The following is a 57671-nucleotide window of genomic DNA, read 5'->3' as shown; positions in this document are numbered from 1 at the left end:
AGGCCATGTGACGTGCTATCAACTGCTGAACGGGACTATCCGGCACCTCCATGAAGGCCGCTGGGACCCCGGGTGGAGCAACCGCCCCACATGAGGCGGTGAGAAGCCCCGCATCCTCAATGGCAGCCAGGTAGCTGGTGGCTGCCATCCGAGTCTCAAACAGCTTCCTTCCCGCGATTGCCGAGGCAATTAGGTCGTCAATCGACCTCGAATCGCGGTCCGATGGCCCAAGCCGGACCCCAACCTCCTCTACGGTTAAGGGTCCAAGAGCACGCAGCAGGTCCACTAACCCGTCCTCACCACGTGCCTGCCAGCCATCCTTGGTGCGTTGCAGCTCAGCCTCAACTTCTGTAACCGCATCCACCTCAAACAGCTCAGCGAGCGGCACGTCTCCCAGCAGTTCGCGCAGGACCTTTGGGTCCACACTGAGCGCCGCAAGCCGACGCTCACCAATCGGTGTGTCCCCCTGATACATGAACTCACCGACGTAACCGAACAGAAGGGAGCGGGCAAAAGGCGACGGAGTCTCCGTCTCTACTTCCACGATGGTGGTCACCCGCTGGGTGATGTCGACCATCGTCTGCGTTAGCGCCCCGACATCGTAAACGTCTTGGAGTACTTCACGCATTGCCTCAAGAATGATGGGAAAATCCTGGTGCTTTGCGGCAACTTCAAGCAGCGATGAGGCCCGCAGCCGTTGCTGCCACAGCGGTGAGCGCTTCCCGGGTTTGGAACTTCCGAGGATCAGTGCGCGAGAAGCCGCTTCACGGAAGCGTGAAGCAAATATCGCGGAGTTCTCCACTTCCCTTTGAACAGTTTGGGCGATCTCTTCAGGGTCGAACAGGAAAACTCCCGCAGCTGTCAGCATGCTGGTGTCATCCGTGCTCGAACGGGCACCGGCTTCAGACACTGAAGCGGGGAGCCAGTCCGGGCCGTCAAGTTCATCCTTATCTGGCATACGGACGATGATCCCGTCATTGCTGGGAACCGCCTTCCCTTCAAGGCCCCACTGGTCGCGCAGACGGGCATTGATCGCAAGTGCCCATGGGGCATGGACGGCCAACCCCAGAGGAGACTCCAGTATCAGAAGCCAGTCGCCAACATCGTCATGAGTTCGCTCCACTACGAAGGTTGTGGAACCAGGCAGGTATCCCGTTGCCTGCTTCTGCTCTGCCAAGTAAGCAAGCGTGTTTGCCGTCGCGAACCCGTCAAATCCAGCGTCTGCCAATGCGGAAGCCACATCGGTCTCATCCCTGCCGCTACGCGAGAAGCGTGCGGCCAACTCCCCCAGGGCAATCCCCACCTCTACGGGCCGAACCGGCGAATCACCGCGCCAAAAGGGCATCTTCGCAACGACACCAAATGCGGGTTCGACCTCGACGGTATCCTTGGTTATCTGGCGGACCCTCCACGGCGTTGTTCCCAGCGTAAAGACCTCGCCAATCCGAGTTTCGTAGACCATTTCTTCATCAAGCTCACCAACGCGCGTTCCACCCGCATCGGCTGATCCGGCAACGACACGGTAAAGCCCGCGGTCAGGTATCGTGCCTCCATTAGTGACCGCCAGCCGCTGCGCACCGGGTCGCGCCGTCAGGGTGTTCGAGGTGCGGTCCCAGTCAACACGTGCTCTAAGAGATGCAAACTCGGTCGACGGATACCGTCCAGAAACCAGGTCGAGGACGGAAACGTAGGCGGATCTGGGCAGGTTCGCAAAGGGTGCGGAGCGACGCACTGCGGTAAACCAGTCATCCACATTCAGGGTTCCACCCACTGCCTGAGCAACTGTCTGCTGGGCTAGCACGTCGAGTGGATTAGAGAGCACCTTTAGGGTCTCTATCTCCCCACCCATCATGCGTTGAGCAATGACGGCGGTCTCTAGCAACTTCGACCGGTGGGTCGGGTAGAACACTGCGCGTGACGCACCCCCAACCTGGTGGCCCGAACGCCCCATTCGTTGCAGCCCGGCAGAAACGGAAGGCGGTGGATCAATCTGCACGACCAAATCGACCTCGCCCATATCAATGCCTAGTTCGAGGGAGGCGGTGGCGACCACACATCGCAGTGCTCCAGACTTCAGGTCCTCTTCAACCTGGGCCCGAGTCTCCTTTGAAACGGACCCGTGGTGTGCGCGAGCAAGGACGGGCTGATCGTCCCCATGGATCTGATTGAGACGCGCGGTCAGTCGTTCTGCCAGTCGCCGGGAGTTCGTGAAAACGATGGTAGATGAAGCCGCAATGATGCGCTGATAGAGGGAGTTCTCAATAGCCGGCCACATCGAGCCCAGACGATGCTCATCCGGGGAGCTGTTGGCATTAGTCATTTCTGCTTGGATAACCGGAGGGTTAGTCATGTCCTCCACTGGCACTTCCACGGCTATGTCAAACCGCTTCTCGGTTGGGGGACGCACCACCGTCACAGGGGCAGTCCCGCCCAGAAACCGCGCAACCTCAGATGCGGGTTCGACGGTGGCTGACAAGCCTATCCGTTGTGCGGGCTGAGGAAGCAGTGAATCGAGGCGCTCTAATGACAGGGCAAGGTGAGCGCCCCTCTTGTTCCCGGCGAGGGCGTGAACCTCATCAACTATGACGGTGTCCACGGACCTGAGCGTTGCGGCGGTCTTACCTGTCAACATCAGGTAGAGGGACTCCGGCGTGGTGATGAGAATGTCGGGTGGGTGGGAGGCTAGTCTGCGACGCTCCGAAGATGTCGTGTCACCTGAGCGCACGCCGACGGATATGTCTGGAGCTACGTCACCTGCTGCAATACATGCCTCAGTGATGCCAACGAGGGGCGCGCGCAGATTTCGTTCAACGTCGACACCCAGCGCCTTGAGCGGAGATATATACAAGACCCTCACGCCCTCGGAAGGCTCATCATGCCGAGGCTTCGACACAGGGTCGGCGGCAGGTCCAGGCCGCGGGACCTTTGCACCTTTCTCCCGAGCCAGGCGATCGATCGCCCAAAGGAAAGCGGCCAGGGTCTTTCCAGATCCGGTCGGCGCAATCACGAGGGCGTTCGCGCCGCTACGAATCGCCTCCCAGGCTTCGATCTGCGCGGATGTTGGAGCCCTGAACGCACCCTGGAACCACGCCTGTACAGGCGCAGAGAACCCCTCCATTGTGGAGCCCTTCCCCGCACCTGTTGCGCCTGTTGCTCCCGCGTGTCCGCCCATCTCAATCTCCATAGTCGAACTGTAGCTTCGACCTCCGACAAAACGGGAAGTGTTGCCTTTGGGCTGATCCTGGCTGGGTTGTCCTCTCCGACCAGTAACACGAGACCAACCTCCCCAGCACCGGCCCCCTGGACCGACCGCCCTGGGACAGACCCAGCTGTTACGCAGCTACTTAGGACATACCGAGCCGGATAGGCCCAGTTTGGCCCTGCATTACACCGTTATGCAAGCCTAGCCAGCTCCCTATGGCGTAACCAGCTCGCTAACGACGCCAGGATGTGGTGCGGAAGCGCCCGAACAACGGGAAGTGGCCGGGCAATCACGGCACAAGCACCAGACAACGGAAGAAACGGCAGACAACGGAGAGAACCGGCAGACAACGGAAGAAACGGCCGGGAAATCGCGGCAGAGGAACCCGACAACGGGAGAACGGACCGGCAACGGGAAGCAGGCCAACCACGACGCACCAAGCACCGAGCGCAGTAACCATGGTGCCGCAGTTCAGATTGTGCGCACGCCTTGGAGCCACTGCGCTGCAGGCGCGGAAAAGCCGACGACTTGTGCGGCGAAACGTGGTACGCCTTCCCCACTGCGCTGCAGGCGCAGAGAAGCCTCGCAGGCACAGAAAAACGCTGCAGGCGCAGAAAAGCCCTCCATTCCGGAGGGCTTTTCCACACCTGTGGCGGTAATCGCTTCTAGGCCTATCCCTTCACTGCGCCAGCGGTCAAACCGCCAACAATGTACTTCTGCAAGAACAGGAACAGCGTAAGAACAGGAATGGTCGCAATGATTGCTCCAGCTGCAAACTGACCCCAGTTAGCATCCAAACGGCTAGCGACCCAGGAATACAGCCCGATAGCAACCGTCCAGTTCTGCTCCTGTTGCAGGATGACGCGCGCAATAACGAACTCTCCAAAAGTGGAGATGAACGAAAGCAGGGCCACCACCGACAGAATCGGCGCACACAGGCGCAGAATGATCTGCCAGTAGATCTGCCCGTGAGATAGCCCGTCAATCTTCGCTGCCTCATCCAACTCTTTTGGAATCGTGTTGAAGAACCCATAGAGCAGGAAGGTGTTAACACCCAGTGCCCCACCGAGGTAAACCGCAATTAGGGCGAGAGTGGAGTTCACACCCAGGAACGGAACCACGTCACCCAGACTCAAAAGCAACAGGAAGATGGCAACGAATGCCAGCATCTGCGGAAACATCTGGATGATAAGTAGTGCCGTGAGGCCAAAACGACGTCCTGTGAAGCGGAATCTTGAGAACGCGTACGCTGCGGCCGCGGCCATTAGCACGGTACCAACCGACACCGAAATCGCAATGACTAGTGAGTTCCCCATCCAATGCCAGAACATGGTGGATGACAGATTCTGGTAGTTGGAGAAATCTATCGTTTGGAACAGCTGATTCGATCCTGTCAGCGTACCCCCGGGGTTGAGGGAAGCCGAGAGGATGTAGACGATGGGCACCAGCGCGTAGATCACGATAATTACGCCCACCAGGTGGCGCCAGCCGTATTCCCGAACCCAGTGACCTAAGGAGTGCTTGTTCTGCACAGGTTGGTCATCTGCGTCCAGTTTGGGAGTCTCTATGGTTGCTTTTGTAGCCATTTCACATCATCTCCTCAAGCTTGCGCGTCTGGCGGAAGGCAATCGCAGAAATCGTACCGACGATCACGAAGATCAGGATCGAGAGTGCTGAGGCAAGTCCGAAGTCCTTTGTTGCCCCGCCATCGATACCCGACATCTTGTAGACCATCGTGATCAAAATGTCCGTGTGCCCAAGGGGGACCGATGGATTGCCGAAGGATGGCCCACCCCCCGTCAACATGTAGATCAACGTGAAGTTATTGAAGTTGAATGCGAAGGACGAGATAAGCAAAGGAGCCGTCGCGATCAAAACCAGCGGCATCTTGATCGAACGCCACTGCCGCCAGGCACTGGCCCCATCAATCTTTGCGGCCTCAGTGACATCCTCTGGCACCGACTGCAATGCGCCCGTGGCGATCAAGAACATGTAGGGGAAACCGAGCCACAGGTTGACGAACAGAATGGCAAACTTGGCGAGCCAAGGATCCTGCAGCCAGGGTATCTGTGCGCCGCCCAGGAGTACCTGGTTGATGAAGCCATACGATCTGTTGAACATGCCGGCAAAGATCAGGGCCGATATGAACCCTGGAATTGCGTAGGGCAAGATCATCAGGGTCCTATAGATCTTCTGACCCCGGATCTTCTTATCGAACGTGATAGCAAGGAAGAGTCCCAGCAGGAAGGTCAGTGCCACAGAAAGGAGTGACTGGGCGAAGGTCCACCACAGAACCTGGTAGAAGTACCCGGAGAACTTCGAGTCGCCGAAGGCCTTCGTGTAGTTCTCAAAGCCGATGCCCACGCGCCATCCGACGGAGAGTGTCTGACCATCAGAGGACTCGAACTGGCCGCGTCCGTTGTCCGTGTAGACGACCCCCGTGTCAATATTCGTCATCGTGCCAGCATCTGGATCCCATTCCAAAGAGGACCGTGCAACGTAGCCTGTTGAACCGTCTGAGGTTCTGATCGCCCCCTCATTGACGTCATCACTGACCGGGACTCGCACAGAGAAGACTTCCTGCTGCTGCTGCACCATCTGATTCATGGTAAGGATCTCCCACCCGGGAACCTCAGTTATCTGCCCATCCGATGCGACAGCATTAGGTTCGACATGGAGGGGGTTGTCCGGTGTTCCGATCAAGACCTCTCCGTCCTCATAGACGGCGAAGCCCAACTCTCCACCATCCTGAATGACCTTCAGCGGGTATGTCGCCGAATCCGGAACTCTGTTCTCATTCTGCATAAGTAGGGCCGAAATGGCGGCGCTCTTGGTGGAGTTGTGGCCATCACCGTAGTTCGTGAATGACACATACACGGTGTAGAAGATCGTGTAGATCTGGAACACCAATAAGAATGCGAGGCCGGGCAGAATGTACTTCAGCGGGATTGTTCGACCGGAAAAATAGACCCAGTCGGCGAAAAGCACGAGGGCCAGCATTGCGGCAAAAATACCCCATGAATCCTTTGTGAAACTCACAAAGATCACGTAAGCGCCAAAGGCGTTTACAAGCGCCATCAGGATCAGCTTCACTACAAAGCCCGGACCCCAACGGTTTACATCTGGATCTTTAGGTGGAAGGCGAAAACGGCTCTTCTTGGCATCGCGGACTTCGTCCAGTTCCAATGCAGCCGCCGCCTCCGACGTTGGGACAGTGCCCATAGTTCCTCCATAATTCAGCGTCTTTACTGAATACTCATGGCTCAGGTCCGGCAAAGCTGGCACTGACCAAGTTGTAGATTACAAGATAATGATAGTCGCAAAGGGTTCGTCGGGCCCGATGAACACTAGGGACGCGCCTTGTTCGGTGGCCCATGAGTGAGGCGCGAAGGGTTTCTCCTCCGCGCCTCACATTCAGGCCTCAAGTCTGCAGGTCACACCGAGTCCCGAGCAGACCAATGAGTGTAATTAGCCGATCTCAGCCTGGATGTCGGTGATCATCTTCGCCCATGCCTCTGCTGGATCAACTGAGCCAGCAATGATCTGAGCTTCGGTACGGCCCCAAGGGGTCCACACCGCAGCCATTTCAGGAATGGAAGGCATTGGCTGTGCGTCGGCACCAGCCGCGATAAAGCCAGCGGTGATTGGGTCTTCAGCAGCAACCTCAGCGGCAGCCTTCAGGGCCGGAGGACGGCCACCGGCCTCGTACATGGCAAGCTGCGCCTCTTCAGTGGACAGGTAGTTCACCATGAAGTCGGTAGCAATAAGCGGGTTCTTCGACTGAGCGGAGAGGTAGAAGCCCTGCACACCAGCGAACGGTGCGGCAGCCTCGCCACCGGCAGAAGGAACGGGGTCAACCGACAGCTCGACGTCACCGAAGGAATCAAGCATCCATGGGCCACCGATCAGGAACGGGGACTCGCCCTTGGCAAATGCATCAACAACGATGTCGTATGTGCGGTCCTGGTTGAAGACATCGGTTCCCTTGGGGCCGTTGTCTGCAAGGAACTGTGCGAACTCGTCGCCACCAGTTGCAAGGTTCAGCTCATTTGTAAAGGATCCGTCATCGTTCTGCTTGAACACGGTTGATCCGAAGGAGCTCTGCAGTGGGTAGAAGGTGTAGGGGTCGCCCTCTTCACCATTCATCTGCACGAGGAACTTGTACTTGGTGCCAGCAGCATCTGCGGCAGCCATTGCATCTTCCCAGGTTGCGGGTGCTTCAGGAGCGAGAGCAACGTTGCGGATCAGAGCGATGTTCTCAATGGCGTACGGCAGGCCATAGAGTGAGCCGTCGAAGGTGAATGCAGAGATGGACGCATCCTCGAATTCGCCAGCCTTATCACCGAGTTCGATCGGTGCTACGACGCCGTTAGCGGTTAGTTCACCCAACCAGTCATGTGCGCCGACGGTGATGTCCGGACCCTTGCCTGTAGGCACCTGGGCGGTGAAGTCTGCCCGGATCTCATCAAAGTTCTTGAGAACAAGGTTGACCTTGGTCCCTGTTGTTTCAGTGAACTGCTCAGCAGCAGCCGTAACGGCTGCTTCACGGGTCTCATCTACCCAGACGGTCAGTTCGCCTTCTGTGGCTTCGACAGCGCCAGCATCGCCGCTCTGATCGGTCGACTCGGGTTCGGTAGTGGTGCCACCGGAGGAGCAGCCACCCAGCACAAGTGCAAGTGCCGCCGCGGTTGCGGCGCCGCCGGTAAATACGGATTTACGCATTAATACTACTTTCAGATAGTTGTTTGTAGTCGTCCGAGGCCGCGCCGCACGCACCAATAGAGGACGAGGGCTCGGCTGGCGACTTCGCTAACACACCTAAAGTAGTAGACTTTCAGGCGATCCGCCGGTTGGACTTGTCAATTCTGCTACTTCGTAACCAAAACGAAACTTACGCGTTGTTGGGGGTTTTTTGGGGGTGCTCCCCCATGGCGCCCAGAGGCCGTTCCCGGCTAGGCTGCATACATCAAATACGCGTCTACCAACGAAAAGCAGGGAAAAATGAGTGAAAAGAACCCGGGCGAACGATTCTCACCCGATGATCAAGACAGTGTGGTAGCGGATGAGACCGCAGCATTCACACCTCTGGCGACACCCGAAGGTGTTGTTTATGCCGAGGAGTCGGTCGAGACGAATTTCACCCCTCCACCAGCGTCTGAAATTCCACCTTTTGGACAGAGCGTTCCTCCCCCTCCGCAGCAGGGAATGCCTGCCGGGGCACCTTTTGGCCAACCCAACGCTCCCTACACGGAGGGTCACCAGCAGCCGGGCCAACCGTTCAATCAGCCCTTCCCGGCTCAAACCTATGAACAAGTCCGAGTTGAAGAGGTGCCGTGGAGTACGAAGAGCAAGCTGGCTGCAGGTCTCTTTGGGATCCTGCTCGGTTCGTTCGGCGTACACAACTTCTACCTGGGTTACACGGGTAAGGGAGTCGCACAGCTGCTGATAACTGTCTTGTCGTTATTCCTGCTGTCCTGGGTGTCCGCGATTTGGGGTCTAGTTGAAGGCATACTGATTCTGGCGTCCGAGGTCGGAACCCAGTGGGACCTAGACGCAACTGGTCGGCCAATGCGACCAGTCGGCCAAACCTCGATCTAGCTTTCACAGCCTGACACAGTTGGGGGTCGCTCAAACTTAAGTTTGAGTGACCCCCAACTGCATAATCGGAACCTCTAAATTGCGTAGTACAGATCAAACTCCATTGGGTGAGGACGTGTCCCAATCGAATGAATCTCTTCGCGCTTCAAATCAACCCACATCTGCAACAGATCGCTGGTGAAGACATCCCCGGCCAGTAAGTACTCGAAGTCATTCTCCAGAGCATCAAGCGCCTCACCAAGGGACGCGGGCACGGAGGCAATCTTCGCCTTCTCTTCGTCCGCAAGGTTATAGAGGTCCTTATCGATTGGCGCAGGCGGCTCGATTTGATTCTGGATTCCATCGATGCCAGCTAGGAGCATTGCGGAGAACGCTAGGTAGGGGTTCCCTGACGCGTCGGGACACCGAAACTCAACACGCTTCGCCCTCGGGTTCGTCCCCGTTATGGGAATGCGAATCGCTGCTGACCTATTTCCCTGGGAGTAAACCAACGAGGTCGGAGCCTCGTAACCAGGGACCAAACGGTGATACGAGTTCACGGTCGGGTTCGTGAACGCAAGCAGGGACGACGCATGCTTCAGCAGCCCACCAATATACCAGCGGGCCATGTCAGACAGCCCCGCATACCCGCCCTCGTCATAGAAGAGCGGTTTGCCGTTCTTCCAGATTGACTGGTGAACGTGCATGCCAGACCCGTTCTCACCAAAGAGAGGCTTAGGCATGAACGTCGCGCTCTTCCCAGCCTGCATTGCGGCGTTCTTGACCAGGTACTTGAAGGTCATGGCGTCATCAGCTGCCTTAAGCAGGGTGTCGAACTTCCAGTTGATCTCACTCTGTCCGGCCGTCCCCACTTCGTGGTGAGCACGCTCAACTTCCAACCCTGCGTTCTCCATGTGAACCACGATGTCGTCGCGAAGATCATCAAAGTGGTCGGTTGGGGCCACCGGAAAATATCCACCCTGCGATGGCGTCTTGTATCCCAGGTTCCCCCCCTCCTCCTCACGTCCGGTGTTCCACGATGCGCCGTGCGAGTCGAGGTGGAAGTAAGAGGACTGAGGCTTTGTCTCAAACCTGACGTCATCAAAAATGTAGAACTCTGCCTCCGGGGCGAAGTATGCGGTGTCACCAATGCCTGTTGACATCAGGAACTTCTGCGCCTTCCTCGCGATGGCGCGTGGATCACGAGAATAGGGAGTACCTGTCTTTGGGTCGTGAACAAAACACGCGATGTTGAGTGCCTTCACCTCACGGAACGGGTCCACATAGGCGGTCGCCGGATCGGGGAACAACACCATGTCCGACTCGTGAACTTCTTGAAACCCGGTGATTGACGACCCGTCGAAGTTGAGGCCCTCTGTGAAGACCTCTGGCCCAAAAGACTTCGCCGGAATAGTGAAGTGTTGCATCACGCCGGGGATATCGCAGAAGCGCACGTCAATATTGCGCACTCCCTGGTCCTTGATGTAGGCCAAAAGTACGTCAGCGCCTTGCAACATTCCGTGATCCTTTCGCTGGATTCAGCCCGCGTGTGCAGCGGCCACCGCCGGGGCTCCGAACACAACCCGCATTTCTGCGCCCTGCGGCGAAAAAAGTATAAGCGCACGAACCCTAGCCACCGCGTGGGCGTTCCAGGTTTCGGGTCGCCTGTGCCCGCCAGTAAGCGATCTCACGGAAAGAAGAGGGTGGACACCGACCTAAGTCGATGCCCACCCTCCTATGTCAACCATCCGGGACCTCGCTGCCCGGGCGGTAACTCCTTGCTTTAGGCCTCGGCCTTGTCGACAACCTTGGCAAGAGCCTTGGCTACACGATCTGCGTCAGCCTCCACATCCTTGCCGAGGTATTCCTCATCAAGTCCAAGCTTGTCCAAGCCCTTGAGAACGTGTGAGGCTGCTGCCTTGGCGTCACGCTCCAGGTGCTTCGCGACACGCTCGATGACCTTGGCGATGTGCTTCTCTGCGTCGTCCTCGACCTTGACTGCGTGCTCTGCTGCGCACTCAATGGCCTTGTCGCTTTCGCCCTTCTCCTGCTTCTCAGCAAGAACGGCGTAGGCGTGGTCAACACGCTTGGCTTCGTGAAGGACTACTTTCTCCAAGTACTCGATGTGGTGCTTTGCGAATGCCGCATCGAGAGCAACTTCGCGCTCAACGCGCTTTACTTCGCGAGCCTCGGCCTTGTCCGTGTGCTCAACCTGCTTCTCAAGGCGAGCAACCTCATCTTCGTAGACCTTCGAAGCATGCTTCTCAGCGTCGACGACCTTCTTTTCCCACTCAGCAGCTTTCTCTGCCATTTTGAATCCTCCAAAAGCTGGTTCACAGCCCAGGTAGGCAAGCGTTGAGGGAGCACAAAAATCACTCCCACTACTCAACCCTACGACCAGAAGATCAAACTCGCTCGCTGAAATGTACGATCTTTCTCCAACTCGAACAATCCGGTAGATTCCGTATGAAAATACCCTCTGACGACATGGTTTCTAGAGCCCCACCGCATCCTTAACCGCGAGCTGCCTGCGCACCACGTCCGTGTTCGTCGACTGGGCAACCGGGCGGAGCACCATCAGATCCACGTTGACGTGTAACGGAGCGTCGAGGCTCCAGCGAATTGCCTCCGCAACGTCGCTCGCAACGAGTGGCCCCTCAACTCCCGCATACACATCCTCAGCAGCGCGAGCATCTCCTAACCTCACCAGGGAGAACTCCTCGGTTTTCACCATGCCCGGAGCAATCTCCGTGACCCTGATCGGCTCGCCTGCCAACTCGAGGCGCAGCGTCGTGGCGATCTGCCGTTCTGCGTGCTTCGCGGCGGCGTAACCACCGCCTCCCGGGTAGGTGCCATGTGCTGCTGTGGAAGTCACGAAGACCAGTGACCCTCCCCCATTCCTTCGAACCAGTGGCAAACATGCCTGCGTGAGGTTCAGGGTTGCCATCACATTGATGTCGAACATGCGCTTCCAACGCTCAGTGTCGGCCTCGTCGATCCGATCAACACCGAGGGCGCCACCCGCAACATTCACCACAGCATCAAGCCCAGCGGATCCGGCAAACTCTGCGAGGGCCGCAACGTCCTCGTCCCTGGTGAGATCCGCTGTGAAGACCTCACAACCGGTTTCTTCCGCGAGGGTTTCAAGGCGATCGGTGCGCCTAGCAGTTGCCACAACATCCCAGCCATCCGCAACCAACACGCGCACGGTTGCGCGGCCAATCCCACTGGAAGCGCCTGACACCAGCGCGCGTCGCGACGTCATGAACGCTTGGCCCGTTCTACCCCGTCGAGGGCGTCTGCGACCATTTGTAGACGCTCAGCAACCGTGCCGGCGGGATGCGCCCAACCGACCTTGACGCCCAACCATTGTGGAGCGTTCGCGTCGCCCGCAGATCGTGCGGCACGCAACGCATCCGCAACCCTCTCCTCAGTCAAGAGCGAGGTCGGGTCTCCCAGCTGGTGCTGTGGCGAACGCTGGAATGCGTGGTGGGCATCGATCCACGCGTATCCCGCCTCACCCTCACGATCTGCCGCGCCTGAGAAGATAATCCCATCCAGCAGCCCGCTGGCAGCGGCCTCGCCAACCTGGTCAGCGACCTGATCCCCACCGCGTAGTTCAATAGCGCACCTCCCCCAGTTCATGCTGATCTTGACGGGGGCTCCCGAAGCGCGAATCGCCGCAATTTCGTCCTCGAGCCTGAGGAATCCCTTCTCCGGAGTCTGACCGGAAATGAACGCATCACAGTGTTCAACCAGGAGCTGCGCGCCGTCCCAGTCCCACGTGGCGACCTCGGCAAGGCTGGCCGCAAGCGCGTCAGCAGTGCCGGTTCCCCGCGGCGCTGAATGCAGCTCTACCGCAGACACTACCTGCCGTCCGACCTCATCATTGAAGCGCCGCACGTCACCAAGAAGTTGCTTCGTGGTGGCTAGCGCCTTGTTGCGCGCGTCCTCGTCGGGGGATGCCAAGCCGAGTTCGTCCGCCGTTGACATAACATTCCCAATGCCCGTCACGACAGCCGTGAATCGCGAGGGAAAGTGGGTCAGCAACCACCGGTCATCGTGGGGATGAAGACGTCCAAGCCAGGGGATTTCGAGGGCATTCACGCGAGGCATGGCCGCCAGTCCAGAGTAGAACTCCTCTTCGAGGTCGGGGTGCCAGGTGCCGTGGGCTGGGGATGCCGCGTAGGCACCCACAACGTAGGAGGTAGTTTTCGCGGTGGGGGCATGCTGCGTTGAGGAAGTGCTCATGGTGCAATTACACCACGCAATTGCAGGATCGAGCTGCCGCCCCCGGTTGATCACGTTGGAGAGCTCTACTCCCACTCGATGGTGGCCGGGGGCTTCGATGTCACATCAATGACCACACGGTTCACCTGCGGCACCTCATTCGTGATGCGGTTCGATATCTTCCGCACTACTTCGGCGGGTAGCTCGGTCCAGTCCGCCGTCATCGCATCCTCGCTAGAGACCGGACGCAGAACGATCGGGTGCCCATACGTGCGACCATCCCCCTGCACACCAACCGACCGCACGTCAGCAAGCAGGACAACCGGGCACTGCCAGATTTCTTCGTCGAGGCCGGCTGCGGTGAGCTCCTGGCGGGCAATCGCATCCGCTTCCCGGAGGATCTCGAGCCGCTCCTCAGTCACTTCGCCAATTATGCGGATGCCGAGGCCGGGACCCGGGAATGGCTGTCGCGAGACAATCACTTCGGGGACCCCCAGCTCGCGCCCGACCGCCCGCACCTCATCCTTAAACAGCGCACGCAATGGCTCCACCAGCTCGAATGTCATATCTTCTGGTAGGCCTCCAACATTGTGGTGGGACTTGATGTTGGCCGTACCTGAACCGCCACCGGATTCGACAACGTCCGGGTAGAGGGTTCCCTGAACCAGGTACCTGATCGGTTCAGAATCGACGTTTTGGCGCGACTCGGCAACGAGGTTTGCCGCGGCTTCCTCAAACACTCGGATGAACTCGCGGCCAATAATCTTGCGCTTTTCTTCAGGGTCCGTCACGCCCTCGAGGTGGCGTAGGAACTGCTCCCTCGCATCCACCGTGACCAGCCGGACTCCAATCGCCTTTACGTAATCCTCCTCAACCTGGCGGCGTTCACCCTTGCGGAGCAGGCCGTGGTCGACGAAGACACAGGTGAGCTGCTCCCCCACAGCCCTCTGTACGAGGGCGGCGGCGACAGAGGAGTCGACCCCTCCAGACAGCCCACAAATTACTTGGGCGTCGCCAACTTGCTCGCGGATCCGTTCCACCTGCTCCTCAATGATGGAGTCGGGATTCCATTCGGGTGCGATTCCCGCGGCCTCATGCAGGAATGCTTCGAGGACGGCTTGACCCTGCTCAGAGTGCACCACCTCAGGGTGCCACTGCACGCCGTAGAGTCCCCGTTCCTCATCTGCGAATGCGGCCACGGGGGTGGCATCCGAGGACGCAAGGACTTCGAAACCGTCGGGAGCTTTGCTAACAGAGTCCCCGTGGCTCATCCAAACAATCTGACTCTCTGGCTGGCCCGCGAAAACGGTCGAGGACGCGGCGGCCCCAGATAAGGTCAGCTGCGTCGAACCGTACTCACGCTTCCCCGTGCGGGCGACCTCACCACCTAACGCGGTTGCCATGGTTTGGAACCCGTAGCAAATCCCCAGCGTCGGAATGCCCAAGGAGAGGATCCCCGCATCGAATGCCGGGGCGTCCTCGGCATACACGCTGGAAGGGCCACCGGAAAGGATAATTGCCAGGGGTCGCATGCGGGCGACCTCCGACGCGCTGATCGAATGCGGAACGATCTCGGAATACACACCCGCCTCGCGGACGCGCCTCGCGATAAGTTGCGCGTACTGGGCGCCGAAGTCAACGACAAGTACTGGTCGGACGGCAGTTGGAGAAGCCTGTTCGTTCACTCGCGCCAGTATAGTAGCCCGCGGAACGGCCGCGTTTTCGCGCGTGTCTGGCCGTACCTATTCGCGCCCAGCTTTGAGCACTCCGGAACGAACCGCCGCAACAACATTGATGCAATCACAATGCCCGCTCCTCCCTTGGCGATCACTTTGCCAAACTCATCCAGAGTGTGCGCAACGCCAAGCAGGTCAACGTGAAGGATTGCGTCGGCCGATGCCTGCGCCGGGGATAGCCCCGCAGTGTGAACTACCGACTTCACACGTCCGAGGGCATCTGCAGCCCTTGCGACCTCGGCTACCGACTCAGCGTTGGAGACATCAACCCTATGGGTGACGACCTCGAAGCGTGGCGTTCTTGACACCCACGCGAAGACCGCCCTGTTTTGTCAGCACGGTGGAAGCGTAGCGCATACCGGACAGTCATGTCCGGTAGTGATTGCTCGTGACGTCCTAGCCGTACAGCAGCGCACGGCAGATGGAGCGCGGTTGCGCGACCGTCAGTCAGTGAACTCTCGGGACTTCGCGATAGCCTCTGCCAGAGAGCACTGCATCTTGCCGAGAAGACGCAGCATGGACGCGAGCTCCTCCTCACTGAGGCCGCGGGTCACACAGTCCTCGAGTTCCCGCCACGATGCTTCAACGTCCTCCCTTGCACCAAGGCTCGCAGGGGTCGCTTCGACTATGGTTGCGCGTCTGTCATGTTCACAGGGAACGCGACGCACGAACCCTCCGGCCTCGAGACGCTGGATTGTGCGGGTCATCGTTGCCGAATCTGTCCCAAGCATTTTGGCCAAGTCAGCCTGACGCTGCGGTCCTTCCACCCACAGGCGCATCATGACCAGCTCTTGGGACGGGTGCAGCCCCACCTTGCGAAGCAGGGTTCCCGCGAGGACGCGGTGGAGTCGCGCAACACCGATGATGGCCTGCGTCAGGTTGCCCGAGTCGACAGCGCATCGCCATGGCACCCATGACGCGTTCACGCGCGACAGCCGAGGGCGCCCTCGCCACACCCCTGATGGCGGAGTACTATGCACAGCGCGCAGGTGCGGGACTGATCATCACCGAGGGAATCCAGCCCTCTGCGGTTGGACAGGGCTACACGAACACGCCGGGTCTTCACTCAGCCGAGCAGGTTGAAGCGTGGAAGCAGGTGACAACCGCCGTTCACGAGGCCGGGGGCGTTACTTTTGCTCAGCTCATGCACGCGGGTCGCATTGGTCACCGGGCGACCCTGCCCGAAGGAATGGTCCCCCAGGGGCCGTCGGCTGTGCAGCCTCAAGGCAAGATCTTCACACCTCAGGGACTACAGGAGTTTGAGGCTCCCCATGAGCTAACTGAGGCGGAGATACAGTCGACCATTGCCGACTTCGCCCACGCCGCCAAGAATGCCATTGCCGCCGGGTTCGACGGTGTGGAAATCCACGGCGCCAACGGCTACATCATCCAGCAGTTCCTCTCCGTGAACGCGAACCAGCGCACCGACAGGTGGGGAGGGTCAGCAGAGAACCGCCGTCGCTTCACCCTCGAAGTTGCCCGGGCTGTGGCCAGCGAGATCGGTGCAGAGAGGACTGGGATCCGCCTCTCCCCCGGCTCAACCATCAACGATATTGTTGACGACCCCGACACTGCCGCGACATATGTGCCTCTTGTGGAGCAACTGGGGGAGCTCGACCTCGCCTACCTCCACATTGGCGAGCAGTCAGAACGCGACCTCACCCTGGAGCTGCGCAAGGCTTGGCCCAACACTTTTATCTTGAACCCGCGCACCGGGTTCGGAAACCCAACCGGCCCGGACGCCCTCGAACTGATCGAGGACGGGACAGCCGACATGATTTCCTTCGGTGCACTCTCTATATTGCCAATCCCGACCTGCCCGTCCGACTCCGTTCTGGCGGTCCCTTCAACACTCCGATTCCCAGCGCCTTCTACGGTGGCGGGGCCGAGGGGTACACCGACTACACGATGCTCGCATAGCCCCAGATCCTCTATCATTTGCCCAAGAGTCAATCTAGGGAACGGTCGAGGACGCAATGACGCACAACATTATCTTGGATGTCGACACTGGAATCGATGACGCGATGGCCATCATGTTCGCCGCGCGCCATCCACAGGTCGCCATCAAGGCAATCTCCTGTGTGGCTGGAAACACCTCTGTTGATCGAGTTGGTGAGAACACGCTACGCGTCCTCGACCTCATCCACGCACCCGATATCCCCGTTGCGATCGGCGCGCGCCGACCTCTGATCGAAGAGGCACGTTCCGCGTCTGAGGTTCACGGAGAGTCGGGGCTAGGGAGCGTGAGTCTGCCACCCTCGCGGCGGAAACTGGACGATTGTGGCGCTATCGAGCTGTTGCGCTCCACTCTGATGAGTTCAGATCAGCCCATAACGATCGTCGCCCTCGCCCCCCAAACTAACATTGCCCTACTGCTGCGGACCTATCCCGAGGTGGTGGACCATATCGAGCGGATCGTGTTCATGGGCGGCGCGGTTGGCATTGGCAATGCCACTGCGGCAGCAGAGTTCAACGTGTGGCACGACCCCGAGGCGGCCCACATCGTCCTCAACTCCGGTGTTCCGCTCACCATGTACGGGCTGGACGTCTTCTTCCAGGTTCGCGCAAGTGACAAGCAGATTGAAGACTTGCAGCAAAGCGGCGATCCTGTCGCTCATGCCCTGGGTGAACTGCTTGGCTTTGAGGCAGTAGATGAGGCAACCGGGCAGCCGTGGTCAAACCCAATCATTGGTGACGCAGGAGCAGTGTGCGCTCTGGTCGCTCCGGAGTTGTTCACGTTCGAAACCCACCCCACCCAAGTGGAACTAGCACCGGGCATCGGAAGAGGTCAAACGCTGGTCGATCGTCGAGCGGTCCAAGTTGACCACGATCGGGAGCCCTGGCCGGAAGTGCAGATTGCGGTTGGTTGCAGACCTGAAGACGTGCTCGGACTCTTCCTCGAAACTGTCCTCCACCGCCCCTGACGAAATCAGAAAGCCGAGAAGCACTCGCCGCGCTCTAGGGACCCGTAGATTGTGTCGGCCGCATTCCCGAAGTCGGACGTCCAGACCTTCGTGGTCACGAAGATGTCTTCGCGCGGTACACCAGTGCGGACGATCCTGCAGCCAACATCTGCCTCATTCCCATAGATTAGATGCGAGCGGTATCGATCGGCTTGAAGCCACCATCGAGGGCGTGATACACCAACTCCTCGGCCTGCGCGTTAGAGAGGTTGGACGTACCGATTCCCAGGATCGGCATCTCCTCACCGCTGTTCAGTAGACGGTGCCGTCGGTCAGGTCGAACACTCCGACGCCGTCGGCACCGCTTTGCTGCTGAGTGGTCGGAGCGTCGGATTGGCGAGCCTCCGAGTTCAGCTGGCTGATGCTTTGCGGTGATGAACTCTGGCTCTACGTTGTCCTTGTGTCAGCAGAACTACATCCGCCCAGTGCGGCTGAGACCAGAAACGCTGGCACAAGTAGTGTTTTCTTCGACATGACAATCCTCCATGGGCTTCGTTCTCAGGGTTACACCTTCGACGATATGCGCGCGAAGACGTGGCAAACAGGGAGCGGTACACCCCCTCAAAGGTCACCGATGTCTTCAGCTCCACTCACCCTAGGTCGCCGATGTCTACCTAGGGCGCCATTGTTGAGACGAATTACCGGCGACCTATGCTGACCAAGGCGACCCAGCGAAGATCAGCCGCGTCGCAGGAGTCAGTCTGCGACGCCGAGCCCGCCTAGGAATACCGCAACCACCCCTCCAGTTTCACGAAATGTATGCGTGGGGAACAGGAGAGCCTCTGGGGTAGGCACCCCAGGGCCTCCCTTCGTCCCCACGTATACATTTCACGCTGTGACGCTTGGACGGCGCCCTGAAACGTTGAAACTGGATGCGCACTAGGCACGTGAAAACCGGATGTGGAGGCGGCATATTGAATACCAATGTGAATAGGGAGTGTTGAAATGGGATTTTGGACTTCCGAGATATCCGCGTCATTGCAACGAAAAACCCTGGTGGGCCCAGAGGGACTCGAACCCCCGACATCCACGGTGTAAACGTGGCGCTCTAGCCAACTGAGCTATAGGCCCTGCAGTTACTGTCCGCGCCTCACGCTTCAAGCAACCGTTACATCATAGTGGTAAACACTCGTCTGTCCCAAAACGCCGCCCACCAGCTTGAGGGTGTCCTTCACCACTGCTTGGGCACTTCCCCATCCGCTAGGAAGTCCGCACTGACTTCGTAGAGGCGATCGACCTCGCCAGCCACCATCGTCTCGAAGAAGGCGAAAGCATGGATCATGCCCATGGCTACAAGGAGGTGAGCAGAGGAACCCGCAGCCCTCATGGCCTCAACGTATGAGACGGCCTCGGAGAAAAGCGGATCATATTCTGCCGCAATCACCAACGTATCCGGCATCGCATCATTGAAGGGTCCGAGCCCAGGTGAAGCCTGCGCCCGGTCATCGCTCTCGTTGAAGTAGTTGTCGAAGTACCACTGAACACGCTCTGCTGACAGGAAGTAGTTCTGCCCGTAGGTGTCCATGGTCTCCCCCCTCATCGTGTAATCGAGGCTGGGGTAAAGCAGCACCTGCCGGTCAATAGGCGAACGCCACTCCCCACGTGCAACTCTTTGAGCGATGGATGCCAGCTTCGCGGCACCACCCGAATCTGCAAACCCGTGGATCTTGCCCGTGACCCTCACGCCCGGCAATCCGTGACTTAGCTCCTGAAGGGCCGCATACGTCTGTTCGAGGCCGATCGGATATGGCGCCTCCGGCGACCGAGCGTAATCAACAGAAACAACCACCATCCCGGAAGAACCCGCTAAGCGGCGGGCTGAGAAGTCGTAAACATCGAGGTCCCCGGCCATATGCCCACCTCCGTGAACGAAGAAGACCACGTCGCAGGCTTCTTCGGGTTCAGGGATGTAGATACGCACCGGAATCCCGCCCAGTGCTGATTCACGAACCTCTGCTACAGCCACCGCCGGGAGTGCGAACTGATTCAAACTAGCAAGCGCAGCGCGTGCTGAATCCGGGGTCGGTTGGACGCCCTCGGCGGCAGCCTTCACGACGAGTGGGTTCAACTGGTCCAGGTACTCGCGAAAAGCAGGATGAAGACTCATGAAGCCACCGCCAATGCGTTCTGCTTCTTAAACCAGCGCCAGATCAAGAATGTCCCGATCAGGAATGTGGCCTCCGCAAAGACGATGAAGATCATCGGGGCCACTGAGACCGGGATGTTCGTACCCGCTACCAACCCACCCGTGGCATCTGCAATCGCAGCGAAAATCATGATGATGACGACCGACCCCGCGTAGCTAACTGCCCAGAAGATGGAGAAGGTCACCGCGATTTGGCGAGGTGTGACACCCGGTCGAATGAACGCGGTCTGCACGAAGAAGGGCATTGGGAAGAAGATCACGAAGCCAAGGATGACGCCGATGAGAACTTCAAGGCGATGCCCTGACATCGCAAGTACTGCGGCTGCAGCAATCACTTGCGCGAGGGCGCACCACACAACAACAAGTGGCTTTGTCGCGTTGTCTGTTTTTGCGGAGACTACCGTCCCGCTCAGCGCCCCGACGATCCCCGCGTAAACCACCCAGCGGATCGTCGACGGATCCATGAATGTGAATGCGACGATGTAGTAGCTCAAGAGCCCGGTATATGCGAGGGCGAAAACCCAGTTGAACCACTCTTTGAAGCCATCCTTCATCGTAAAGGAAGTGTCCTGGGCCACCTCTTGCGCGGGTTCCGGGCGCAGAACCATCCTGGAGACGATCCACCAGGCGATGAGGAGGATTAGGGACAGCGAAGCAGCAATGAGGACGCCAATGATCGGCCGCCCCACCACCATTCCACCGAACGTCATGGCAACCGCGAGGCCGGTGTTGAAGGCAACAGAGCCAATACCGTTGGCGATCTGCAAATCGCGGCCGGTGAGGACCTTCGCCGCGATAGCGGACCCCATCACAACCATGAGGGCTCCACCAAGCCCCATGACGAAGCGGATGAAGAAAACCAACGGGAAAGCCTGAGTAAGGGAAACCAGTCCGCCGAAGACGATCAATGCGCCAGCCAGTGCATAGGAGTTGCGAATCCCCATCCGCACAATGACATTGGCAGCAACCAGGGATCCAACGACCTGCGCGAGCGTAATCGCGTTGGTCATAACCGCAGTTCGAGAAGCGCTAAACCCCAGGCTCGTCACATACATGTCGCCCCAGTTCCAGGCGAGGGCGAACAGCATGTAGCTGGTGAAAGTGGTTGCGACCAGCAGGATCTTGCGCGATAGAGAAAGATCAGCGTAGAGGTGGCCAACCATGTCAGCCATGGAAGTTGATGTGGGAGAGCACGCCTCAGAAGAGGGAGATTTGGGCACCTTTGCAACGTTCGACATTTTCGTGTTCCCTTGGGTAGTGCCGTCCCAATGGCGGCAGACACCTAATGTAAGCACACGCCAGTACCCCGAGGCGTCAAGTCGACAAGTGTCTCAGCAGTTGTCCAATGTCAGAACACTGCCAGCCGTAGAGTATGCGCTATCTACCTCTTGCGAGGGCGCGCCACCAGGCGCATTGCAGCCCAATCAGGAGCCACCGACGTTGCGGTCGTAGCCTTGAGGCCCGCGGTCTTCGCGGCCTCAGCAACCTGGTCGATCGGGACAGACGACTTCCGCCCCGGCTTTGGCGTCATCACATAGACAATGCCACCACTGTCATCCAGGTTGGCACTGGCATCCATCAGGACATCAGCCAGGTCCTCTTCAAACGCATCTTCCTCGCGCCACCAGATGAGGACACCATCAACCATGTCCTCGTAGTCCCAGGCGACAATGGTTCCGCCGGTCTCCTTTTCAACGGTTGCCCGCAAATCGTTGTCCACATCCTCGTCAAAGTAGAACTCTTGCACTACCTGACCAGAAGCAAAACCGAGGCCCTCGCCCACCTGTCAAACCACCTTCCGAATGGATACAGTCTCTATCGGTCACGCATTAGCCTGGCCGATAGATCAAACCCTATTCTATAGCGGCGCTGTCGGTGCAAATGAGACGCTCGATTTGTCGGTGAGTCCAAGTTCATGGCCCCAAAGTCCCAGATCTGTCGCCAAGATGACCCCGATTGTTGGACAATAGGACTATGCCAGCCCACCGAACGTGGGCACTCAAGACTTCAAGGATGTGGTTGCTAGTGACTCCCCTGAACAGGCCAGTCGTAAACGGAATGCTCAGCCAGGTACCCGACAACGACCCCGATGAGACGCAGGAGTGGATTGATTCTCTCGAGGGCCTTATTGCAGAAAAAGGTGCGCCGCGAGCGCGCTACCTTCTGCTGCACATGTTGGATGAGGCCCGTCGTCGTGACGTGTCGATCCCGCTTGAGACAACAACTCCCTACATCAACTCCATTCCTGTAGAGCAGGAACCTTACTTTCCCGGTGATGAGGCAATGGAGAAGCGCTATCGCATGTGGATCCGCTGGAATGCGGCCGCAATGGTGACCCGCGCTCAGCGGCCCGGGGTTGGGGTCGGCGGACACATTTCTTCTTACGCTTCAGTTGCCACTTTGTACGAGGTCGGACTGAACCACTTCTTCCGCGGCAAGCAGCACCCCGGCGGCGGCGACCACATTTTCTTCCAGGGTCACGCCTCCCCCGGTAACTACGCACGCGCGTTCGTTGAGGGGCGCCTTACCGAGGACGATCTGGACGGATTCCGTCAGCAGGCTTCGACGGAACACGGTCTTCCCTCTTACCCGCACCCCCGCCAGCTTGACTGGTTCTGGGAGTACCCGACCGTTTCGCTCGGCCTCGGCCCCGCAGCCGCCATCTACCAGGCTTGGGTTGACCGCTACCTGCACCTTCGCGGCCTCAAAGACACCAGCCAACAGCACACCTGGGCATTCCTCGGTGATGGTGAGATGGATGAGCCAGAATCCCGTGGCCTCCTGCAGATGGCAGCGGTCCAGGGCTTGGACAACCTGACATTTGTCGTCAACTGCAACCTGCAGCGCCTCGACGGTCCCGTGCGCGGTAACGGACAGATCGTCCAGGAGCTGGAGGCATTCTTCAAGGGTGCAGGCTGGAACGTCATCAAGGTCCTCTGGGGCCGTGGATGGGACCAGCTGCTCGCCGCTGACAAGGATCACGCCCTCGTCAACCTGATGGGTAACACCCTGGACGGCGACTACCAGACATTCAAAGCAAACGACGGCGCGTACGTGCGTGAGCACTTCTTCGGTCGCGATCCACGCACCAAGGCGATGGTTGAGAACTGGAGTGACCAGCAGATTTGGGATCTGCGTCGTGGCGGCCATGACTACCGCAAGGTCTACGCAGCCTACAAGGCAGCGATGGAACACACCGGCCAGCCCACCGTGATTCTTGCCCACACCATCAAGGGTTACGCCCTCGGCCCGTCGTTTGCTGGCCGCAACGCAACCCACCAGATGAAGAAGCTGTCCGCAGACGATGCGAAGCTGCTACGTGACCGCCTGCAGATTCCGATCACGGATGAAGAGCTGGATGCAAGCCCGGGCGCTCCGCCCTACTACCGTCCTGCCGAAGACGATCCGGCACTGCTGTACATGAAGGAACGCCGCCACGTCCTCGGCGGATACCTGCCGGAACGTCTGCCGAATGACCCGCGGTGGGAGACCATTCCGGACAAGCCTTTCAAGTCACTTGAAAAGGGCTCCGGAACCCAAAAGGTCGCCTCGACGATGGCGTTCGTTCGCGCACTGAAGGACCTGATGCGCGACAAGGAAGTCGGCAAGTACGTCGTGCCGATCATTCCGGATGAGGCGAGAACGTTCGGCCTCGACTCAATCTTCCCGTCAGCAAAGATCTTCAACACCCACGGGCAGAACTACACGTCGGTCGATGCCGACATGATGCTTTCCTACAAGGAGTCCACCGAGGGCCAGATTCTGCACACCGGCATCACCGAGGCCGGATCAGCAGCGGCCCTGCAGGTTTCGGGTACTGCTTACACGACCCACAATGTCCCCTTGCTGCCGGTTTACATCTTCTACTCGATGTTCGGATTCCAGAGGACAGGCGACCAGTTCTGGGCGGCGGCCGACATGTTGACCAAGGGTTTCGTGGTTGGCGCAACCGCTGGCCGCACCACCCTGACAGGTGAGGGCCTGCAGCACCTTGATGGCCACTCGCACCTGCTGGCGTCAACAAACCACGGCTTCGTTTCCTATGATCCGGCGTACGCGTACGAAATCAAGTACATCTTCAAAGACGGTATCAAGCGGATGTATGGCAAGGACGACCCGCGTGACCCGAACATCCTCTACTACCTGACGGTTTACAACGAGCCGATCGTTCAGCCTGCTGAGCCTGAGAATCTAGATGTCGAGGGCGTTCTGCGCGGTATCTACAAGGTGGATGACCACACGAATAACGGGGGCCTCAAGGCACAGATCCTCGCATCGGGTGTGGGCGTGCCGTGGGCTCGCGAAGCTCGTCGTCTTCTTGCTGAGGACTGGGGTGTTGACGCAGCCGTTTGGTCTGTGACCTCATGGAATGAGTTGCGGCGCGACGGGGTTGAGGCCGATGAGCACAACTTCTTGCACCCGAATGAGGAGTACCGCCACCCCTTCATCTCCCGCCAACTGGCTGGAACCGAAGGCCCGTACGTTGCGACATCCGACTGGTCCACCATGGTCCACGACCAAATCCGCCCATGGATCCCGGGCCGCTACCTGACGCTGGGCACAGATGGCTTCGGCATCTCGGACACTCGCCGCGCTGCACGCCGCTTCTTCCACGTTGATGCTGAGTCGACAGCCGTGCGAGTCCTGCAGGGACTGGTTTATGACGGGAAGCTGGACCACTCTGTGATCCAGCAGGCTATCGACAAGTACGAACTGTTCGATTACTCAATCGATGCGGCTCCGCGCCTGGAGAACTAACACTAGTCGCTCCAAGTCCGTGCGGACCCGTGAAAATGCCCCGGTTGGCTTCGGCCTTCCGGGGCATTGTCACACCCAGCCCTGCTGGAAGTACGCGTGACTAATAGGCTGCGGCCTCGGAAACGCCCACTTCCGGCACCCACTTTTGCGCCAGTGCTTCACTGCCCCGGGCCACCATGGTCACATCGGCGCCAACAAGGATAAAGCGCACTCCCCCGGCGATGTAGTCTTGCGCAGCATGAGTGTCAAAGGCATTAACGCCCACCGGTCTGCCCAAGGCGCGACCTCGGTCGACCACGGACATTACTGCCGAAACCACGTCAGGATGGGTCTGGCGACCAATCAGGCCCATGGATGCAGCCAGGTCTGACGGCCCCACAAACACGGCGTCAACTCCGTCAACCTGCATGATTTCTTCCGCGTTTGAAACGCCCTCGGCAGTTTCAATCTGCACGGTGACACTCACGTAGTCGTTGGCGTTCTCAAGGTAGCCGGGGACTCGCCCCCACCGACCGGAACGTGCGAGGGCGCTACCAACTCCTCTCACTCCAGCCGGCGCGTACCTGGCAGCGGCGACGGCCGCCCTGGCTTGGTCAGCGTCGGAAACCATCGGAACCACGATGTTCTGCACACCCAGGTCAAGAACCTGCTTGATCGTCACCGGGTCGGCGCTGGGAACACGAATGGCCGGGGTGATGGGGTTGGCAGCGATGGCTTGGAGCTGCATCTGCATTTGGGCAAGGCTCAACGGCGAGTGTTCTGCGTCAATCAGCAACCAGTCCAAGCCCGATCCCGCCGCAATCTCCGCCATGACACTTGAGCCCGAACAGAGCCACATCCCCACCAGGGGGCGGTCACCGGTTTCCGCAAGCAACCGTCCCAGTGTCTTTGGGAGCGCCGGACGCGGCTGGCCCAGTCCTTCGCGATGCGGCTGAACAGGCTCCGGGTCTAAATGAAGCGGCATGAGATTGTCCCCAGAGGTCCGTAGTCAGCCAGGATCGTGTCGCCCTGTTCCACCCACATTGGCCGGGTGAAGGAGCCAGCGAGGACGATATCGCCCGCCTTGAGACCATCGCCGTGCTGCGCCAGCTTTCCTGCCAACCATGCAACCCCCGTGGCGGGATGGTTCAACACGGCGGCCGCAACGCCGGATTCTTCGATGGTTTGGTTACGGTACAGCAGTGCGGAAACCCAGCGGAGATCAACAGCGTCGGGCGCGACCGGATTACCTCCGTAGACCATTCCCCCCATCGCAGCATTATCGCTGATGGTGTCCACGATCGTACGTCCTTGCATTTCGATCCGGGAAGAAAGAATCTCAAGGGCAGGAACCACGTACTCTGTCGCCCGAAGCACATCAAAGATCGTCACATCAGGACCGGAGAGATCCGTCTTCAGAACAAAGGCCAGTTCGACCTCGATCCGCACATTGGAGAAGCGGTCGAATGGGATCTCCCCACCATTGTCATAAACCATGTCCTCGAAAATCGCACCGTAGTCGGGCTCGGTGATTCCCGTTGCAACCTGCATGACTTTGCTGGTGAGACCAATTTTGCGTCCCACAAGGCGCCTGCCGTCGGCAATGCCGCGCTGAACCCACTTGGCCTGGACCCTGTAGGAATCTTCAACAACCATGTCTGGGTATCTCGCGGTGAGGAGCGGGACCATCGTGCGATCGGCCTCGGCCTGCGCCAGTTCATCCGCAATCGCGGTCAGTTGTGAATCGTCAAGCATTCAAGAACCCTTCGTCAGTAAGACCTACTAGAGGACAATTGCAACAAGCCCGGGCGCGTGACTCCGTTGTCACCACGCCCGGACTCGCAACTTACAGCTGGTTACCCAGCTTGAACTCACCGAGCTTCCACTCCGGCATGGAATCGTCCTCATCTTTGCGAGTATATGAGAATCCGTCGGCGCCAATGGTGGCCTCCAACTCGCTCTCATCCGTGCGACCCACTAGGGGCTGCACGTTGTCGTCAAGGTCGAGGACGCGTGACGCATCACGGTACCAGCTAGGCACAACCGGGGTGCCCCACCAGTCGCGGCGCTGGTTATCGTGAACATCCCACGAAACCTTGGGGTTGTCCGGATCGCCCGTGTAGTAATCCTGCGTATAAATCTCTACGCGGTGCCCATCGGGATCACGAAGGTACAGGTAGAAGGCATTTGAGACCCCGTGACGGCCAGGACCACGCTCAATGTGGTCCGAGAGCCGCAGAGCACCGAGCTTGTCACAAATCGCCAGGATGTTGTGCTTCTCGTGAGTCGCGAACGCAATGTGGTGCATTCTGGGTCCATCGCCACCGGTCATGGCAGTGTCGTGAACAGTTGGCTTGCGACGCACCCAGGCTGCGTAGACCGTTCCGTCCTCGTCGACAATCTCTTCAGTAACGCCGAAGCCCAAGTCTTCCATGTATCCAACTGCCCGGGGGACGTTCGGAGTCACCTGGTTGAAGTGGTCAAGTCGCACCAGGGCGCCGGGCGTGTAGAGCTGGTAGTCCCACGCGAGGCGCTTCTCATGGTCGACGTCGTAGAAGAACTCGTACGGGAAGCCCAGCGGGTCCTGAACCCTGACTATTTCTCCCATACCGGCAACAGTTCCAGCAGGAACGCGCTCCACGCGGCAACCCAGCTCTTTGTAGAACTCCTCAGCCTTCTCCAAATCTTCAGGTGTGCGAACCCGGTAACCGAAGGCACGAATCGCGGCCGTGTCACCCTTGCGCAGGATCAGGTTGTGGTGGATGAACTCCTCCAACGACCGCAGGTAGACCTCGGTGTCATTCTCTTCCGTAACGACCAGCCCGAGGATGTCGGCGTAGAACTTCTTTGATTCCTCCAAGTCCGTAACCACCATGTCCATGTACGCTGCGCGCAGGATGTCCGGGGGTGGGGCAACCGGGGTGGGAACCGGATCGGAACCAAGGATGACCTCGGCGTCTAGGTAATCGGGGCTGACCTTCTTGTCTTCACTCATGAGAGCACCTTTGCTTTCTATTCTTGGCGTTGTGGCGTAGGGGAATGGACGAGGGCGTAGTTAGGGGTCGCCCTCGTCCCGGTACTTCGTTGCGTTACTGCTTACCCAATGACGGGTTGTGGACTTTGTCGAGGTTGATGTGCACTGCTTGCTGATCGGTGTAGAAGTCGATGGAGCGGTATCCGCCCTCGTGCCCCAGACCCGAGGCCTTCACCCCACCAAACGGCGTACGCAAGTCGCGGACGTTGTTGGAGTTGAGCCACACCATGCCCGCCTCCACATTCTGAGCAAAGTTGTGTGCCCGCTTCAGGTCGTTGGTCCAGATGTAGGCAGCCAGCCCGTACTTGGTGTTGTTGGCCAGCTCGAGCGCTTCCTCATCAGTGTGGAAGGGCGTGATCGCCACAACCGGACCGAAAATCTCCTCCTGGAAGATCCTTGCGTCCGGGGCCACGTCAACAAAGACCGTTGGCGCAACGAAGTTGCCCTCTGGGAATCCCTCAGGTCGGCCACCGCCGGCAACCAGTCGCCCCTCTTCCTTACCGATTTCGACGTAGCTCATCACCTTGTCGTAGTGCTCAGGATGGACGAGGGCGCCCACCTCGGTGGTCGGATCGGAGGGTAGACCCACTTTGACGTTCCGGGCCTGCTTCGCGTACTTCTCGACGAACTCGTCGTAGATGTCGCGCTGAACCAAGATGCGGCTCCCCGCCGTGCAGCGCTCACCATTCAGGGAGAAAACACCGAAGATGGTGGCATCGACAGCGTCGTCGACGTTCGCGTCCGCGAAGACTACCGCCGGGGACTTTCCACCCAACTCCATGGAGAGGCCCTTTAAGAAAGGAGCGGAGTTTCCGAAAATCAGGCTGCCCGTCGAGCTTTCACCGGTGAAGGAAATCAGCGGAACATCGGGGTGCTTTACCAGGGAATCCCCTGCGCTTTCACCAAAGCCGTTGACCATGTTGAAGACACCTGCCGGGACTCCAGCCTTCTCAAAGATCTCCCCCCACAGCGACGCTGAGAGCGGGGTGAACTCCGCGGGCTTGAGGACGACGGTGTTGCCTGTGGCCAGGGCGGGCGCCAGCTTCCAAGACTCCAGCATGAACGGGGTGTTCCACGGCGTGATCAGGCCAGCAACCCCGATGGGCTTGCGGTTGACGTAGTTGATCTGGCGACCGGGCACCTTGTAGACGTCATCCGTCTGCGCAACGATCAGATCCGCAAAGAACCTGAAGTTCTCTGCGGCGCGGCGTGCCTGTCCAAGCGCCTGCGTGATAGGAAGACCGGAGTCGAAGGACTCAAATGCCGCTAGGCGCTCATCTTCTGCTTCGATCAGATCCGCTACCTTGTGAAGGATTCGCGAGCGTTCCCGCGGCAGCATTTTCGGCCACGGACCCTCTTCGAATGCCTTTTTCGCAGCGGCAACAGCGCGTTCAACATCGGCCTTCTGGCCCGACGCTGCATCAATGTAGGCCTCGTTGGTGACGGGGTTGATGACCTCAAAAGTCTCTCCCCCAAGAGAGGGCACGGCCTCTCCGTTGATGTAGTGCAGGATCTGGCTGGGTAAACCCTGTGGCACAGCCATTTCGGGCGCCACGCTAGCTTCCGACATTTGCTCTCCTAATAGTCAGATTAATCCAAGTCCGGTGAGGCTTGGTCGTGTTGGCGAATCAGATAGGCGTCCATGGTCGCCAATCGGTGGGCGCGTACTGCCCGTTCGATTTCTGAGGGCGGAGCCCCCTGTTCAATGAGCTCCAGAATCGCAGAGTGTTCCCGTACCGACTCCCTTGCCCGACCGGGGACGAATGAGAATGTCGACTCCCGAAGGTTGCCGAGCACCGCCCATTCTGCGTGAACCAGATCGGTGAGCCGCAGGTTGTGACAACCCGTCAGCAACGCCGAGTGGAACTCTTGGTTCAAGACTGTGAAAACGCGGGGATTGAAGTCATCCAAGGTTCCCCGCATTACCTCGTTGGTGCGGCGCGCCCGCTCTAACTGTTCCGGCGTGATGTTCGGAGCCGCAAGCGCGGTTGCTGCCCCTTCCAGAACCGCCAGTGTTTCCATTGACTGTGCGTATTGGCGATCATCGATCATCTTGACGCAGGCGCCGATGTTGCGTTCGAAGGTCACGAGGCCTTCGGCTTCGAGGCGCCGAATCGCCTCACGAACTGGAACGACGCTCATGTCGAGTTCGGAGCCAATGGAGGCCAGAACCAGCCGGTAGCCGGGTCCATACTGGCGCGAAAGAATCCGTTCCTTGAGTGTCAGGTAGGCGTGCTCTGCCTTTGAGACCGAGGCCTTCTTCTTAGGCTTCGCGGCTTTCTTTGGTGCATTCACTGCTACTGGCTTTTCTTCCACTGTTCGTACCGGTCCTTCCACTCTTCGTTCATTGGGAAAAGACCGTCGACGGGATTCCCCTCTGCGACACGTTGCGCAACCCAAGCGTCGGAATCTTCGGCTGCTTGCGCGCCTTCCACAACCTGTTTCACCAGGTCTTGGGGAATGACGAGGACGCCATCGCGGTCCCCGACAATGATGTCACCTGGCTCTACAGTGGTGCCCCCACACGCCACGCTTCCACCGACCTCCCACGGGAAGTGTTTGCGTCCGAGGACAGCCGGGTGGGCGCCCCGGGTGTAGACGGGGATGCCGACTTCTGCGACGGCGTCGTAATCACGGACTCCCCCATCGGTGACGATCCCCGCTGCGCCCAGGCTGTTCGCACGAATGGCAAGAATATCGCCGAGGGTGCCGGACCCGGCCTCGCCCCGAGCTTCGATCACCACAACGTCGTCGGGCTGGAGGGAATCGAAGGCACGCTTCTGAGCGTTGTAGCCACCACCGTGTTTCGCGAAGAGGTCCTCACGGTTGGGCAGGAAGCGCAGGGTCTTGGCGATGCCGACCAGTTTCTTCTCTGGATGCATGGCGCTGACACCGTCGATGCTGACGTTGTTCAGACCCATTTTGCGAAGCTGTGCGCTGAGTGCGGCTGTTGGGAGTCCCAGCAGCGACTCCTTGAGGTCTTCGGTAAGGGTAACCTCCGGCGTGGATTCTATAGGCGTGGTTCCCCACGCCTCGGCGATCTGCACCTCGTCGGTCTGGGGGACATCTCCCAAGCGGGGATCAAAGTCATGGTCATCCTGGACAACCGTGGTGAGAAGTTCGCCCGAGCTGATTCCGTTTGCCACGACCTCGACCGTTACCGCATCACCTGGTTCAACTACGGAAGACCCAGCGGGGGTGCCCGTGAGGATGATGTCCCCGGGTTGAAGGGTGAAGTGCTGTGACAGGTCTGCAACTATCTGCGGCAGTGAGAAGAACATGCCGGCACTGGAGTCCTGCTGGGCGAGATTTCCATTGACCTTGGTCGTGATGGCGATATCCGCAGGGTCGAGGTCGGAGGCGCGAATGAAGTTTGGCCCAATCGGGGTGTAGCCGTCCCCGCCTTTGGAGCGAACATTCGAGCCCTTATCTGCCTTGCGCATGTCGTAGATGCCGAAGTCATTTGCGGCGGTTACCCAACCGACATAGGACCACGCGTCGGCGGTGGAGACCCAACGGGCAGGCTGCCCGATAATCAGAGCGATTTCCCCCTCGAATGCCAACAGGTCTGCTCCCTTTGGCCTGGATATATCTGCGCCAGTTGGCGCCAGGGAGCTGACGGGCTTAAAGAAGTAGGAGGGGTTCTTCGGCTTGCGTCCCCGCTGCTCAGCCCGCGAGTCGTAGGAAAGGTGAACCGCGATCACCTTTCCCGGCTTTAGCGGCAATTCTGCTATCGCACGCTGATTGGCTGCCTGCATGTCGCTCATACCGACCTCTTCTATTACTTCGAGTTCTATCGCTTCGCGTCCAACTGAAACCTGAAGATCACGTCGAGAGCCATTGCTACGCGAATCTGCAGTGACTAACATCGGTCATCCTTCTTTGGAGCCAACTGGGCCTTCATGCGAGAGAGTTTGCCTCGAATTTGGGAAATGCTCTTGCGTCGTATTCCAAATGATATACGATGTGTTCACGATGAGCAAGCCAAAGATGGCTCGCTCTCCGCACAACTCGACAAGGGAGTAACGAGTTATGACACAAACCGACTACGTCATCGCCGAGGGTGAGCCCACTGTTAGGCCGCCCAGCCTCCGCAAAGTCTTCAAGGAGAACCCTGATCAGGGCCGCGTCATCGCGGCGACCGTCATTGGTACCTCTCTGGAGTGGTATGACTTCTTCGTATACGCTGCGGCAGCCGGACTCGTGTTCAGCAGGCTGTTCTTCGAACCGGCTGGGCCAAATGCCGCAATGCTTCTGTCATTTGCGACGGTTGGAGTTTCGTTCCTGTTCCGCCCGCTGGGCGCCGTGATTGCCGGACACCTCGGTGACAAGTACGGGCGCCGTCTGGTGCTGGTACTGACACTGTGGACCATGGGGGCCGCTACTGCCCTGATTGGTCTTCTACCCACCTACGCCTCCATTGGTATCGCTGCACCAATCCTTCTTGTCCTACTCCGCGTCCTCCAAGGAATCTCCGCAGGCGGAGAATGGGGAGGCGCCGTACTTATGGCGGTGGAGCATGCAGCTCCCGGACGTCGCGGCCTACTTGGCGCACCCCCACAGATCGGCGTCCCGCTCGGTCTGCTGATGTCTTCCGCAGTCATGGCAATCATGGCGTGGATTGCGCCGGGAGAGGCATTCTTCGAATGGGGTTGGCGTGTCCCCTTCCTGCTTTCAGTGGTACTTGTGTTTGTTGGCTACTGGGTCCGCAAGTCCGTTGAAGAAAGCCCCGTTTTCAAGGAGATTTCTGAGCGCAAACAAGAGACGAAGACTCCTCTGGTCGTGCTGCTCAAGAATTTCCTTCCCCTAGTTATCATCGCGGCCCTAGTCTTTGCCGGAAACAGCGCGGTGGGCTACATGACCACGGGTGGGTTCATCCAGGCCTACGCCGCAAATCCAGATGGTCCTCTGGGGCTCGATCGGCCCGCAATCCTCTGGGCGGTTGCAGGTGGCGCCGTAGTTTGGCTGGCCTTCACCCTCATTGCAGGATGGGCGTCGGACTTTATAGGGCGGCGTAACACCTACTTCGTTGGTTGGGTGTTGCAAGCGATCGGCGTCCTCGCGCTGTTCCCGCTGATAAACGGGGGAACAGCGATGTGGCTACTCGCGGGCCTTGGCTTCCTGAGCATCGGACTCGGTTTCACCTACGGACCGCAGGCAGCCTTCTACGCGGAGTTATACCCGGCGTCTGTTCGTTTCTCTGGTGTATCCATCTCATACGCTCTCGGCGCTGTACTCGGCGGGGCCTTCTCACCCCTCATCGCCCAGGCACTGCAGCAGCAAACCGGTTCGTGGCACGCCATCATGGTGTATCTGCTCATCATGACCGCAGTGGGTTTCCTGGCGACGCTCGCACTGCGAGACCGGTCGCGAATCCCCTTGGGTCCCGACCATGAGGCGGAGCAGGCAAAGAGCCCGCTGGTTTGGAAGAAGGACTAGCAGCCGACGTAGCAAACGGGCCCACGGCCCGATATTTGCGAAATGTATATGGCGGGACGAAATGTGCGTCTGGGGTAGATACCCCAGACGCACATTTCGTCCCGCCATATACATTTGGGAAAGAAGGCTGGACCGCGGCCCGACCGCGGCGCGCTACCGCTACACGAATGGGTTCGGCGACAGGGTGTACTTGGTCTGCAGGTACTCTTCGATGCCTTCCGGTCCGCCCTCGCGTCCCAACCCCGACATCTTCCATCCTCCAAACGGAGCAGCAGCGTTGGAGACCACCCCCACGTTCAGACCCATCATGCCGGTCTGGATCGACTCAATCAGACGTTGCGCCCTCGCAAAATCACGGGTGTATGCGTAGGAAACCAGACCGTACTCTGTAGAGTTCGCCAGTTCGACCGCGTCCTCCTCGGTATCGAAGGGAACGACTGCAAGAACAGGACCGAAAATCTCCTCTTTGAGGATGTCCGAGCCCGCAGGCACGTCTGAAATCACGGTCGGCTCAATGAAGCTTCCCGGACCCGGGATCGCCACTCCACCAATCTTGAGTGTGGCCCCGCGTGCGGTCGCATCCGCAACCAGTGCGACTGTCTTCTCAACCGCACGATGGTCGATGAGAGGGCCGATTACTACGCCCTCGTCCGTACCACGGCCAACCCGCATTTCCCGGACTCGTTCGGTCACTTTCTCTACAAACTCATCGACTAGTGGACGGGCGACGATGAACCGGTTGGCGGCAGTGCACGCCTGACCAATGTTGCGGAACTTGGCCTGAATTGCGCCCTCCACAGCATCGTCGAGGTCGGCGTCCTCGAACACGAGGAACGGGGCGTTGCCACCCAGCTCCATGGACGTACGCAGTACCCCGTTTGCTGCCTGCTTGAGAAGCTGCTGGCCCACTGGCGTTGAGCCCGTGAACGATACCTTTCGCAGGGCTGGGTGATCGATTATTGCGGCGGACACATCGACGGAATGATCCGTGGGAATGATGTTGACGACTCCGGCAGGCACGCCTGCCTCTTCCAGGGTTTGCGCCAAGTAAATGGTCGTAAGTGGGGTCAGCGCCGCCGGCTTCACGACAACTGTGCAACCTGCAGCGAGTGCCGGAGCGATCTTGCGCGTGCCCATGGCCAGCGGGAAGTTCCACGGCGTAATCAAGAACGCGGGCCCGACCGGATGCTTGGTGACGATCATGCGCCCCGTGCCTTCGGGGTTTGATCCGTAGCGACCACTTATTCGCACGGCCTCCTCGCTGAACCAGCGGAGGAACTCCGCGCCGTACGCAACCTCTCCCCTGGCTTCCGCAAGCGGCTTGCCCATCTCGATCGTCATCAGCAAGGCAAAATCTTCCTTGCGTTCCTGGACCAGGTCGAACGCCCTGCGCAGGATGTCTGCCCGAACGCGGGGTGGTGTTGCGGCCCAGGCGGGGAATGCCCTGTCGGCAGCTTCAACTGCGTCGATCCCATCCTGTACCGAGGCACTTGAGATCTCCTTGAGAATCTCTCCGGTTGCGGGGTCGCGGACAGGTAGCGTGTTCCCGTCCGACGATGCGCGCCACTGCCCGTCAATGAGTAGTTGACTTTCTATCTTCTGCAGCAAATCTTTTTCAGCGTTCATGAACCATTCTCTTCACGTCGAGACAATCGGCGAACCCGGGGCGATCATCAGCGGTCGTTCCCCGGTCTGGAGCGAGGGCGCCACTGCCATCCACCTATACTGAACACAGCAACGCCTATACCGAATCGTATACGATCGCCATCGTGTAGACAATCCTTTGTGCGAGACCCTGCAGCATCCTAGAAGGAGGCCACTGTGACGCCCACTCCCACGGGCACCCCCACGGACACCCCGGTTGGGAACACCGGCGCGGGTGAAGGACTAGCAGGAACGCTGAGCAGAGGGATCCAAGTACTCAAGCTGGTGGCTGCCTCACCGTACCCCCTCGCCCCCGTGGCCATCGCGGACGAGGTCGGAGTATCCCGAGCCACTACCTACCGCCTACTACGGACACTCGAACACCACGACCTCGTCGTGGCAACACCTGATGGTCGCTATGTGCGCGGGCCCGGACTTGGCCCCCTAGCCGCAGCAACGCAACGCAGCCTGCGCCAACTTGCCGCCCCAACGCTACGTAACCTTGCTGATCGAACTGGTCTCACAGCTTTCATTGCTATGCAGGATCAAGACGAGTGCGTGACACTCCTCAGCGCAACCCCAGAGGGGTTTACAACCTCCATCAGCCAACCCACGGGATCGCGTCACCCAGTCTCAAGCGGAGCCCCAGGAAAGGCAATTCTCTCCATAGTGCCCCGTGAGGATTGGCCTCTCTCACAAGAGCAGGCAGACTCGTTAGAAGAGGAGATTGAGGCCATTTGGCAACGGGGATTTGCCGTCAGCCACAACGAGGTACTCCCCGGAGTTAGCTCCGTGTCTGTGCCATTTCAGATTCCGGGAGAACGGCCCTGTGCCGTAGCTCTGCTCTGCACGGACCAGTCTCACGACCCCGCGGGTTTAGCGGCAGATCTCAAGCACGCCGCGGCAGAAATCGAGAGCAGGGCGTAGCAGCACGCACGACGGTGGACCGGGCGCCGGGGCCTCGGGCTAAACGCCGCAGGAGGTTGCGCCTCGTGGAATCAGGAAGTCTATGGATTTATGTTGCGCGCTGGTCACGTATCATATACGATCTGTCTCACTGGGTGCGGTGAAGCACCTGCTGACCTTCCGATGGAAGACAACTTTAATCCGATGGAAGCCAACTTAAAGAGGAGTTGCAGTGCTTTTCCACCACCACGGTTATGTCTCAGAAAACCCGCGAACCAAGCCAACTGAAGAGGGCCACAGCTACGCCGACCAGCTTCCTGATAACATCGACGTCCTGATTGTTGGCAGCGGCCCCGCGGGAATGATCCTGGCTGCGCAGTTGTCAATGTTTCCTTCCATCACGACACGGATGGTCGAGCGCCGTCCTGGACGCCTAGTTCTGGGTCACGCCGATGGCATCCAAGCACGTTCTGTTGAAACCTTCCAGGCTTTTGACTTCGCTGAGCCCATCATCCAAGAGGCCTACCACCTCACGCAGATGAACATTTGGGGCCCCGACCCAGACCATCCCGAAGAGATCATCCGCACCGGCGTAACTATCGATGACGAAACCGGGGTCAGCGAGTTCCCTCACCTCATTGTCAATCAGGCCCGCGTCCTCGACTACTTTGCGGAGTTCGCAGCGAACTCTCCCAGCCGCTTCAAGCCGGACTGGGGTTGGGAGCTCACAGATCTGGTTGTTGGGGACGAGGGCGAGTACCCAGTCCGCGTGGAACTGTTGGGTACCGCGGACTCCAACAAGGACGAGAAGAAGACGGTCCACTGCAAGTATGTGGTCGGGGCCGACGGCGCACGTTCTCTGGTTCGCAAGAAGATCGGTCGGGAACTAAAGGGGGGCCAGTCGAACCACGCGTGGGCGGTCATGGATATCCTCTACAACACCGACTTCCCGGATATTCGCACCAAATGCGCCATCCAGTCCAAGGCCGGATCGATTCTGCTCATCCCCCGTGAAGGCGGATACCTTGTACGCCTCTACGTAGATCTTGGCGATGTTGCCGAGGACGATGGCGGCAAGGTCCGCGAAACCAGTATTGATGATGCCATCAAGAAGGCGAATGACATCCTCTACCCGTACAAGGTGGACGTTAAGAAGGTTGCGTGGTCATCCGTATACGAAGTCGGCCACCGGGTTACAGACAAGTTCGACAACGTACCCGCAGACTCGGATGACATGCCGCGTGTCTTTATCGCCGGGGATGCTTGCCACACCCACAGCGCAAAGGCTGGTCAGGGCATGAATGTCTCCATGCAGGACACCTTCAACCTTGGTTGGAAGCTGGCGTATGTGCTGACAGGGCTTGGCAAACCCCTCCTGTTGGACACCTATTCAGCAGAGCGTCAAGAGATCGCACAGAACCTCATCGACTTCGATCGTGAATGGTCTTCAATGATGGCCAAGAAGCCAGAGGATTTCAAAGACAAAGACGAACTAGCCCAGTTCTACGTGTCCACCCAGGAATTCCCTATGGGGTTCATGACACAGTACCGCCCCTCCGTGCTGACGGAGCCGGGCCAGAGCCAGGCGTTGGCAACCGGCTACCCCATTGGCAAGCGTTTCCATTCGGCGCAAGCAGTGCGGGTTGCGGACGGAAACAAGGTGCATTTGGGTCACCTTCACAAGGCTGATGGACGGTTCCGCATCTATGCCTTTGCTGATCAGGGCGGACTTGCGAAGAACTCCGAAATCAGCCGATGGGCGGAGTGGATGAAGACCGACCCGTCCTCACCCATTGTCAAGTACACACCACGCGGTGCTGATTTGAACTCGGTGTTCGATGTGAAGGCCATCTACCAGGACGACTACACGGACATCAATGTCCATAAGGCGCCCTCGCTGTTCCTCCCAGAAGTCGGCCCATACGGGATCGAGGACTTGAACAATGTCTTTGGCGGGGGTCTGCGCACGGACATCTTTGACGAGCGTGGCATCGACACGACCGAGGGGGTTGTCGTGGTGGTACGGCCCGATCAGTACGTGGCAGCGGTGCTCCCCATGAGTGCTACCGAGAGACTGTCGGAGCTCTTTGACGGCTTCCTCGTCGAGGCGCTCTAGCGTAGACACCAGTAGCGCTCTGACCGGGCACCAGTAGCGCTCTAACCCAGTATGGCGTTCACGGGCAGGGCGTTGGTGTTCCGGTCTGCCCAGCTCGGCCCGGCCCGGCCCAACGGTGCGTGTTGAGCCTTACGGAGCGAGTTTGGTCGACATAACACTGTGATTTAAGGCCCGATTGAGCCAAACACGCACCGTTGGGCTCAACACGCACCGTTGGGCTCAACACGCACCGTTGGGCCGGGTTGGGCCAGGTTGAGTTGGGTTGGGCCAAGGTAGGTGGCGCCGTAACCCCGGCGCGCCACGCAGCGGCAACGCCACGATCTGGGGTTTCAGCAGCCGACCCTGTCTACGCCTGATCCCTCGGGGCATCGAGGATGTCGCGGGGGGTCTGCCATGACTCAACAACTGGATCCGGGAACTTCGCGCCAGCAAACCGCTCCAGTTCAGCCACCAGTGCCCACAGTGGCAAACCCTGGATGTCCAGGTCGGTCGTCAAGCTCGCATCAAGGTCGAAGTCGTCGCTAGACATCCCGTTCAGGTCACAGATCGTTGCGATCAGGGTGGACTCAAACGTGGGGTCCGCAACTGCCGCCTCTGAGTTAGCGGAGATCCCAGTTGGCGTCGAAAGGGAAGCCGATCCTCCGGCGGTTGAGGTCTGTTGGGGGTGGCCTTGGACGGCGGTTGTGGCCGGTTGGGAATGCCCCTGACCGTTGGCGGGAGGCTGTCCGCCAGCAAGGTTACCGCCGACGAGGACGTCCTGGTCACCACTGTCCTTCTCCGGAGTTGGCGTTGCACCGTCCGATGGGGCTTCCCCTTCCCCACCGAACAGTGCCGCAAGATCGCCAAACTGCTCGCCAATTGAGCTCATGGTTACCCCACCCTGTGGAGCCAGCGCACCGGGGCGCCCGCACCTGCATAGCGGAACGGCTCTAACTCATCATCCCAGGCTTGACCCAACGCCAAATCGAGAGCGTCGCGCAGATCTGCGTAGTTACTGGAAGATTCCACTGCGGCACGAATCCGGTCCTCTGCAACCACCACGTTGCCCGCAGAGTCCATCTGATAGTGGAAGATCCCCAGCTCCGGGGTATGCGCCCAGCGTGATCCATCAGAATCACGTGACGCCTCTTCCGTCACCTCATAGCGAAGGTGTTCCCAACCCCTCAGGGCAGAGGCGAGGCGGGCACCAGTACCAACTTCACCGGTCCACGACAGCTCCGCGCGCATCATGCCGGGGGCTGCTGGTTGATCTGTCCATTCCAGGCGCACTTCACGCCCCAGCGCCGCACCGGCCGCCCACTGTACGTGCGGCCCAAGAGCTGGGGGGACTGAGTGTATGAACAACACACCCCGGGTTAACGTTCCTAGCATCGCTACCTCCAGTTGGAATCAAGGATCGTCTTCCCCAACGTTCTTGATCACCCAAGTGGTGTTTGCGATGCCTCTAGGTTATCCCAAACGCGCCCGGTACGAAAAGCCCTCAGAAGTCCGCGTTGCGGATCGCCTTCAATGCCTTACGCCTCGTGGCACGGTCCAGCCTGTCAATGTAGAGCATTCCCTCAAGGTGGTCGGTTTCGTGCTGCAAGGCGCGGGCCATAAGCTCTTCACCTTCCACCACAACCGGCTTCCCGTCGAGGTCGATTCCCTCAACCCGTGCGTACCAGGCACGCTCCGTCGGGTACCACAGGCCCGGGACCGAAAGACACCCCTCATCTCCGTCCTGGTACTCCTCCGTTGACACCTCGACCAGCCTGGGGTTCAGCACATAACCGATCTCATCATCAATGTTCCATGAGAAAGCGCGCAGCCCAACGCCGATCTGGGGTGCCGCAAGCCCCGCGCGGCCATCCATATCAACCGTCTCAAGCAAGTCCTCAACCAGGGAACGCACCCGATCGTCAATCTCTGTGATCCACTCGGTTGGAGTGCGGAGCACCGGGTCCCCGATGACGCGGATTTCACGAATTGCCATATCCTGCTACTTCCCTTCCAAGGCCGAAAGACCCGCGTTCTCCGCGGCAACAAGTGCATTCCGCGCAGCCGTTACAGCCATAAACGCCGCCTCCACCTTGACCTCTTGACGCTCACCTGAACGCCGTTCACGCAATTCGACCACGCCGTCCTTCAACCCGCGACCGATCACCACCGAAAGTGGAATCCCCAGCAGCTCTGAGTCCTTGAACTTCACGCCCGCTGAGGCCGAACGGCGGTCATCCAGCACAACATTCAGGCCGGAAGCGTCAAGATCTTCAGCCAAGACCCGCGCCGCGTCCTCCAGATCAGTTCCCTTACCGGCGACGATGACATCAACATCAAACGGTGCAACAGAGGCCGGCCACGCCAGCCCTTTATCATCGTGAGTCACCTCAGCAAGTGCAGCTAGGGCCCTAGAAACACCAATGCCGTACGACCCCATGGTGACCGTGCGTGCCTTGCCGTTTTCGTCGAGGACGGTGAGGCCGAGCGCTTCCGCATACTTGCGACCCAACTGGAAGATGTGGCCGATCTCGATCCCTCGGTTGAGACTCAGGGGTCCCGAACCATCCGGAGCCGGGTCGCCCTCGCGAACATCCGCTGCTTCGATGTATCCATCCGCCTCAAAGTCGCGTCCCATCACGAGGCCGGTGGTATGAAGGTCCTTCTCATTTGCGCCGCTAACCCACACGGTTCCCGAAACGATACGAGGATCAACCAGGTAGCGCACGGAACCCGAAGGGTTGCCGTCCTCGTCCACAACGCGTAGCGCCGAGTTCGGCCCAATGGCCTGTGGGCCGATGTAACCGGCAACCAACTCGGGGTGGGTCTTGAGGTCTTCCTCGGTTGCCACCTCGACCTCGAACGGCGACAGAGAAGCCTCAAGTCGCGTCATGTCGATGTCGCGATCCCCCGGAATACCAACGACAAGTAGCTCCCGTTTGCCATTCCCATCGATGACAGTGAAGACAACGTTCTTGAGGGTGTCCGAAGCCTGCCAGGGACGATCTCCGCGCGGAGCGGCCTCATCCAAGACCTCAACCAGTGTCTCGATTGTGTCAGCACCCGGAGTCTCAACGACGCGGGTCTGCGCCAGTCCTTCGGTTGGGGACGGCGTGGGCGAGGGCGTTGTGACGGCCTCGGAGTTAGCCACGTACCCACCCGGAGAAGTCACGAACGTGTCTTCGCCAACCGGGCTGGGCAGCAGGAACTCTTCTGAACGTGAGCCTCCCATCGCACCGGAAACGGCAGAGCAAATCACGTAATCCAAACCTAGGCGCGTGAAAATCCGCTCGTAGGCGGCCCTCTGCACCATGTAGGAATCGTTCAACTGGTCATCGGTGAGGTCGAAACTGTAGGCGTCCTTCATGGAGAACTCACGCCCACGCAGCAGCCCACCCCGGGCCCGCGCCTCATCGCGGTACTTCACCTGGATCTGGAACAGGGTGAGTGGCAGTTCCTTATAGGACGACACCATCTCTTTCACCAGCAGCGTGAACATCTCTTCATGAGTCGGCGCCAGCAGGTAGTCATTATCGCGACGGTCCTTGAGTCGGAACAGGTTGGGACCGTAATCAACCCAGCGGTTGGTCAACTTGTAAGGCTCGGCTGGAAGAAGGCCGGAAAAGAGGACCTCTTGCGCCCCAGCCCTGCCCATCTCCTCGCGGATAATCGCCTCAATGTTGCGCAGCACCATGAGGCCCAGCGGCAGCCAAGTGTAAATACCAGGGGCAACGCGGCGGATGTACCCTGCCCGAACAAGCAACTTGTGGCTCCCGAGCTCAGCTTCGGCCGGGTCTTCCCGCAGTGTCTTAACGAACAGCTGCTCCATTGTCGTAAGCATGTAACTCCCTAGTCTTTCAGTGGGTTCTTAGCTTGCCCCACGGCGACCTGTCGCCGAAATCCGTGCAGTTTTGCGCTGGTCACCACGGCGCTGGTGGCGAGGACGACCGAGGCCGCAAAACGCCCTCGTACCCCGTCTAGAACCGCGTAACGTTCACGCACGTGGATCATTGTTCCCCCACTGACCGGGCGCAATGCCACGGCCACTGTAGCGCGGAACAGGTCTTGGTCGTGGTCATCATCGCGGGCGGGCATCACTGCCTCCCAGACAACCAGGTCCGGCGCCTGCCGATAGACAACCGCCAACTCTGAATCAAAGAGGTCCTCATAGAGACTTTGCAGCTCGAGGGCGAGCGGCCACACATCCTCCGGGGTCCCCGAAGCAACCACGGCGCGGTCACCCTGAACAGCTGCGGTTGGGAGCAGCAAATCCCCGGGCATGGAGACCTGCGCTTGCGACGCGGTCAAACCAACCCGAGCTGGGAAACCCATATAAGCCAAAGCGGCCAAACCGGCAGCCGGAAGGAGGATCGCCTTTGCAAACTTACGCAAGAACCTCGACCTCGCCATCCCCGGCCTCAAGACCCATTTCTTCAGCAAGCACGCCAGCGTGGCGAATCAGAGTCTCAACGATTTGGTCTTCGGGGACGGTCTCAACGACCTCGCCCCGAATGAAAATCTGTCCCTTGCCGTTACCGGAAGCGACACCCAGGTCGGCCTCACGCGCCTCCCCCGGACCATTGACAACGCAGCCCATCACAGCAACACGCAGGGGCACGGTAAGGTCCTTGAGCCCCTCGGTAACCTCTTCAGCCAGGGTGTAAACGTCAACCTGAGCACGCCCACACGACGGACAGGAAACAATCTCCAGGGTGCGTTCGCGAAGGCCCATCGACTGGAGGATCTGCAAGCCAACCTTGACTTCTTCAACCGGCGGTGCCGAAAGCGAAACCCTGATCGTGTCGCCAATGCCTTCCCGCAGGAGTGCGCCAAACGCCGTGGCAGACTTGATGGTCCCCTGGAAGGCCGGACCGGCCTCGGTGACACCAAGGTGAAGGGGCCAGTCCCCGGCCTCGGACAAAAGCTCATAGGCCCGAATCATCACGACGGGATCATTGTGCTTCACGGAAATCTTGAAGTCGTGGAACCCGTGCTCCTCGAACAGAGACGCTTCCCAGACGGCGGATTCCACCAGGGCTTCCGGCGTCACTCCCCCATACTTGGCGTACATGCGACGGTCCAGCGAACCCGCGTTGACCCCGATACGCAACGAGGTGCCGTGATCCGTCGCAGCCTTCGTGATCTCAGCAATCTGGTCGTCAAACTTACGGATATTTCCGGGGTTGACCCGCACCGCCGCACAACCGGCCTCGATAGCCTGAAAAACGTAGCGGGGCTGGAAATGAATGTCGGCAATAACCGGAATGGTTGACTGCCGTGCAATGATGGGCAGCGCTTCCGCATCCTTGTCAGTCGGGCACGCCACGCGCACAATGTCGCAACCAGCAGCAGTCAGTTCCGCAATCTGCTGCAACGTCGCACCAATGTCGTACGTCTTGGTCGTAGTCATTGACTGAACCGAAATGGGGCTGCCCCCGCCAACCGGCACATCTCCGACGTGGATGAGCCGAGTCTTCTTGCGGGGAAACGGCGTGTCTTTAACTTTGGGCATACCCAGGGAAACTTCACTCACCAAGCCATTATCCCACCTAGTTGCCGCCAGGTTACGCGAACGTAATTGGCTTCACGAGATCGGCGACAACCAGGATCACTGTCATCACCATGAGAACTGCGAAAACCGCGTACGCGAGCGGCACCATTCGTGCCGTATCCGCGGGTGCGGGGCGTGGTTTACCAGTCACTTTTGCGCCAACATTTCGTGCCCCACCCCACAGCGCGCCGACCACGTGGCCGCCATCCAGCGGGGGCAGAGGGATGAGGTTGAAGACAAAAAGTGCAACGTTTAGCGCGCCCAGTAGGGAGAGCATCAGGGCTGCACGATCAAGAAATGACATGCCCCCGGGGATTCCCGTCCCGGTTGTGGAATCACTATCTACCGCCGTGGGTGCGCCGGTAATATCCCCGGCCAGCCTCGCTACCCCAACCACTGAAATGACCCCCGAAGAATCCCTTTCCTCACCGGTAAAGAGAGACTTGACCAGATCAAACAGGCTCACGGGTAGCGCGACGATGGCCCGCCCGGTTGCGCTGACCTGCATCCACACGTTCTCAGCGACATCAGCGAGTGTTCCACGTTGGCGTTCCACCGCGCTGACAATACCCACGTAGCGCGTGCCGTCCTCGCGCAACTGCGGTTCCACCACTAGGTTGACGGGGCTACCCTCACGAATCGCGACCACATCTACCGGCCCGTCAGTCGCTTGGATCGCCTCCGTGAGAACTTCCCATGACTCAACGGGTCGGCCATCCCACTGGACAATCTGGTCCCCCGCTTCGATACCTGCGGTAACCGCCGGGCTCGCCGTACCGTCCTCGGCATTGCGCACCTCAGCAATGGTGGTCGAGGGCGCGTTGAATCCTATCCCCATGACCACAACCGCGATGAGAACAACTGCTATCAGCAGGTTCATAACGGGACCACCCGCCATAACCACCAGCTTCTGAGGGGTCGACAGCTTGTAGAACGGCTTCCCCGACTGGCCACGACGGGCCGCTTCTTCAAGTTCTGCGCCCGACTGCTGCCGGGCCATTTCCGCAAGGGTCAGACTTCCATCGGCCTTGGTCTTACGCCCATTTCCATTCGGGAAATACATTCCAAGGATCCGCACGTATCCACCAAGCGGGAGGGCTTTGACACCGTACGTGGTGTCACCTTTCCTGGTTTTCCAGACCGTTGGCCCAAACCCAATCCAGTATTCGGGGACGAGGGCGCCAAACTTCTTTGCGGGCAGCATGTGCCCGAGTTCGTGGAGGGCAACTGAGATCATCAGCCCGACAATGAGGATGACCAGTCCGACGATGAACACGGCCTAAGACTCTTGCCCAGAGTTGCCCGGGAGACCGAGGAGCTGTGCCGCACGAGCGAAAGCCCAGTCCTGCACCGCAAGGACGTCTCCGAGGGTTGGCTTGTCGATTCCCTCATGCTCACCCAGGACGGCCGCAACTGTTTCAACAATGCGGTGCCAGGGGATCTGACCGTCTAGGAATGCCACCACTCCGACCTCGTTCGCTGCGTTGAGGACGCAGGTGTGGGTTGCGGATGCCTCTAGCGCCTGACGAGCCAGGGCGAGGGCTGGGAAGGTTTCGTTGTCAACCGGCTCGAACGTCCACGAGGTCGCTTCACCCCACTGCAGCGGCCGCCCAATACTTGGCCGATGGTGATGCCAGTCGAGGCCTAGGGCGATGGGCAGCTTCATGTCGGGGTAAGAAGCTTGGGCGATGGTGGAGCCATCCTGCCATGTCACCATGGAATGGACGATTGACTGGGGGTGGATGACAGGGGTGATCTGCGCTGGGGGAACATCGAAGAGGAGTGCCGCCTCGATGAGTTCCAGTCCCTTATTCATCAAGGTTGAAGAGTTGACCGTGACCACGGGCCCCATTGCCCAGGTGGGGTGCGCAAGGGCCTGTTGCGCTGTCACATCGCGCAGCTCAGAGCTCTTTTTCCCCCGGAAGGGTCCACCGGAGGCCGTTAGCACTAACGAGTGCAGTTCACTGCGTCCCGTCACCACGGGCGACACCATGCCCTTTTCGTGGACTCCGGCAAGAAGGCTCTGGGCGAGGGCGGAATGCTCTGAATCAACCGGGATCACCTGACCCGGGTACCGCATTGCTGCGGTTACCAGTGAGCCACCGACAACCAACGATTCCTTGTTGGCAAGAGCAAGTCGACTGCCACATTCCAGTGCGCGCAACGTTGCGGCAAGACCTATCCCGCCGTTGACACCGTTGAGGACTGTGGCTTCCGGGTAGCGGCCTGCCAGTTCTTCCGTCGCTTCACTGCCCGTGAGCAGCTCAGCTCCAACTTCACGTACGGCTCGAGTTAGTTGCATGCCCGCGCCTGCAGGATCTGAGAGTTCCGCTTCAAGAAGGGGCCGCGCGACTGCCACAACACGCGGGCGGTAGCGTCGTACCTGCTGTGCTAAGAGCGCAAGGTTGCCCCCTGCCGCGGCCAAACCAACAACTGTGAAGCTGTCCGTATGGCTGGAGACAACCTCCAGAGCCTGGGTTCCAATCGACCCGGTTGAACCAAGGATTGTCACCTGTTGGGGGGCGGAGCCGTTCACGACACTGCCATGAGCACCTGGATCGCACGCCCCAGGTATGCGTCCACCTGTGCTTCGTTGTACGCTTTTTCGCCGCGCGTCACCTTGAAGGTGGCGAGGCGCAGATCCCGCTCCGTGATCTGGTCACGGTCATCAAAGAATGCTGAGAGACGGTCCAGCAGTGCATCAACCTCAACGACCGAGTATCCCTGGGAGTTACCTTCGGGGTGACGGAACCTCTCGCCCGCGGGGCGCAAGAGACGTGGGTAAAGGGCGGTTGCGTCCTCGGCAACTTTGTCGAACCAAGCATTTTCGCCGTGCTGGGCAACGAATGCTGAGCGGTCACGCTGGATGAATGCCATCTCGAGGCGGTTCAGCGCAGAATCAACCTGCGGCACCGTGTACCCGCCACGCACCAGGTCAAATGCTGCAGTGCGAATCTGCTCTGACGAGAATGTTTCAGCTGGCATCCCACCTTCATACGCTTCACGCGACTGTGCAAAGAACATATCGACCTGATTCTGGTCGTAGCCACGTGCCATTCCTTTAGTCACGGGAAATAGGTCGCCCATCAGCCCTCCTCATTAGCGGCATGTGCCTTTTTCTCTTCGTTCTTACTAGCCCAGTTCGTGGCAAGTTGACCACAGGCCCCATCTATGTCCGCACCACGGGTGTCGCGGATTGTCGTGCGAATACCATTGTCGCGCAAGATCTTCACGAACTCATTCTGAGCTGCCTTGGTTGAGGCCGTCCAGATTGTTCCCGGGGTTGGGTTCAATGGGATGGGATTGACGTGTGCCCAGCCGTGTCCGCGCCTGTTGAGCTCGTCGGCTAGTCTTTGTGCGCGCCATGGTTGATCATTCATGTCCTGGATGAGGGCGTACTCAATCGAGACGCGCCGACCTGACTTCACGAAGTAGGCCCGAGCTGCATCTAGCAGCTCCCCGACCTTCCAGCGGGAGTTGATCGGGATCAACTCATCGCGTAGATCGTCATCCGGGGCGTGCAGAGAAATCGCCAGGGTGACCGGAATTCCCAAGGTGGTTAGCTTCTTGATTCCAGGGACAAGCCCAACCGTCGACACCGTGATGTTGCGGGCTGAAATGCCGAACCCGTCAGGGGCAGGATCAATCAGCCGGTGCAGAGTTTCCGTCACCGCACGGATATTGGCTAGAGGTTCACCCATGCCCATAAAAACAACGTTGGAGAGGTGATCGGGGCCGTCCGGGAAAACGCCCTCTGTACATTCGCGCCTAGCGTGGCGAACCTGCTCAATGATCTCAGCGGTGGAGAGGTTACGTGTCAGTCCCATCTGCCCGGTAGCGCAAAATGGGCACGCCATTCCGCAGCCTGCCTGGGAGGAAATACACAACGTCACCCTGTCGGGGTAGGCCATGAGGACACTCTCAACAAGAACCCCGTCATAGAGACGCCAGAGGTTCTTAATCGTCTCACCGGCATCCGCTATTTGCCGACTGGCTTCCGTCACCAACGTGGGGAGCATTTCCTTCGCGGCGCCCTCACGAACGGCGGGAGGCAGGTCAGTCATCTTCGCTGGGTCGGCCTGGTTATGGACGAAGTACTGCCGCGACATCTGATCCGCGCGGAACCCCTTGGTTCCCAGACTTTCAGCCCACTCTTTGCGCTTTGCAACATCAAAATCCGCGAGGTGGGCCGGGGCTTTGCCCCGACGCTTAGCTGCGAAACTGAGCACGGGGCGCGCATCCGGTTGAGCCGCCCCTTCTGGCGGCTGGTCCGTTGGGCGCACCTCGCGACGGGCCGGGGTGGAGACCCCGCCAATCCTGCCTGGTCTTGCAGCCCGGACGCCCTCGTGCGCCCCGCCTTGACCCTGGTTGTGTCTGCTTTTTCTTGGATCACTCATGTCGTCACCAACCTAACGCTACAGAGTAGATCAGGTAGAAGGCGGGCGCTGCAAACAGCAGCGAGTCAAGGCGATCCATGATCCCACCGTGTCCGGGCACAATTGTCGACATATCTTTCAACCCGACGTCGCGCTTGATCAGTGATTCAGTGAGGTCGCCCAGTGTGCCGAGCACGGCACCGGCCGCTGCAAATACCAGCGCCCACCACCAGGGAATACCGAGGACGGCCGTAGCGGCCCCACCGGCGACACCGCACAGTAGAACCGAACCCGCAAATCCTTCCCAGGACTTCTTCGGCGACAGCTTTGGGGCCATGGGGTGCTTGCCAAACAACACCCCGGCCATCCATCCACCCAGATCGTTACAAACCACAACCACAATGAAAAACACCAGCGGCCACGGGGTGTCCGACCTCTGTGACATCAAACCCACAAATGAAGCCATGAAAGGGATGTACACGATAGTGAATGCCGTTGCCATCACATCCATGATTGGACGCCCCGGAGTGTTCGTGGATAGGATTCGCCACGCAGTTGACACCAGGAAGGTCAAGTACATTGCGTACATGACCCAGTCCAGGGACCCAAGCGCGCTGGCAACAAACATTCCCAAGCCACCCACGTACACGGGTATCAGGGTGACATGGAGACCTTTACGAGCTAGTGCGCCAGCGATCTCCCAGAGTGCCACCACCATCAGACAACCAACAAGGATCAGGAACAGATCCCTCGCGAAGAACAACGCCAGAGCGACTGCCGCAACCAGGGTGACACCGGAGGCGACTGCCGCTGGGAGGTTCCGTCCAGCACGCCCGGTTGCTGGTAGCGGCGTGTTATCCGGAGTTGGCCCGGGGGCAAAAATCCGCGCCAATACTGACTGACTGTTCTGGCTCATGGCCTCGTGGTTGCTCTCTTCTTGTCTGCGTCCCTGTCACTGCAAGTGATGCGTTAGATCGTGAGGAGCTCAGCTTCCTTTGCGGCCAAAGCTGCGTCGACCTGGTCCACGTATTCGCGGGTTGTCACCTCAAGAGCCTTCTCTGCCCTCTCAGCCTCATCCTCGCCGACGTCGCCGTCCTTCTTCAGTGCTTCAATCTGGTCCTTGGCCTTACGGCGGATGCCACGAACCGCAATACGACCATCTTCCGCACGTGACTTCGCCTGCTTCACATACTCTTTGCGGCGATCCTCAGTGAGCGCCGGAAGGACGACGCGAATGACCTTGCCATCATCATTCGGGTTGACCCCAAGGTCCGAGTCGCGGATCGCGTGGATGATCTCATTGACCGCATTGCGGTCAAAGGGAGAGATGAGGACTGTCCGAGCCTCTGGGATATTGATTGTGGCCAACTGCTGCAGGGGCGTCGGTGCTCCGTAGTAGTCAACCATCAGTGAGGTGAACATCTGCGGGTTTGCACGCCCGGTGCGGATGTTCCCAAACTCCTTCAGGGTTGCCTCTACTGCCTTGTTCATTCGGTCTTCTGTGTCCAGAAGAATGTCGTCAATCATTTCTCTACTTTCCGGCCGTGTCGTTCGACGTTGTCACCAATGTCCCGATTCTCTCACCCATTAGGGCCGCAGTGATGTTCCCTGGCGCATTCATGCCAAATACGCGCATGCTCAATCCGTTCTCCTGGCAGAGAGCAAATGCGGCTGCGTCGACGACGCGTAACTGTAGGCGCAACGCGTCCTCGTACGTTAGAGCGTCAAGCAGCTCTGCGTCGGGATCGATTTTTGGATCCGCGGTGTAAACACCGTCCACGCCATTCTTCGCCACCAGCAGCTCATCGCAGTGAGTCTCAAGTGCGCGCTGCGCGGCGACAGTATCCGTTGAAAAGAAGGGCATTCCAGATCCTGCACCAAAAACAACGACCCGCCCCTTCTCCATGTGGCGGATCGCGCGAAGCGGCGTGTATGGCTCAGCCACCTGGGTCATGGTGATCGCCGTCTGTACCCGGGTTTCAGCACCGGCCTTGTCAAGAAAGTCCTGAAGCGCAAGCGCGTTCATGACAGTCCCGAGCATGCCCATGTAGTCGGCGCGTGCCCGATCAAGGCCGTGGGCGGACAGCTCTGCGCCGCGGTAGAAGTTACCGCCCCCGACGACCACTGCCACTTCCACGCCGGAAGCAGCAGCCTTAGCAATCTGGGCTGCTACCCCGGAAATTACCTCCGGATCAAGCCCCACTTTTCCCCCGCCAAATACCTCACCTGAGAGTTTGAGCAGGACTCTGCGTCGATCTTGGGCCACACTGGCTCCCTTCATAGGTATATGAGCGAAAGCTTAGGCGACATTTTGGCCCCCGGGCGCCATACTGTGCTTATGAAGGTGCGACCGAACACAGTGTTGGCAATAACGGGGCTGGCCGTTGTTGTGCTCGCGCTGGTTGCCGCGCTCCTCAGCGGGCAACGCCAACGCAGCGATTTTGATGAGGCGACCCCCGAGGGCGTCGCGCAACTCTACGTCATATCTCTCATCCAGGGAGATGATGAGCAGGCACTACAACTCATGGACCCGGCGCTGGGATGCTCCACTCCCCTTGACTACTACGCTCCAGCGCAAGCTTCAATCGCCCTCGTCGCTTCTGAGATTCAGGCTGGTTCGCAGTCTGCGGAAAATGGCACTAGTGCCAAGGTCGTCCTCGAGATCACGGAAACCGAGGGCGGTTTCTCAACCTGGTCACACCGCGAAACACTGGAACTGCGCCAGGTTGAGGGAGACTGGCGGATCACGGGTGAACCCTGGCCGATCTACAACTGTGAGTGAGGACCCATGATTGCAGGAGTCGCAGTAGCCGCAGTTCTCTTAACCGCCTTGGTCGCCCTCGTCGCCCTGGTAGCACGGCGATTCACACATGCGAAGAGGCCGCTCGGTGCCAGTGATGTGCGGGAGTTCTTCCAGTATGTCTTGCTCTACGGTCTCTACGTCATCGTCGGTATAGGCGCCACAGAGCTGCTTGGGCGCGTGTTCGGCGCGAGTGCAGACTCTTGGGATACCTCTGACTCCGCCCTCGCGCAAGCACTGGCCTTCGTCGTCATCGGCACCCCGCTTCTGGTGGTTGCACTGTGGTGGACCAGCCGGTTGCAACGAACCAAGTCGGACCAGCAGCGTTCCTCTCTTTACGCGGTCTACCTGACGGTTACTGCACTCACAGCGCTGCTCGTCGCTGCTTCCGCAGTGAGCCCAACACTGACCTTCCTGCTCGGAGGAGTACTTGGGAACAACGTGGCGGCGGATGGCGGGTCCCTCACAACAGTGGTCGTTTGGGGTGCGATCTGGCTGGTGAACTGGTTGATCGCCGAGCGCACACTGACAGTCACCCAAAACACGCCCCATTTGCTGAGCGGATCTCTCATCGCCGTCCTCTACCTGGTTGGTGGGTTCATCACCACGGTGGGTGACTCAGCCTCAACCCTGTGGACTGGCGCAGTTGTTTATGGCACACCCACCGCAATTGCCGGTGGAGTCGGGACACTCCTGGCGGGGGTACTGATTTGGGTCCGCTACTGGGTATCGAGGGCGCAGAAACTTGAGCGCGGACCCCTGTGGATGATCTTCACACTTCCGCTGGGTGTGGGTGGTGGGCTGGTCCTCTTCCTCGGATCCATCTCGGCTCTGGTGTGGTCCGTCCTCGTCTGGTTCATTGGGAATACAGGGACCACCTCTGCCACTGACCACTTTGCTGCAGCGGGTAGCCAGGTGGGCGCCGCCCTCGCCGGCGGTCTTGTCTGGTGGTACTTCCGCACCACCCTGGGGGCGACGTTTTCACTGTCTTCGAACGCGCTGCGACTCTACCTCTACCTCATGGCGGGACTTGGGTTGGGTGCTCTCACGTTTGGCGTCGCAACGGTGGTTTTTGCCGCGATCGAGGCGCTGAGCCCATCTGTGGGGGTGGGCATGTCCCCGCTCAACACGCTGCTGATGGGGCTTGTTGCGATGGGGGTGGGAGCGCCAATCTGGGGGGTCTTCTGGCGCCGGGCCACGAGCCTCGACACCAGCGAGGTGCGGCTGGGCGACCATGCGCAGGCGGCCAACCCGATCCAGGCAAGCGACTCGACCCAGGCGGGCGACCGCACCACACCTCCCGAAGCAACCCGGCGGATCTACCTCTTGCTGTGGTTATGGTTGGGAGCCATCGCCGCAGTGGTCAGTTTGGTGAGCCTGGCGGTGACCTTCTTCCAGGATCTCGTCCTCGGAACGCTTGGTATCACCACCATCTTCACTGGGCGCTTTGCCCTAGGGACGCTAGTGGCGGCGGGGGCGGTGGTCGCCTATCACGCGGCCGTTTACCGCAGTGAGTACCGCCCTGAGCAGCTGGATGACGTGGATGTAGCCACCCCTGCCGGCGTTGCAAACTCCGACAAACAACACGTGCCTTCCCTCGTCGGCGAGTCAGAGCGGCCCCAGACCGTCAGTTCACGCAGTGATGACCGGAGGGTTCCGGGACCGCGAAGCGTGCTGGTGGTCGGAAGTAATCCCCACCCGCTAGCCAACCAGATCTCCAGCGCCATGGAAGACATAGTGGTGGAGGAATGGAAAGACGCTGGCAGCTTCGTGATTCCCGCCCAAAGTGAGGCAGTCCTGGCCTTCCTGGCGCAGAACGCTGGCCGTGACGTGCTTCTGGTGGGACCAGGCCAGCCAGAAGCCGAGGCCGGCGGCGGGGAGCTCTGGGCGTACATCAGATAGCCCTGATGTTGGCCGTGGGGTCTGGATTTGCACTCCCGGCCCCGCTCCCGCGGACGGCACGCTTGCCAGCGCTGCGCCCCGGCACGCAAAAACCGGTCCCCTCCCCCGTGGGGGATGGGACCGGCCTTCTACGCTTCGTGCATCGTGCTTCCACCAAGTGCGCCAGGTTCATACCTGGCAATCCAACTAGGTGGCAGCTACTGGATGACTAGGCGCCAACCTGGAAACGAACGAACTCCGAAACCGATGCGCCCTCCGCGTCCAGAACCTTACCAACGGTAACTGACGGATCCTTAGCGTAATCTTGGGCGAGCAGCGTGTTCTCCTTGTAGAAGGCAGACAGACGGCCTTCGACAATCTTGGGAACAATATGCTCTGGCTTGCCTTCATTGAGGGTGATGGCGGTGAGCGTCTCACGCTCGCCCTCAACGACCTCGGCAGGGATAGCGTCCTTATCGAGCCAGCGAGGCTTGAACACTGCAATGTGCATTGCAATGTCGCGAGCAACCTTTTCACCCTTGTCGTCAGTAGCTACAAGAATGCCGATCTGAGCGGGCAGGTCTTCGCTGGTCTTGTGCAGGTAGAGGCCAACATAGTCGCCCTCAACGCGAGCAATACGGCTGACCAGAATCTTCTCACCAACCTGAGCTCCCATGGCGTCAACTAGATCCTGAACTGTGCCTTCTCCCGCCGGGGAAGCCAACAGAGTCTCAAGATCCGCAGCACCCGACGCAGCAGCAGCCGCCAGAACCTCGTTGGCAAACGCAATGAACTTCTCATTCTTTGCAACGAAGTCGGTCTCAGAGTTCACTTCAACCATCACGCCGGTCTTAAAGTCATCTGCAACCTGAGCAACAACCAGGCCCGCGGAGGCTTCGCGCCCCTCACGCTTCGAGAGAGACTTGAGTCCCTTCATGCGGATGATCTTCAGAGCTTCGTCGTAGTTACCCTCGGCTTCGACGAGGGCGTTCTTGACATCCATCATTCCGGCGCCAGTCTGCTCACGCAGTGCCTTGACGTCGGCAAGTGTGTAGTTAGCCATTTCTAGCTTCTCCTTGTCCTTTGGTGCGCCTTAGGCCTGGTCAACGGGGGTGGCCGCTACTTCAGCAGCAACTTCGCCCTCGGCCTCGGTTGCGGCCTCAGCTACTTCGACGTCGCCATCTTTGCTGGCGTTTGCCGCGGCCTCTGCGACGACTGGCGTCGCGCTATCGACCTCGGCTGCAACAGCATCTTTGGTTGCTGACTGCTCAAGAAGTTCACGTTCCCACTCTGCCAGCGGCTCAGCGGCCTCGGCGGTAGCGGAATCATCCTTCTTAGGGGCTGAGCGGGCCAGGAGTCCCTCAGCCACGGCATCCGCAATAACGCGGGTCAACAGACCAACAGCGCGGATGGCGTCATCATTGCCGGGGATTCCGTAATCGACCTCGTCCGGATCCGAGTTGGTGTCCAGGATGGCGATGACGGGAATGTTGAGCTTGCGCGCCTCAGCAACTGCCAGGTGTTCCTTGACTGTGTCGACAACCCAGATAGCCGAGGGGACCTTAGCCATGTCGCGAATACCACCGAGGGTGCGCGACAGCTTGTCACGCTCGCGGCGCTGCATCAGCAGTTCCTTCTTGGTGAAGCCCGAGGACGCGACGTCGTCGAAGTCGACCTGCTCAAGCTCCTTGAGGCGGGACAGACGCTTGGAAACGGTCTGGAAGTTAGTGAGCATTCCGCCCAACCAGCGGTGGTTGACATAGGGCATGCCGACGCGAGCAGCCTGCTCTGCGACTGGCTCCTGCGCCTGCTTCTTGGTACCGACGAAGAGGATTGACCCGCCACGAGTGACGGTTTCCTTCACGAAGTCGTAAGCGGAATCAATGTCCTTCAGCGACTGCTGAAGATCGATGATGTAGATGCCGTTACGCTCGGTAAGAATGTAGGGTTCCATCTTCGGGTTCCAGCGCCGGGTCTGGTGACCGAAGTGCACTCCGCTTTCGAGCAGTTGACGCATGGTTACAACAGCCATGTTCGTCCTTTCGTTGCCTCTGGCAACAGTTGCGGGCCCAGGGCCCTTGTTTTTGGTTATGTCCACTCACCATTCTTGAAGTCATCCCGCACCGTAATGCGGTTGCTGCCAAGAACGGATCGCAAACCCTGGTGCCATGACCGGAAGCGCCTCTAGGACCGTCGCCCCCGTGCCCCGCTGCGTCACGCCGGTAAGACCGACGCCGTCCACGGAAAATGACACGCGTAGTCACCTGCGAACAGGTGCCTGACAAGTCTAGATGATGAAGCAGGTGGATCCTCACAGCGTTTGTGTGAGCCCTACCCCACTGGGAAGCCGTTTTGCGCTACCGGCGCGAAGCTTGGGCCCGGGGTCATCCCCAAAACCCTCGATGCGGCGATATCCCCAAGTAACCCGGGTAGTGCCCCGGTACCTGACGACTGTTTGCAACACTGGTTGTCTGCTCGGACACGGAGACCCACCCATGACAAACTATCGGAACCCAAGTTACAACCTTCGCAACCACGCCTTGGCCATGGTAATCGTATTGGCCACGCTGCTCAGCGCTCCGCCCATAGCCGTAGCGTCAGAGGTGCACTTACGCGATGGCGCCAGCGTCACTTCCGGGCCAGCGGCGGTCCGGTCGAAATGGCAGTGGCCAACCCTTACTCCCGTTGCAGTCAACCGCGCCTTTGACCCCCCGGCGCTGCCTTGGCTAAGCGGACACCGCGGCGTGGATCTCGGCGCGCCCATAGGGTTAACGATTGCCGCACCAGCAGATGGAATCGTCGTTTTCTCAGGCATGGTTGTGTCCCGTCAAACCGTTTCAATCATGCACGAGGGCGGGCTGCGCTCCACCTATGAGCCCGTGATTCCGCTTGTGGAGAGCGGGGACGTTGTCGTTGCTGGCCAGCCTATTGCCACGGTTGAGCCGGGACACAGCCCAGGCACGCTGCACTGGGGGGCCCGTTATGGACCGGACGAGTACGTTAATCCCCTGCGCATGCTTGTCGGTCCCTCCGTCCTCAAACCCTGGTAGATGTGAACTTGAGTGCTCCGCTGTGGTGGACTCAGGCGCGCGGGTGCGCCCGCTTGTACACATCTCGGAGCCTCTTGGCGTCCACGTGGGTGTAGCGCTGAGTCGTCTGCAATGACGAATGCCCCAGGTACTCTTGCACAAACCGCAGATCCGCGCCCTCCTCGAGGAGGTGGGTCGCAGATGAGTGACGTAAACCGTGGGGCGCCACATCCCTCACTCCGGCCCTCGCAGTCAGGCGGTGAAGGTCCCCTCGTAGAACACGGCTATCCAACCGCCCGCCGCGGCTGCCCAAGAACAGGGCGTCGCTCGGAGTCCTCTCTCCCTCGAGAACGCGGCGGACGCTCAACCACTGCTTCAGCGCCGTGGCAGCGGGACCCCCGAAAGGCACGACCCTGACCTTGTTCCCTTTCCCTGTCACCCGAACGGTGGAGGATGCGAAGTCCACATCCGGGATATCGAGGCCGCACAGTTCTGCGACACGCAGGGCCGAAGAGTAGAGAAGCTCCACAGCAGCCCAGTTCCGCGCAGCTTCGGGAGGCGCACCGGAAACCTGCGCTTCAGACCGGGCCTGCTCCGCGAGCCGCACAGCGCCTGCTTGGCTCAGCACCGCCGGTAGTCTTGAATCCGGCTTCGCAACCTCGAGCGCAGCCGCTGGATCGTTCGCAAGCCACCCTTCCGCTACCAGGTAGGCGCACAGGTTGCGGGCTGATGCAGCATTCCTCGCTACGGTGGACTTGGCCAAGCCACTGGTCGTCCTGGCAGCCAACCACCCCTTCACTCTTCGCGCAGTCACAGCATCCGCTAGGTCCGTGGACGGGGAGTCAAACGTGACCCCGCAGTAGGCAAGGAGCAGCGCTGCATCGCTGAGATACGCCTTGGCTGTTGCCGGGCCCCTCCCCACTCTGCGGAGGAGGTGGGAGCGCCAGTCATCCAGCAGGGCGCCAACCGTTACGTCGCCTCTCCCGCTACCACCGTTGTCACTCACATCTTGATGGTAGCTGTACTTACTCCTTGTGGAGGAGCCGCACTGCGTGGGCGTAGCCCGTCACGCTGCGCGCGCCCACTTCTGCCCGTCCCTGCAGACAAGGTCAGCCAGACGAAGAGACAGTAGAGCTCCCCCAACGTCCTCGCTCGAAAGGCCGGCGGCACGCACCACACTGCTGGTCGTCGCGGAGCTGGTCGCTGGGAGCGCCTCGTAAACTCGCCGGGCAACAGGTCCGAGTCCCTTGAGTTTCGCTTCAACAATCACGCTTGGCGCATGGGGGTTACGACTCGGTGGTTGCCCGGTCGTATCTCTCTGTCTCGGTTGGTTGTCGACACCCACCATCAGTTCGATAACGTCGCGGGCAGACTCCACCAGGGCCGCACCATCTTGAATGAGGGAGTGCGGACCAGCGGAAGCAAACGAAGTTATGGGCCCAGGAACAGCGCCCACATCGCGTCCGAGCTCCAGGGCCCGATTTGCGGTTGCCAGCGCCCCCGACCGCAACCCAGCTTCAGGAACAACCGTCACATCAGCCCAGGCCGCGATTAGCCGGTTCCGTTCCAGGAACCTCCACCTCGCAGGTCGAAAGCGGGGCGGGACTTCCGCGACAATCGCACCACCTTCGGCCGTGATCCGCCTGAAGAGATTCTCATTGCCCTGAGGATAAAGGTTCGCAAGCCCCCCGCAGACGATGGCAACCGTACTGGGATGTACGCGTTCAGAGACACCACCGAGCGTCTCGCTCTTCTTGCTTTTCTCAACATAGGCGTCCAATGCACCCCTGTGTGCCGCGGCATCGACTCCGTAGGCACCTCCCGACACCACCGTGATGCCCGCTTCCCCGAGGTCAAAAGCCATTTCTGAGGAGACCCGAACCCCATACTGAGTAGCTGAACGGGCGCCCACAACCGCTACTGACGGTTCATCCTTGGCTCTCAGTCGTGCGTTTCCCAAAACCCAGAGGGCCGGCGGAACGCGAAACTCGAGATCCTCGAGCTGGTCTGGCCACTCGTCATCGCCCGGGATGACGAGTCGGCCACCAAGTGTCTGTAACTGCGCCAAATCCCTCTCAACGTCGAGATCGTAGAAGCGCGGTTGCCAGCGCTTATGTGCTGCCCTCCATCCCGGTGCGGCTCCTTTGCCGCTCTGTCCTCCCGGCCCCTCCACTCTGTGAGGAAGCGGATTGAATGGGTCGTGCGCCCAGCGAAGGGCATCGCTGGCTCCAAGTTCTTGGCGTAACGCTCCTGCCCAAACATCTCCGGGTTCGGCGATGTTTGACCAGCCAGCCGCCACAGATCGTGGATCTTCGAAGTTCATCGGAT

General features: G+C 59.5%; 49 protein-coding genes and 1 tRNA gene (2 of these 50 running past the window's edge). 10 read left to right on the top strand and 40 right to left on the bottom strand.

The window, feature by feature from the left end; translation table 11 throughout:
* From IDL90_RS08780 to IDL90_RS08765, 4 genes are all read right to left on the bottom strand, one after another.
* Positions 1–3184, bottom strand: the 5' portion of a protein-coding gene (locus IDL90_RS08780; protein WP_223175280.1) for a DEAD/DEAH box helicase. It extends 1562 nt beyond the left edge of the window; only the first 3184 of its 4746 coding nucleotides appear in the window; its start codon is at positions 3182–3184; its stop codon lies beyond the left edge, outside the window.
* Between the two features lie 689 nt (positions 3185–3873).
* On the bottom strand, positions 3874–4788 hold the full coding sequence (locus tag IDL90_RS08775) for a sugar ABC transporter permease (protein WP_187995168.1): 915 nt from the start codon (positions 4786–4788) through the stop codon (positions 3874–3876).
* 1 nt (position 4789) lies between these two features.
* Positions 4790–6424: an ABC transporter permease subunit gene (locus IDL90_RS08770; RefSeq protein WP_187995166.1), complete on the bottom strand. Its 1635-nt coding sequence runs from the start codon at positions 6422–6424 to the stop codon at positions 4790–4792.
* 246 nt (positions 6425–6670) lie between these two features.
* Positions 6671–7924, bottom strand: coding sequence for an extracellular solute-binding protein (locus IDL90_RS08765; protein ID WP_187995164.1), 1254 nt, complete (start codon positions 7922–7924; stop codon positions 6671–6673).
* A 279-nt stretch (positions 7925–8203) separates the two neighbouring features.
* Here IDL90_RS08765 and IDL90_RS08760 point away from each other — a divergent pair, with 279 nt between their 5' ends.
* Positions 8204–8800, top strand: a complete 597-nt coding sequence (locus tag IDL90_RS08760; protein WP_187995162.1) for a TM2 domain-containing protein — start codon at positions 8204–8206, stop codon at positions 8798–8800.
* A 74-nt stretch (positions 8801–8874) separates the two neighbouring features.
* On the opposite strand, the gene glnA is transcribed toward IDL90_RS08760, so the two are convergent.
* The 7 genes from glnA to IDL90_RS08725 all read right to left on the bottom strand — a co-directional run bounded on the left by glnA (position 8875) and on the right by IDL90_RS08725 (position 15671).
* Positions 8875–10296: a type I glutamate--ammonia ligase gene (glnA, locus tag IDL90_RS08755; RefSeq protein ID WP_187995160.1), complete on the bottom strand. Its 1422-nt coding sequence runs from the start codon at positions 10294–10296 to the stop codon at positions 8875–8877.
* A 266-nt stretch (positions 10297–10562) separates the two neighbouring features.
* A complete protein-coding gene (locus IDL90_RS08750; RefSeq protein WP_187995158.1) occupies positions 10563–11090 on the bottom strand; it encodes a hypothetical protein in 528 nt (175 codons plus the stop codon).
* 183 nt (positions 11091–11273) lie between these two features.
* Positions 11274–12044, bottom strand: a complete 771-nt coding sequence (locus tag IDL90_RS08745; RefSeq protein WP_187995156.1) for an SDR family oxidoreductase — start codon at positions 12042–12044, stop codon at positions 11274–11276.
* Entirely contained in the window at positions 12041–13030 is a 990-nt protein-coding gene (locus IDL90_RS08740) for a DUF4862 family protein (protein ID WP_187995154.1), read from the bottom strand. Before IDL90_RS08740 ends, IDL90_RS08745 begins: the two co-directional genes overlap by 4 nt.
* Positions 13031–13095: 65 nt before the next feature.
* Positions 13096–14694 (bottom strand): glutamine-hydrolyzing GMP synthase, encoded by a 1599-nt coding sequence (guaA, locus tag IDL90_RS08735; protein ID WP_187995152.1) that lies wholly within the window; start codon positions 14692–14694, stop codon positions 13096–13098.
* Positions 14691–15053 carry an SDR family oxidoreductase gene (locus IDL90_RS08730; RefSeq protein ID WP_187995150.1) on the bottom strand — a complete coding sequence of 121 codons (363 nt, stop codon included), beginning with the start codon at positions 15051–15053 and terminating at the stop codon, positions 14691–14693. Before IDL90_RS08730 ends, guaA begins: the two co-directional genes overlap by 4 nt.
* A gap of 135 nt (positions 15054–15188) precedes the next feature.
* Positions 15189–15671: a MarR family winged helix-turn-helix transcriptional regulator gene (locus tag IDL90_RS08725; RefSeq protein ID WP_223175279.1), complete on the bottom strand. Its 483-nt coding sequence runs from the start codon at positions 15669–15671 to the stop codon at positions 15189–15191.
* Here IDL90_RS08725 and IDL90_RS08720 point away from each other — a divergent pair.
* Complete coding sequence (locus IDL90_RS08720; RefSeq protein WP_223175278.1) at positions 15659–16765, top strand: alkene reductase; 1107 nt, start codon at positions 15659–15661, stop codon at positions 16763–16765. The two genes, IDL90_RS08725 and IDL90_RS08720, sit on opposite strands and share 13 nt — an antisense overlap.
* The gene (locus IDL90_RS08715) at positions 16722–17669 is read left to right on the top strand and encodes a nucleoside hydrolase (RefSeq protein WP_187995148.1); all 948 of its coding nucleotides are present in this window, start codon (positions 16722–16724) and stop codon (positions 17667–17669) included. The genes IDL90_RS08720 and IDL90_RS08715 overlap by 44 nt, the downstream gene beginning before the upstream one ends.
* Before the next feature lie 1033 nt (positions 17670–18702).
* Here the strand turns inward: IDL90_RS08715 and IDL90_RS08710 are convergent.
* The 4 genes from IDL90_RS08710 to IDL90_RS08695 form a co-directional block, all read right to left on the bottom strand.
* Positions 18703–18779: transfer RNA gene (locus IDL90_RS08710), tRNA-Val, on the bottom strand.
* Between the two features lie 100 nt (positions 18780–18879).
* Positions 18880–19815, bottom strand: coding sequence for an alpha/beta hydrolase fold domain-containing protein (locus tag IDL90_RS08705; RefSeq protein WP_187995146.1), 936 nt, complete (start codon positions 19813–19815; stop codon positions 18880–18882).
* Positions 19812–21092 (bottom strand): MFS transporter, encoded by a 1281-nt coding sequence (locus tag IDL90_RS08700; RefSeq protein ID WP_187995144.1) that lies wholly within the window; start codon positions 21090–21092, stop codon positions 19812–19814. The genes IDL90_RS08705 and IDL90_RS08700 overlap by 4 nt, the downstream gene beginning before the upstream one ends.
* Before the next feature lie 143 nt (positions 21093–21235).
* Positions 21236–21637, bottom strand: coding sequence for a DUF3052 domain-containing protein (locus IDL90_RS08695; RefSeq protein ID WP_187995142.1), 402 nt, complete (start codon positions 21635–21637; stop codon positions 21236–21238).
* Positions 21638–21867: 230 nt separating this feature from the next.
* Here IDL90_RS08695 and aceE point away from each other — a divergent pair, with 230 nt between their 5' ends.
* The gene (gene aceE, locus IDL90_RS08690; RefSeq protein WP_223175277.1) at positions 21868–24612 is read left to right on the top strand and encodes a pyruvate dehydrogenase (acetyl-transferring), homodimeric type; all 2745 of its coding nucleotides are present in this window, start codon (positions 21868–21870) and stop codon (positions 24610–24612) included.
* 100 nt (positions 24613–24712) lie between these two features.
* Here the strand turns inward: aceE and IDL90_RS08685 are convergent, their stop codons facing one another.
* The 6 genes from IDL90_RS08685 to IDL90_RS08660 all read right to left on the bottom strand — a co-directional run bounded on the left by IDL90_RS08685 (position 24713) and on the right by IDL90_RS08660 (position 31494).
* Entirely contained in the window at positions 24713–25576 is an 864-nt protein-coding gene (locus IDL90_RS08685; RefSeq protein WP_182142253.1) for an HpcH/HpaI aldolase/citrate lyase family protein, read from the bottom strand.
* Positions 25561–26346 carry a 2-oxo-hept-4-ene-1,7-dioate hydratase gene (hpaH, locus tag IDL90_RS08680; protein WP_182142251.1) on the bottom strand — a complete coding sequence of 262 codons (786 nt, stop codon included), beginning with the start codon at positions 26344–26346 and terminating at the stop codon, positions 25561–25563. The genes IDL90_RS08685 and hpaH overlap by 16 nt, the downstream gene beginning before the upstream one ends.
* A 91-nt stretch (positions 26347–26437) precedes the next feature.
* Entirely contained in the window at positions 26438–27586 is a 1149-nt protein-coding gene (hpaD, locus tag IDL90_RS08675) for a 3,4-dihydroxyphenylacetate 2,3-dioxygenase (RefSeq protein ID WP_182142249.1), read from the bottom strand.
* 94 nt (positions 27587–27680) lie between these two features.
* On the bottom strand, positions 27681–29195 hold the full coding sequence (hpaE, locus tag IDL90_RS08670; RefSeq protein WP_187995140.1) for a 5-carboxymethyl-2-hydroxymuconate semialdehyde dehydrogenase: 1515 nt from the start codon (positions 29193–29195) through the stop codon (positions 27681–27683).
* Positions 29196–29215: 20 nt separating this feature from the next.
* Entirely contained in the window at positions 29216–29941 is a 726-nt protein-coding gene (locus IDL90_RS08665) for a GntR family transcriptional regulator (protein WP_316930320.1), read from the bottom strand.
* Entirely contained in the window at positions 29923–31494 is a 1572-nt protein-coding gene (locus IDL90_RS08660; RefSeq protein ID WP_262509133.1) for a fumarylacetoacetate hydrolase family protein, read from the bottom strand. The genes IDL90_RS08665 and IDL90_RS08660 overlap by 19 nt, the downstream gene beginning before the upstream one ends.
* A 163-nt stretch (positions 31495–31657) precedes the next feature.
* Here IDL90_RS08660 and IDL90_RS08655 point away from each other — a divergent pair, with 163 nt between their 5' ends.
* Entirely contained in the window at positions 31658–33064 is a 1407-nt protein-coding gene (locus IDL90_RS08655) for an MFS transporter (RefSeq protein ID WP_182142244.1), read from the top strand.
* Between the two features lie 159 nt (positions 33065–33223).
* Here the strand turns inward: IDL90_RS08655 and IDL90_RS08650 are convergent, their stop codons facing one another.
* Complete coding sequence (locus IDL90_RS08650; RefSeq protein WP_187995138.1) at positions 33224–34690, bottom strand: NAD-dependent succinate-semialdehyde dehydrogenase; 1467 nt, start codon at positions 34688–34690, stop codon at positions 33224–33226.
* Positions 34691–34885: 195 nt separating this feature from the next.
* Here IDL90_RS08650 and IDL90_RS08645 point away from each other — a divergent pair, with 195 nt between their 5' ends.
* Both IDL90_RS08645 and IDL90_RS08640 read left to right on the top strand, forming a co-directional pair.
* Positions 34886–35635, top strand: a complete 750-nt coding sequence (locus tag IDL90_RS08645) for an IclR family transcriptional regulator (protein WP_187995136.1) — start codon at positions 34886–34888, stop codon at positions 35633–35635.
* A gap of 211 nt (positions 35636–35846) precedes the next feature.
* Positions 35847–37730, top strand: coding sequence for an FAD-dependent monooxygenase (locus tag IDL90_RS08640; RefSeq protein ID WP_187995134.1), 1884 nt, complete (start codon positions 35847–35849; stop codon positions 37728–37730).
* Positions 37731–38076: 346 nt separating this feature from the next.
* Here IDL90_RS08640 and IDL90_RS08635 read toward each other — a convergent pair whose 3' ends face one another.
* The 13 genes from IDL90_RS08635 to pyrH all read right to left on the bottom strand — a co-directional run bounded on the left by IDL90_RS08635 (position 38077) and on the right by pyrH (position 49914).
* Positions 38077–38598, bottom strand: a complete 522-nt coding sequence (locus IDL90_RS08635; RefSeq protein WP_182142237.1) for an acyl carrier protein — start codon at positions 38596–38598, stop codon at positions 38077–38079.
* Positions 38599–38600: 2 nt separating this feature from the next.
* Entirely contained in the window at positions 38601–39101 is a 501-nt protein-coding gene (locus IDL90_RS08630) for a DUF3145 domain-containing protein (RefSeq protein ID WP_182142236.1), read from the bottom strand.
* A gap of 109 nt (positions 39102–39210) precedes the next feature.
* Positions 39211–39702: a peptide deformylase gene (def, locus tag IDL90_RS08625; RefSeq protein ID WP_182142234.1), complete on the bottom strand. Its 492-nt coding sequence runs from the start codon at positions 39700–39702 to the stop codon at positions 39211–39213.
* A 6-nt stretch (positions 39703–39708) separates the two neighbouring features.
* The gene (locus IDL90_RS08620) at positions 39709–41547 is read right to left on the bottom strand and encodes a proline--tRNA ligase (protein ID WP_182142233.1); all 1839 of its coding nucleotides are present in this window, start codon (positions 41545–41547) and stop codon (positions 39709–39711) included.
* 8 nt (positions 41548–41555) lie between these two features.
* Complete coding sequence (locus IDL90_RS08615; RefSeq protein WP_187995132.1) at positions 41556–42098, bottom strand: hypothetical protein; 543 nt, start codon at positions 42096–42098, stop codon at positions 41556–41558.
* Positions 42091–43218 (bottom strand): flavodoxin-dependent (E)-4-hydroxy-3-methylbut-2-enyl-diphosphate synthase, encoded by a 1128-nt coding sequence (ispG, locus tag IDL90_RS08610; RefSeq protein WP_182142635.1) that lies wholly within the window; start codon positions 43216–43218, stop codon positions 42091–42093. The genes IDL90_RS08615 and ispG overlap by 8 nt, the downstream gene beginning before the upstream one ends.
* Positions 43219–43270: 52 nt before the next feature.
* On the bottom strand, positions 43271–44533 hold the full coding sequence (locus IDL90_RS08605) for a M50 family metallopeptidase (protein ID WP_316930319.1): 1263 nt from the start codon (positions 44531–44533) through the stop codon (positions 43271–43273).
* A 3-nt stretch (positions 44534–44536) separates the two neighbouring features.
* Complete coding sequence (gene dxr, locus IDL90_RS08600; RefSeq protein WP_187995130.1) at positions 44537–45793, bottom strand: 1-deoxy-D-xylulose-5-phosphate reductoisomerase; 1257 nt, start codon at positions 45791–45793, stop codon at positions 44537–44539.
* Positions 45790–46344, bottom strand: a complete 555-nt coding sequence (locus IDL90_RS08595) for a cell division protein DivIVA (protein ID WP_187995128.1) — start codon at positions 46342–46344, stop codon at positions 45790–45792. Before IDL90_RS08595 ends, dxr begins: the two co-directional genes overlap by 4 nt.
* On the bottom strand, positions 46344–47654 hold the full coding sequence (gene rlmN / locus IDL90_RS08590) for a 23S rRNA (adenine(2503)-C(2))-methyltransferase RlmN (RefSeq protein WP_187995126.1): 1311 nt from the start codon (positions 47652–47654) through the stop codon (positions 46344–46346). Before rlmN ends, IDL90_RS08595 begins: the two co-directional genes overlap by 1 nt.
* A gap of 4 nt (positions 47655–47658) precedes the next feature.
* Positions 47659–48549: a phosphatidate cytidylyltransferase gene (locus IDL90_RS08585; RefSeq protein WP_182142224.1), complete on the bottom strand. Its 891-nt coding sequence runs from the start codon at positions 48547–48549 to the stop codon at positions 47659–47661.
* A gap of 53 nt (positions 48550–48602) precedes the next feature.
* Entirely contained in the window at positions 48603–49160 is a 558-nt protein-coding gene (gene frr / locus IDL90_RS08580) for a ribosome recycling factor (protein WP_187995124.1), read from the bottom strand.
* A gap of 4 nt (positions 49161–49164) precedes the next feature.
* Positions 49165–49914: a UMP kinase gene (gene pyrH / locus IDL90_RS08575; RefSeq protein ID WP_220458778.1), complete on the bottom strand. Its 750-nt coding sequence runs from the start codon at positions 49912–49914 to the stop codon at positions 49165–49167.
* A gap of 57 nt (positions 49915–49971) precedes the next feature.
* On the opposite strand from pyrH, the gene IDL90_RS08570 reads away from it, so the two are divergent.
* Both IDL90_RS08570 and IDL90_RS08565 read left to right on the top strand, forming a co-directional pair.
* A complete protein-coding gene (locus IDL90_RS08570; protein ID WP_187995122.1) occupies positions 49972–50415 on the top strand; it encodes a hypothetical protein in 444 nt (147 codons plus the stop codon).
* 6 nt (positions 50416–50421) lie between these two features.
* Complete coding sequence (locus IDL90_RS08565; protein WP_187995120.1) at positions 50422–52335, top strand: DUF5671 domain-containing protein; 1914 nt, start codon at positions 50422–50424, stop codon at positions 52333–52335.
* A 208-nt stretch (positions 52336–52543) separates the two neighbouring features.
* On the opposite strand, the gene tsf is transcribed toward IDL90_RS08565, so the two are convergent.
* Positions 52544–53377, bottom strand: coding sequence for a translation elongation factor Ts (tsf, locus tag IDL90_RS08560; protein ID WP_187995118.1), 834 nt, complete (start codon positions 53375–53377; stop codon positions 52544–52546).
* A gap of 30 nt (positions 53378–53407) precedes the next feature.
* A complete protein-coding gene (gene rpsB, locus IDL90_RS08555; RefSeq protein WP_187995116.1) occupies positions 53408–54346 on the bottom strand; it encodes a 30S ribosomal protein S2 in 939 nt (312 codons plus the stop codon).
* 463 nt (positions 54347–54809) lie between these two features.
* Here rpsB and IDL90_RS08550 point away from each other — a divergent pair, with 463 nt between their 5' ends.
* Positions 54810–55364, top strand: a complete 555-nt coding sequence (locus IDL90_RS08550) for a M23 family metallopeptidase (protein ID WP_187995114.1) — start codon at positions 54810–54812, stop codon at positions 55362–55364.
* Between the two features lie 31 nt (positions 55365–55395).
* On the opposite strand, the gene IDL90_RS08545 is transcribed toward IDL90_RS08550, so the two are convergent.
* The 3 genes in view from IDL90_RS08545 to IDL90_RS08535 are tightly spaced (at most 60 nt apart) and all read right to left on the bottom strand, a layout consistent with a single transcriptional unit that may run on beyond the window.
* Positions 55396–56349 carry a tyrosine recombinase XerC gene (locus tag IDL90_RS08545; protein ID WP_182142209.1) on the bottom strand — a complete coding sequence of 318 codons (954 nt, stop codon included), beginning with the start codon at positions 56347–56349 and terminating at the stop codon, positions 55396–55398.
* Between the two features lie 60 nt (positions 56350–56409).
* Positions 56410–57666, bottom strand: a complete 1257-nt coding sequence (locus IDL90_RS08540) for a DNA-processing protein DprA (protein WP_182142208.1) — start codon at positions 57664–57666, stop codon at positions 56410–56412.
* Positions 57663–57671: the end of a YifB family Mg chelatase-like AAA ATPase gene (locus IDL90_RS08535; protein ID WP_182142206.1), read on the bottom strand. Its footprint extends 1611 nt past the window's final position; the window shows 9 of its 1620 coding nt (coding positions 1612–1620); the start codon falls outside the window, past its right edge; it ends in the stop codon at positions 57663–57665. Before IDL90_RS08535 ends, IDL90_RS08540 begins: the two co-directional genes overlap by 4 nt.

Source organism: Schaalia sp. JY-X159 (genome assembly GCF_014525425.1).
In the GTDB taxonomy this organism is placed as follows: Bacteria; Actinomycetota; Actinomycetes; order Actinomycetales; family Actinomycetaceae; genus Scrofimicrobium.
Note: the sequence above shows the minus strand (reverse complement) of the source record. Positions and strands in the feature narration are given on the sequence as shown.

Bases quoted from the DNA above. Each gene is read 5' to 3' on its own strand.
- IDL90_RS08775 (WP_187995168.1), bottom strand. From the start codon at position 4,788: ATGGCTACAAAAGCAACCATAGAGACTCCCAAACTGGACGCAGATGAC.
- IDL90_RS08770 (WP_187995166.1), bottom strand. From the start codon at position 6,424: ATGGGCACTGTCCCAACGTCGGAGGCGGCGGCTGCATTGGAACTGGAC.
- IDL90_RS08765 (WP_187995164.1), bottom strand. From the start codon at position 7,924: ATGCGTAAATCCGTATTTACCGGCGGCGCCGCAACCGCGGCGGCACTT.
- IDL90_RS08760 (WP_187995162.1), top strand. From the start codon at position 8,204: ATGAGTGAAAAGAACCCGGGCGAACGATTCTCACCCGATGATCAAGAC.
- glnA (WP_187995160.1), bottom strand. From the start codon at position 10,296: ATGTTGCAAGGCGCTGACGTACTTTTGGCCTACATCAAGGACCAGGGA.
- IDL90_RS08750 (WP_187995158.1), bottom strand. From the start codon at position 11,090: ATGGCAGAGAAAGCTGCTGAGTGGGAAAAGAAGGTCGTCGACGCTGAG.
- IDL90_RS08745 (WP_187995156.1), bottom strand. From the start codon at position 12,044: ATGACGTCGCGACGCGCGCTGGTGTCAGGCGCTTCCAGTGGGATTGGC.
- IDL90_RS08740 (WP_187995154.1), bottom strand. From the start codon at position 13,030: ATGAGCACTTCCTCAACGCAGCATGCCCCCACCGCGAAAACTACCTCC.
- IDL90_RS08720 (WP_223175278.1), top strand. From the start codon at position 15,659: ATGACGCGTTCACGCGCGACAGCCGAGGGCGCCCTCGCCACACCCCTG.
- IDL90_RS08715 (WP_187995148.1), top strand. From the start codon at position 16,722: ATGACGCACAACATTATCTTGGATGTCGACACTGGAATCGATGACGCG.
- IDL90_RS08705 (WP_187995146.1), bottom strand. From the start codon at position 19,815: ATGAGTCTTCATCCTGCTTTTCGCGAGTACCTGGACCAGTTGAACCCA.
- IDL90_RS08700 (WP_187995144.1), bottom strand. From the start codon at position 21,092: ATGTCGAACGTTGCAAAGGTGCCCAAATCTCCCTCTTCTGAGGCGTGC.
- aceE (WP_223175277.1), top strand. From the start codon at position 21,868: ATGTGGTTGCTAGTGACTCCCCTGAACAGGCCAGTCGTAAACGGAATG.
- IDL90_RS08685 (WP_182142253.1), bottom strand. From the start codon at position 25,576: ATGCCGCTTCATTTAGACCCGGAGCCTGTTCAGCCGCATCGCGAAGGA.
- hpaH (WP_182142251.1), bottom strand. From the start codon at position 26,346: ATGCTTGACGATTCACAACTGACCGCGATTGCGGATGAACTGGCGCAG.
- hpaD (WP_182142249.1), bottom strand. From the start codon at position 27,586: ATGAGTGAAGACAAGAAGGTCAGCCCCGATTACCTAGACGCCGAGGTC.
- hpaE (WP_187995140.1), bottom strand. From the start codon at position 29,195: ATGTCGGAAGCTAGCGTGGCGCCCGAAATGGCTGTGCCACAGGGTTTA.
- IDL90_RS08660 (WP_262509133.1), bottom strand. From the start codon at position 31,494: ATGTTAGTCACTGCAGATTCGCGTAGCAATGGCTCTCGACGTGATCTT.
- IDL90_RS08655 (WP_182142244.1), top strand. From the start codon at position 31,658: ATGACACAAACCGACTACGTCATCGCCGAGGGTGAGCCCACTGTTAGG.
- IDL90_RS08650 (WP_187995138.1), bottom strand. From the start codon at position 34,690: ATGAACGCTGAAAAAGATTTGCTGCAGAAGATAGAAAGTCAACTACTC.
- IDL90_RS08635 (WP_182142237.1), bottom strand. From the start codon at position 38,598: ATGAGCTCAATTGGCGAGCAGTTTGGCGATCTTGCGGCACTGTTCGGT.
- IDL90_RS08630 (WP_182142236.1), bottom strand. From the start codon at position 39,101: ATGCTAGGAACGTTAACCCGGGGTGTGTTGTTCATACACTCAGTCCCC.
- def (WP_182142234.1), bottom strand. From the start codon at position 39,702: ATGGCAATTCGTGAAATCCGCGTCATCGGGGACCCGGTGCTCCGCACT.
- IDL90_RS08620 (WP_182142233.1), bottom strand. From the start codon at position 41,547: ATGCTTACGACAATGGAGCAGCTGTTCGTTAAGACACTGCGGGAAGAC.
- ispG (WP_182142635.1), bottom strand. From the start codon at position 43,218: ATGCCCAAAGTTAAAGACACGCCGTTTCCCCGCAAGAAGACTCGGCTC.
- IDL90_RS08595 (WP_187995128.1), bottom strand. From the start codon at position 46,344: ATGGGCGACCTATTTCCCGTGACTAAAGGAATGGCACGTGGCTACGAC.
- rlmN (WP_187995126.1), bottom strand. From the start codon at position 47,654: ATGAGTGATCCAAGAAAAAGCAGACACAACCAGGGTCAAGGCGGGGCG.
- IDL90_RS08585 (WP_182142224.1), bottom strand. From the start codon at position 48,549: ATGAGCCAGAACAGTCAGTCAGTATTGGCGCGGATTTTTGCCCCCGGG.
- frr (WP_187995124.1), bottom strand. From the start codon at position 49,160: ATGATTGACGACATTCTTCTGGACACAGAAGACCGAATGAACAAGGCA.
- pyrH (WP_220458778.1), bottom strand. From the start codon at position 49,914: ATGAAGGGAGCCAGTGTGGCCCAAGATCGACGCAGAGTCCTGCTCAAA.
- IDL90_RS08570 (WP_187995122.1), top strand. From the start codon at position 49,972: ATGAAGGTGCGACCGAACACAGTGTTGGCAATAACGGGGCTGGCCGTT.
- IDL90_RS08565 (WP_187995120.1), top strand. From the start codon at position 50,422: ATGATTGCAGGAGTCGCAGTAGCCGCAGTTCTCTTAACCGCCTTGGTC.
- tsf (WP_187995118.1), bottom strand. From the start codon at position 53,377: ATGGCTAACTACACACTTGCCGACGTCAAGGCACTGCGTGAGCAGACT.
- rpsB (WP_187995116.1), bottom strand. From the start codon at position 54,346: ATGGCTGTTGTAACCATGCGTCAACTGCTCGAAAGCGGAGTGCACTTC.
- IDL90_RS08550 (WP_187995114.1), top strand. From the start codon at position 54,810: ATGACAAACTATCGGAACCCAAGTTACAACCTTCGCAACCACGCCTTG.
- IDL90_RS08540 (WP_182142208.1), bottom strand. From the start codon at position 57,666: ATGAACTTCGAAGATCCACGATCTGTGGCGGCTGGCTGGTCAAACATC.